The organism is Bradyrhizobium sp. AZCC 2176, assembly GCF_036924645.1.
In the GTDB taxonomy this organism is placed as follows: domain Bacteria; phylum Pseudomonadota; class Alphaproteobacteria; order Rhizobiales; family Xanthobacteraceae; genus Bradyrhizobium.
Genome location: NZ_JAZHRX010000001.1, coordinates 4,966,029 through 5,020,539 on the forward strand (window position 1 = coordinate 4,966,029; position 54,511 = coordinate 5,020,539).

A 54,511-nucleotide genomic window follows, 5' to 3' on the forward strand; every position below is an offset into this window, starting at 1 on the left:
ACTCGGGACGGTCTGAAAAAACTCGGTGAAACGCATCAGGGCATCGTCAACGCGCCCACCGAAATATCCGGCCGCCGCGCCAAGAGGGATGCCGACCGCCAGCGACGCCAGCGTCGAGATCAGGCCAACCAGCAGGGAGACCCGCGCGCCGTAGATGATGCCTGCCATCACGTCGCGGCCGAGCGCGTCGGTCCCGAGCGGCAGATTAGCCATCGTGAACGGCGGCAAGAACGGCCGCTGGACCATGCGCCAGGGCGAGGTCGGAAACAGCAGTGGACCAAACAGCGCAACCGCGATCGCAATAGTCAGGATCGCGACGCCGATCATGCCGCCGGGATTGCGCAACAGCATTCGCCAGACCTGTCTCATGAGGCGAACTCGATGCGGGGATCGACGGAGCGGTAGACCAGGTCTGTGATCAGGTTGAAGGCCAGCACCATGGCTGAGCAGACGACGAAGACGCCGAGCAGCAAATTGTAGTCGCGCTGCAGCAGGGCTTCGTACATCAGGCGGCCGATGCCGGGCCATGCGAACACGGTTTCGGTCAGCACCGCGCCGCCGACCAGCGTGCCGGCCTGCAGACCCGCAAGCGTGACCACCGGCAACAGCGCGTTGCGCAGCACGTGACGGCGCTGGATCACCGTGTCGGATAGTCCCTTGGCGCGCGCGGTCTTGACGAAGTCGAGCCGGTTAACCTCGAGCATCGAGGCGCGCGTCATGCGGGCATAGGTGGCCATGAAGAACAGGCCGATGGTTGTTGCCGGCAGGATGAGATGGGCGGCAACGTCGAGCACATGCGCGAGCCCGGTATAGTTGGCGCCCACCGTCTCGTAGCCGAAGCTCGGCAGCCAATCCACCGTGACCGAAAACAGCAGGATCGCCATCAGCGCGACCCAGAACAGCGGCGTGGCGTAGAAGATCAGCGCGGCGACCGTGATCGCGGTATCGGCCCAGGTTCCGGCAAAGCGCGCCGCCAGCGCGCCGAACAGGATGCCGAACGCCAGCGAGATCGCAAACGCGGTCCCCGTCAGCAACAGCGTCGCCGGCAGGCGCTGCAGGATCAGCGTTGCGACCGGCATCTGTTGGCGGAACGAAAATCCGAGATCGAGACTGAGAATGCCTTTGACGTACAGGAACAGTTGCATCGGGAGCGGCTGGTCGAGACCGAACTTCTCGCGCAGTTGCGCCAGGAAAACCTGATCGCCTGCGCCGGCTTCGCCCGCCATCACCAGCGCCGGGTCGCCCGGCGCCATTCGGATCAGGAAGAAGTTGAGAACGACGAGCGCGAGAAGGACGACGATGGCCTTCGCGATCCGTTGGGCGATGAAGGAAATCATGTTTTGTCGATGGCGTTGGAGGCGCGATATCCGGGCGTCAGACCTGAGGCCTGACGCCCGAGGGGTGGCGATTACTTCTCGATCCAGGCGTCGCGGAAACCGTCGTTCACGCCGATGCCGGTCGTGACCAGGTTCTTGACACTGCAGCGGGTGATGGTCGGGAACTGCAGTTCGAGCATCCACGCGACCGGCACGTCCTCAACGAGGATCTTCTGAGCCTTGGCGTAGATCTCCTCGCGCGCCGCATCGGGAAAGGCGACCGCGCCGTCTGCAAACAGCTTGTCGATCTCAGGATTCGAATAGCCTTCGACGTTGTTGAACGGCGAGCCCTTGGCGATCTGGCTGGAGACATAGTTGCGGCCGACGCCGAGCGCGGGATCGCCGTATTGATAGAGATAGGTAAAGGCGACGTCGTAGTCCCACTCGCTGACTTTTTGGTTCCAGCCAGGGACGTCGGTGGCGATCATCTCGACGTTGATCCCGACGTCCTGCAGGTTCTGGCGAACCATTTCGGCCCAGCGCTGCCATGTCTCGCCGTAGGGCAAAGGCAGCATGCGAACTTTCTCGCCGTTGTAGCCGGCTTCCTTGAGCAGGGCCTTTGCCTTGGCCGGATCGTAATCGTATTTCGGCACCGCGCCGGTGTAGTACTTGATCGCGGAGCCCGACGGACCGGTGGCGACCTTGCCGAGGCCGTTCCAGACCACGTCCTTGGCCATGTTGCGATCGATCGCAAACATCAGCGCCTGACGGAATTTCTTGTTCGCGGTTGGTCCTGAGCGGTTGTTGAGCCAGAGCCAGGAATGCGGGCTGAAGAACTCCCAGCCGGCGCCGGTGACGCAGGTGTTCTTGAGCTTGCTGAGCCGCGGCACGTCGAAATTTTCCACCGAGCCGCCGGGCAGCACGTCGACCTTGCCGGTTTCGTAGGCGACCGAGCGCGCGGCAGCGTCCGGAATGACGTGCCAGTAGATCTCGTCGATATTGGGCTTGCCCTTGACGTGGTAGTTCGGATTCTTGACCAGGCGGATGAACGAGCCCTTCTGCCATTCCTTGAACATGAAGGGGCCGGTGCCAACGGGCGTGTTGTTGGCCGGATTGGTCTTGAAATCGGTGCCCTCGTAGATGTGCTTCGGAATCATCGGCAGCGAACCGACCTCGAAGATGCCGATGAAGGGGCCGAACGGCTGCTTGAGCGTGAAGACGATCGTGGATTCATCGGGAGCCTCGACTTTGTCGAGTTGCACCAGATTGCCGCGGGCGCGCGCATGGGTCTGCTTCAGGAAATCGATCGAGAACAGGACGTCTGCTGACGTAAACGGCTTGCCGTCGTGCCAGGTCACGCCCTTCACCAGTTTGAACGTGTAGATCTTGCCGTCCTCGCTGACTGTCCAGCTCTCGGCGAGGCCGGGCAGGGGATCCAGCTTGGGGCTGTAGCGCAGCAGGCCTTCATAGATATTGCCGGCCACCATCTGCGTCGGGCCGTTCTGAACCAGGCCCATCATCAGGCTCGGCGGCTCCGGCTGAATCACGGCATTGACAACGCCGCCTGCCTTCGGCCCCTCGGCTGCTGCCGCCGTGCTCAGCATGCAAAGCGCGGCAAAGCTCATCAATAATTTTCGCTTGGACATTACTTACCTCGTTCAAAAAGGGCTGGCCGGCGCTACCGGAATTGAGCGTCGCGTTTGTCAGTTCGCAAAATCTGGATCGGTGCGTTCGAGCATCCGCTTGAAGGCAGCCCACTCGCTGTCGGGCACGCCGTTGGTTTCAATCGCGTCGTAGAAGCTGGCGTACTGGCCGGCCGTCTTGCGGGCCACCGCTCCAGATAGCTCGACGATCTCGGCGCCGGACGACTGCACGGCGAGCTGGGCGCGGCAGGAGCGTTCCAGATTGTGCATCAGCTTGAAGGCCTCGGCGACGGATCGTCCGCAGGTCAGCATGCCGTGGTTGCGCAGCACCATCACGAACTTGCCGCCGAGATCGGCGACGAGCCGCTCGCGTTCATCGAGATCGAGCGCAATGCCTTCATAGTCGTGATAGGCGAGACAGTCGGTAAACTGCAGCGACCATTGATTGAGCGGCAGCAGGCCGCGCTTCTGGCAGGCAATGGCGATGCCGGCCACCGTGTGCGTGTGCAGGACGCAGATCGCATCATGCCGCGCGGCATGGATCGCACTGTGAATCGTAAAGCCTGCCGGGTTGATGCCGAGACCCATCGGGTCATCGACGACGTTCCCGTCGAGGTCGACTGTCACCAGGTTGGACGCCGTGACTTCCTCGAAGCGCAGGCCGTAGGGGTTGATGAGGAAGCGGTCTTGCCGGCCCGGGAGCCGGGCGGAGATGTGGGTGTAGATGCTGTCGTCGAGACCAAGACGGTGAATCAGCCGGTAGGCCGCCGCGAGGTCGATCCGGATTTGGAGAGTTTGGTCTGCCACCGCCGGCCATGCCTTCGCGGTGCTTTGCGCTGCGCTTGTCATTTCTGCCTTCTGCCCACGTTCAACGTTTTCAGCTTGCGTGGGACACGACATTAGGGCAAGACTAAACTGTCGACAATCGACGCTTAAAAAATATACACAGAATGACGCGGGTTTAGCCAATGCGACCTATGTCTCTTCCTGTTGGATTACCGGCAGTTGCGGACAGCGATCTGGTCGGCCAGATCGCTCGCATCCTGACGCAAGCGATCGTTCAGGGCCGTCTGCCGCCCGGTTCCAAAGTGGTGGAAGCCGGGATTGCCCGCGAATTAGGCGTCAGCCGCGCGCCGGTGCGGGAAGCCGCGCGGCTCTTGGAGAAGCAGGGGCTGCTGGTGTCGAAGCCGCGCCGCGGCTTTTTCGTGCGCAAGCTCGAAATCAGAAACATCGACGAGATCTATGATCTGCGGCTTTGCATCGAACGCCACGCCGGCGTGCTGGCTGCGCGAAATCTCACGACCGACGCGCGCGCCGCGCTCAGGCGGCAACTCGATATTTTGCACAAGACCGCCGATCTCGACGATCCCGCACGGCAGGTGGAAGAGGACTATCGCTTTCACCGGCTGATCTTTGAAATCGCCGATAACCGGCGCCTGCTGCGGCTGTTCGACGATCTCGCGGCAGAGCTGCGCATGGTCATCGGGCTGATCGGCCGCCTGTACGACGATCCGCATGAGATCGCGCGGACGCACGAACCGCTGCTTGCGGCCATCGAGGCCGGGCACCCCGAACGCATCACCGCACATGTCGATCATCATATCGGTCACGCCTGGCGCGAGGTCGGCAAACTGGTGCGGGAGCTGACGCCTCCGAGCAGCGATGCTGGTGCGGCGCCAGGCGGAATTCTATCGCCCATTAATGGAGTGCCCGCGTGAAGGCCGTCTACACCGAACTGCACCGCAGCCACGATCCACAATTCTTCCTGGTGCGCGGCGTCGTCAAGCGCACCACCGAGCAGCCCGAGCGCGCCGATCGTTTGCTGGCTGGACTGAAAGCCGGCAAGCACGAGTTGGTCGCGCCGACGGCTTTCGGTCAGGGACCGCGGGCGCGGGTTCATAGTCCCGAATATCTTCGCTTCCTGGAGGAGGCGTGGGACGCCTGGAGTGCGCTTGGCGATGCCGGCCCCGAAATGATCGCCAACATGCATCCGGTGCGCTACGCCGCCACGTACCCGACCCACATCGTCGGCCGCCTCGGCTGGCATACGGTCGACACGTCGTGCCCGATCGGTCCCGGTACCTGGGCGGCCGCCTGTGCCGCAACCGATGTTGCTGCCACGGCTGCCCAATTCGTGATGGACGGTGAAGACACAACCTACGCCCTGTGCCGGCCGCCCGGCCATCACGCCTATCGCGACCTCGCGAGCGGATTCTGCTTTCTTAACAACAGCGCAGTCGCGGCGGCTCAACTTAAACTGAAGCATGAGCGGGTCGCGATTCTCGACGTCGACGTGCACCATGGCAACGGCACGCAGGGCATCTTTTATGAACGGCCCGACGTGCTCACCGTTTCGATCCATGCCGATCCGGTGTTCTTCAATCCGTTCGTGTGGGGATATGCGCATGAGCGCGGCGCCGGCCCCGGCCTTGGCGCCAATCTGAACATTCCGCTGCCGAAGGGCACGGGGGATGACGACTACATAAAGGCGATTGGTGAGGCGGAAAAAACCATCCGCGCCTTTGCGCCCGGCGCCCTCGTGGTCGCCCTCGGCCTCGATGCCTCCGAGCACGATCCGCTCGCCGGCCTTGCGGTGACGACGGCCGGCTTCCGGCGCATCGGTGCGGCGATCGCGCGATTGGGCCTTCCGACCGTTTTCGTGCAGGAGGGCGGTTATCTGTCCGATATTCTCGGCGCCAACCTCACCGCAGCGCTCGGCGGCTTCGAAGAGGCGCGATAGTCCTCGCGCACGTGCGCTCGCCACACCTGCCTGCAGGTGTGGCACGATGTCCTGTTGGACATTTCTCGACATTGGCCAAGAGCCGATCTAGGCTCAGGGCGCGATGCAACGAAGAACGGTCCGAATGCTCTCAGCTTTGCGGGCTCTGTTGGCTCCATTCCGGATCTATTCCCGAGGGCGGACGGCTGCGCAACGCGATGCGACCAATAGATCGGCCTCGCCGCTTCTCCTTTACATTGTCGCTGTTCTTTTCCTGGTGCTGTCGATTCTAACCGTCGATCTGCACCGAGATGAACTGCGGGCGCTTGGTCTTGTCGGCGAAGCAGAACGGATCAGTCCGGTCTTGATGAGCCCGTGAGCCGCCGGGCCCCGGCTACTCGATGACGATACGCGGCGGCGGCCGGTGCGCCGCGCCGGTGACGATCGCGGTCCAGATCTCGCGTGCCATGCCGATATAGTGCTTCGCATGGACGCCGTCGGGCTCGATCGCGACGATCGGACGGCCATCGTCGGAGGTCTCTCGGATCTGCATATCGAGCGGAATTTCGCCGAGATAGGGAATACCGCGGCTTTCGGCTTCCGTCCGCGCGCCGCCATGGCCGAAGATCGGCGTGACGTGATTGCAGGTCGGGCAGCAGAAGCTCGACATGTTTTCGATCAAGCCCAGGATCGGAATGCTGACCTTCTGAAACATCGCGATGCCGCGCCGCGCATCAATCAGGGCGATGTCCTGCGGCGTCGAGACGATGATCGCGCCGGCCAGCGGCGCTTGTTGCGCCATCGTGAGCTGTGCGTCGCCGGTGCCGGGCGGCAGATCGACGACGAGAATATCGAGATCGTCCCATGCGACCTCGCGGAGCATCTGCGTGATCGCCGAGATCACCATCGGACCGCGCCAGATCATGGCGCTGTCTTCCTCGATCAGAAAGCCGATCGACATCACCTTGACGCCAAAACGCTCCATCGGCGCCAGCATGCGCGGGCCGAGCTGTCGCGGCCTACCGCGCAGCCCGAATAGTTTTTGTTGCGACGGACCGTAGATGTCAGCGTCGAGAATGCCGGTCTTCAGTCCGAGTGCGGCGAAGCCCAGCGCGAGGTTGCAGGAGGTGGTGGATTTGCCGACGCCGCCCTTGCCGGAGGCAACCGCAATGACATGCTTGACGCCGGGAATGCCGGCGGCTCTTGAGGTCGCGCGGGCCTTGAGATCTGGAGGGGTGGCGGACACGGATTGCCTACGATCCAAGCGGATCGTCCTTCTTCACATTGCGCGCGCGCAAATAATCTTCCGTCGACATGACGGGCGGGCGTTGTGGCGCCGCATGCGGATCGAAACTCTCGTTGACCACCGCTTCGACGCGGCAATCGGCGCACATCTTGATGACGTCGAGCCGCCTGGCATTGGCGCCCTGGAACATCCAGTGTTTTTCGCCGAGTTTTGCGAGCACGCGGTCGATCGAGCTCTTGGTGCCGAACGGTTTGCCGCAGGCGATGCAATTGAACGGCTCTTCCTCCTTCAGCACGCGCTGCGGCGTGTTCCAGGCCTGGAAGTCGAGACGCGGCTCGATGGTGATGACTTTCTCGGGGCAGGTGGATTCGCAAAGCCCGCACTGCACGCAGAGGCTTTCGGTAAACCGCAGCATCGCGCGATCGGGATTATCGGACAGCGCTCCGGTCGGGCAGGCGGTGACGCAGGCATGGCACAGCGTGCAGCCGTCGACATCAAGCTTCACGGTGCCGAAGGGTGCGTCAGGCGCCAGCGGAACGACATCGACCGGCGCGGGAGCAACGAGATGAAGCTCGCGAAAAATCGTTTCGAGCACGCCGCGTTTCGCTCCTCGCGGCACAAAGCCGGCCGGCTTTGATGTCGCGACGCCGTGGGGAGCGGCATCCAGCATCGCGCGCAACTGGTCCGGATCGTCGGTCTCGATGATCTGAATGATGCCGGTGCCGAAGCCCAGCGCGGTAACGATCCGGTCCGACGTTTCGACCGCACGGCGGAGTGCCGTAATGTCGTGGCGGGGTTTCGCACGCGTGAGCAGCGCGACGCCGCTGCCGCCATAGGCAAAGACGGACGCGAGGAGTTCCGGTCCGAGCTGCGTCACCTCGTTGACGCGCAGAGGCAGCACATTGGCCGGCAAGCCTTCGCCGAACCGCGCCAGCGCATCGATGATTTCCTCGCCGTGCTCGCCGTCGTGAAACAAGACTACCGCGTCGCTTCCGCCGGCCTTGTGGTAGGTCTGCAGCAGCGTCCGCAGCCGGCGCATCAGGGCGTCCGCGCTCGGCAGCGCATAGGACGCAGCGCCGGTCGGGCATACGGACGCGCAGGAACCGCAGCCGGCGCAGACGTTGGCATCGATCGCAACTGCGTTCCCGTTCGGCGCGATCGCGCCGGTCGGACACAGGTCGAGACAGCGCGTGCATCCGGTGATGGACGAGCGCGAATGCGCGCACAGCGATGCCTCGAAATTGACAAAGCGCGGCTTGTCGAAGGTGCCGACGAGCCCGCCGGCATCCGCAATCGCGCGCTCGACGGCGGCGCGGTCGCGCGGATCGGCGCGCAGATAGCCGGGGCGCAATTCATGCGCGGGAAACAGCGGCGTGCCGCCCGAGAGATCGAGGATCAGATCGCAGGTGGAAATGGCGCCATTGCGCGAAGGCCCGAATACGAGCTTCGCGCGCGAGGAGGGGGACGGCAGCGCGTAATCGTCGATTGCAAGCTGGAACTGGCCGAGATGTCCGCTTGCATTGCGGATCGTGCCCTTGAGCACGGGAAATTCGTTGGTGCGGCGCGGGGCCACGTCGCCGGGCCTGGTCAGGAGCACGGTAATGTCGAGGCGATCGGCTAGTCGCTGCGCCGCCTCGATCGCGATCTCATCGCGGCCGTAGATCAGCGCGACGCCGCTGCTCTCAAGCGTCACCAGCGAGATCGGCGGCATCTCTTCGCCCGCTGCGGCAATCAGTGCTGCTGCCTTGGGGCCGGCTGCCGCGGCATCCTTCGACCAGCCGCCGGTCTCGCGGATGTTCACGAAGGTAAGCTCGGCCTGCGGCGAATTCTCCGCAACTTCCCGAAACAGCGCCGCTTCCTGCGTGCAGGCGACCGTGATCGGCGAGCCTTCGGCGAGTGCCTCCTTGAAACGGTCGAGGTCGAGGCCGCAAAGCTGATTTGCCTGCGTGACCTTGGCCGTGCAGCCACGATCGATCGCTGCCGCATCGAGCGGCATGGTCTTCTCGCAACTACAAATCAGGAGGCGAGGCGGCGCCGCACTCATTTTGAAATACCTTAAATCTATGGACCAAGCGGGGGCGGTTGCTTCATCCCACGGTTCTGCGGTAACCGCTCGGGCGGATATCTGCAAGATACAAAGGCCGCTCGCGCCGCCGGCTTGCGCAGGATAGCATACACCCACAGGCCATGAAGCAATGAGGGAATAGTTCTTCGTGATCGCTCGTCTCGGGGATACGGAACAGACGCTCGATCTGCCCCCCGGTTATACTTTGGTCGCGTTGCGCGAGCTCGGCGATGCATTCGCCCACGGCTGCGATATCGCGGCGGAGGCGGGCGCCGGCACACTCGTCTGGGTGCGCCGCTACGATCTGGTCGAGTTCGCGGTAATACTTGAACCCGACGAACCGCTCCGCTCGGCGCGCCGGGCCTTCTTTGCCGGCATGAATGCGCTGGCAGACGCGATTGCCGCCCATTGTCCGCCGGAGCGGGAGGTCACGTTCGACTGGCCTGACGCCATCAGGTTCGACGCGGGGCTGCTTGGCGGCGGGCGGCTCGGCTGGCCGGCCGAATGCACCGAAGACGACATACCGGCATGGCTCGTCTTTGGCGCGATCCTGCGCGCGGCTCCCATGGCGCATGTCCCGGAGGTACAGGCGGCCTCGGGCGTGTCCCTGCTAAGCGAAGGCTTCGAAATGGTCGATACCGATGCGATCATCGAGAGCTTCAGCCGTCACCTCATGACCGCGTTCGATCGCTGGAAGGAGCGCGGCTTCGAGGCGATCGCGCGGGACTATCTGGAGCGGCTTCCCAACCGCAAGGCCGGAGAGCGTCGCGGCATCGATGTCAACGGCGATCTTCTGGTCGGCCAGCCTGCCGGCAGCGGAGCGCCGGAGCGGAGCCGTCTGGTGGATGCGCTTGGACGCGCCACTTGGTATGATCCGCAGGCGCGCGGTCCGAAATTCGGATGAGGCGGACATGTTGAAGTTTCCGCGAACCATCAGGCTGGACCCGTCCGATACCTTTGTTTTCGAGCGGGCGGCGGAACCCGGGGAATGGGCGGTTTCCGGCGCGTTCGTGTTCTGGAACCGGGATCCCGCGACGCTTGGCCAGAAGCAGCGCGTGGCGCTGCGTTCCGGCTTTCTCGGCATCGATAGTCTCGGATGGTCGACCCTTGCCATCGTCACCGAAGCGACGGAAGCGGAGCGAGAGAAGATGATCGAGCGGCTCGCAGGGCAGTTGAGGGAGAAATTCGGGGCGCCCGATGCGGAGGCCGCGCGTCTGGCGGCCGGGGAGGAGATCGCGTTCGCAGCGTCACTGTGCGAGCACCCGCCGCAGACGCTGCTTGCCGTGCAGCGCAGCGTTGAAAACGGCGGGATCCGCGAACGCTTTCGGACCCTCAAGCCGCGCCCGGTTGCCGCAGATGCCGACCGGTTGCACGCCCATGCCAGCGCCTTTACCTTCCATGAAGTCGAAGGCGATGTTGAACCTCAAGAAGAGGTCGATCTTCGCGGGCTGATCAGGGCCGACCGCAAGACGACGGATCGTACATGAGAGAATTCTGGGTCGCCTCGGGCCATCACCTCACGCGCCGCGCCGACCACGGCGGGCTGGTCGCGACGCCTGAACTCATCATGGCCTATCTGGCACGGCCCGAATTGATGCCGCCGGCCGATGCCTGCGACGCCGAGCGCGATCTGCATGCGAGCCTGATGACCGATCCGCTGCGTCCGGTATCGGGCGCGGACATCGCCCGGCTGGCCGATGCCGACGCGCGCGAAAACTGGTCCTTCATGATGAATTTCCGCGACCGGCTGATGGCGGCGCCCTCGCTCGAGGCGGTCTATGTCGCGCTGGCCCGCAAAGGGGCCGGCGACCTGCCGCCGATCTTTCTGTCGCAATTGTGCCACCTGATTCTGCGCAACGCCCTCGAAGGCTGCGACGACCCTTATATATTGCGCGCAGCGGAGCTGTTCTATCGCAGCCAACTGGCGGCCGTCCACGATGGCACGCTGCTGCTGGCCGATGCTGAAGTGATCGAGGCGGAGCAGCATGCCCAGCACGACGTGCACTTGTCGCCGCTCACGGCGATGCTGCAGCAGCCGAAGTCCTTTGGCGAGATGGACGTGATGGACGATGAAAACGCCTGGACCTACTGGTCGCGATCGGACGCGCACGCGATGGTCATGAATCTCGGCGGCAACGCCAAGGCGCGCGCCGGACTGTGCCGGGTCATCGAGCGGTGGATCGCTCATTTGCTCGGCGTTACCGTCAGCGTCGAAACCATCGCCTCAATCGAGGATCGCGACTGGCGCTGGTTCATAGGCCTCGACAGCGAGGCGACGCGGATCGGCAATGCGCTGTGGCGCGGCGAGCCGCTGGAGGGCGACGTTGCCGAGCGCATCGTGGCCCTGATGCGCCTGAGCTTCGAAGATACCCGGCTGGTGGATGAGCGGGTCGGCGACAAGCCGGTCTACCTCATCCTTGCAATGGGCGCGGACAAGGTGGTGAGGTTGAAGCCGCAAAATCTGGTCGCGGGGTTGCCGCTCGCGGCGGCCGCGAATGTCACATGAGCGGTCACCAAATGGAGGATCGAACATGGCAATGACCGAATGGTCCCATGAAATCGGTGTGGGATCGCTGATCAAGTACCTGCTGATCAAGCATCTGGAGCCTTCAAGTTGAGCCCCTCCGCGACACCCTTGTTGCGCATTCCGGTAGGGGTCGTGGTCGAACGCCACAAGGCCGATTCCCCATGGGTTGATTTCGTCTGGCGCGGCATCGGCGTGTTGCCGGATGAACCTGAGATGAAGTCGTGGACGCTTCTGCGCGAGCAGGATGAGACGGCGATCTACTATGCCGGCAGCGCCACCGTCGATCTTTACCGTTCCGAAACGGAGCGCTATCGAGATAATCTTGCGTCCCGCTCGCCCAGCATCTGGGTCGTGTTGAGCCCTTCAGAGGGGGCCTGGCCCTACGCAGTTTCGGCGGTCACCGCCGATCCCGCGGAAGGAGAGGCCTTCACCATAGCAGGCGTCAATCTTGTCGAAGCGGTGCCGATGCCTGAAGTGTTTCGCGAGACGATTGAAAAGTTCATTGGCGAGCACCACATCGAACGGGAATTCGTCAAGCGAAAGCTGGGTCGTGCAGATCCGGAAGCGCTCGCGCGGCGTCATCAGGAAGGCGGGCACGAATGAGCGACGAGGAATTCCTTGCGCGCTGGTCTCGCCTAAAGCGGGAGACGAGGGCCGGCAATGATGCCGTGCAGCCGGTCGAGCCGACGCAGGCGCCCAGCCCGGCCCCTCCCTCGAATACGGTTGAAGACCCGGAAGCGCCGGAGGTCGATCTGTCGAGCTTGCCGCCAATCGATTCGATCGATGCCGGCACGGACATCACGGCTTTCCTGCGCAAAGGCATTCCACAGGAATTGAGCCGTGCGGCGCTTCGTCGCGCCTGGACCGCCGATCCTGCCATACGGGATTTTATCGGCCTTGCCGAGAACGCCTGGGATTTCAACGATCCGAATGCGATGCCAGGATTCGGCCCGCTCGACTGTTCAGAGGCGGAGCTTCGTGGGCTCGTCGATCGGATCGTCGGAGGTGTCAGGGAAGCTGCCGAGGCGCTCCCGGACCGACTCGAAGAGGTCAAGGAAGTCGGGCGGCTGGCTTCTTCCGGGCGCGATCCCGCGCAAGAGCCGAATCGAGCGGAAGCAATTGCCGCGCCGTGCATAACGGATGAGTCCATGCCAGTCGAACCGGCGCCGAATTCTGCTGCGCCGCAACCGTCAATCTCAGAGAGAGGCGACAGCGAGGAGCCTTCCGTTCGGCGCCGCACACATGGCGGCGCACTGCCGCGCTAGCTTCCGACGAAATGCTATAGCTTCAGGCTATACCAATCGATTGACCACTCTGGAACCCGGGTTTAGAGTCGTTCTATAGAGTTCGTTCTACAAAGCAATATCAAGCGCTTGGCACCTGGGATGGGAGGTCCACATGCGTGATGCGGGCCTAGATCGTGCCATTGATTCGGCAGGCGGCGTTCCTCGGCCTGCCCGCAAAATCGGCATTGCGCAGCCTTGGGTCTCAAGCTGGAACAGTGTGCCTGCCGGAAGCGCGATCACGGTGGAAGCCGCGACCGGCGTGCCGCGTCAACAACTTGGTCCCGATCTTTATAGCGAGGCCGCTGTGCCGGATAATGATGTCGATCCCGTTGATGCCGCTCGCGCACGGGAATACGCACTGCTTGCCACGTTGCTTTTGTGTCCGCCGTCCAACGCTTTGCTTGGAGAGATCGCGCGCTTGCGCGGCGACGTAACGCCGCTTGGTCGCGCCCATGCCGCCTTGGCCGAGGCCGCGTCGGAGGTCGTGACCACCGGTGTCGAGCGCGAATATTTCGATCTGTTCGTCGGTCTCGGGCGTGGCGAACTGTTGCCCTATGCCTCCTACTATCTAACCGGCTTTCTCAACGAACGCCCGCTTTCCCGCCTCCGCGACGACCTCACCGCACTCGGCATCGAGCGCGTCGAGAACAATTTCGAACCCGAAGATCATGCGGGCACGTTGTGCGAGATCATGGCTGGATTTGCGGCTGGCCGCTTCCCAGCATCGGAAGAAAGCCAGCGCGTATTCTTCGAGAAGCACATCGTCTCGTGGATGGGGCGCATGTTCGCCGACATGGAGCGGGCAACGAGCGCCAAGTTTTACAAATCGGTGGGGACGCTCGGCCAAGTGTTTATGAAAATCGAAGCTGAAGCTTTTGCCTTCGCCAACTGACCAGGGGCGCTGGTCCGGGAGAGATGCGATGAGGGACGAGAAGAAAACGACAGTTGGTCGCCGCGATTTCCTGCGCAAGGTCGGCGCGGGCGCGGCTAGCGCCGGTGCGACGCTGGCGACACCATTGATCGCGCCCGCACATGCCGACAGCGAGAACAACGATGAAAAGCGCAAGGCGCGCTACAAGGAAACCGATCACGTGAAGACGTTTTACCGCGTCAATCGTTATCCTGCTTGAGGAGGCGACCGTGCTGATCAGAAGAACAGAACAACGTTCCGAATCCGGCCGTCGCGGATCAGCTGCGCAGGGCTTGTTGGGGCAGGGCGGCGGCGGCGGTCTCGATCGCCGCACTTTCCTGCGCCGCTCCGGTCTTGCCGGCGGCGCGCTGGCTGCGCTGAGCACGCTGCCGGTCGCCAGCGTCCGCAAGGCGGAAGCCGCCATGGCCGGTCCGCTTGCCTCAGGGGCGGCCGTCCGCAAGAGCATCTGTACGCATTGTGCGGTCGGATGCACTGTGACCGCGGAAGTGCTCAACGGGGTCTGGATCGGCCAGGAGCCGAGTTGGGATTCCCCCATCAATCGGGGATCGCATTGTGCCAAGGGCGCATCGGTGCGCGAGCTGGTCCACAGCGAGCGGCGGCTTCGCTATCCGATGAAACTCGTCAACGGGCAGTGGACGCGCGTCTCGTGGGAGACGGCCGTCAACGAGATTGGCGACAAGCTGACGGCCATTCGTGAAAAGTCGGGCCCCGATTCCGTCTACTGGCTGGGATCGGCCAAGATGACGAATGAGGGCGCCTATCTGTTCCGCAAGCTCGGCGCGTTCTGGGGCACCAACAATACCGATCACCAAGCACGTATCTGCCATTCGACGACCGTCACCGGCGTGGCCAACACCTGGGGCTACGGCGCGATGACCAACAGCTTCAATGACATCCGCAATGCGAAAACCCAGGTCATTATGGGCGGCAATCCGGCCGAGGCGCATCCGATAGCGATGCAGCATCTGCTCGAGGGCAAGGAGCTTCAAAAGGCCAACTTTATCGTCATCGACCCACGCATGACGCGAACCGCGGCTCACGCGACCGAATATGTGCGCATGCGGCCGGGCACCGACATCCCGATACTCTACGGCATGATGTGGCACATCCTCAAGAACGGCTGGGAGGACAAGGAGTTCATCAAGCAGCGCGTCTACGGTTTCGACGAGCTCCGCGAGGAAGTGGAGAAGTGGAATCCGGAAGAGGTCGAGCGCGTCAGCGGCGTTCCTGGCGAACAGCTCAAGCGCGTCGCCAAGATGTTTGCGACGGAGAAGCCGGCAACGCTGATCTGGGCCATGGGCCAGACCCAGAAGACCGTCGGCACCGCCAACGTGCGGGCGAGTTGCATCGCCCTGTTGATGACCGGCAATGTCGGCAAGGCCGGCGCCGGCGCCAACATCTTCCGTGGCCATGACAACGTGCAGGGAGCAACCGACGTCGGGCTCGATATCGTCACGTTGCCGTTCTATTACGGCCTCGTCGAAGGTGCCTGGAAGCATTGGTCGCGGGTTTGGGAAGTCGATTATGAGTTCTTGAAGTCGCGCTTCGACTCCAAGCAGATCATGGAAACCCCCGGCATCCCGCTCACCCGTTGGTTTGACGCGGTGACGCTGCCGAAAGATCAAGTCGCGCAGAAAGACAATGTGCGGGCGGTGTTCGTGCAGGGACATGCCAGCAACAGCATCACGCGAATTCCTGAATCCCTCAACGGCCTGAAGGCGCTCGAGTTGCTCGTCATAGCCGACCCGCATCCGACCACCTGGGCCTCGCTCTCCGTGGAGGCGGGACGCAAGGATGGCGTCTACATTCTCCCGGTTGCCACGCAATTCGAGTGCAAGGGTTCGCGCGTTGCCTCGAACCGCTCGCTGCAGTGGGGCGAACAGATCGTCAAGCCGATCTTCGAATCGAAGGATGATCTTGAGGTCATCTACAGGATGGCGCAGAAGCTCGGATTTGCCGACAAGATGTTCAAGAACATCAAGGTCGAGAATAATCTTCCGGAAGCCGAAGATGTGTTGCGCGAGATGAATCGCGGAAGCTGGTCGACCGGCTATTGCGGGCAATCGCCCGAGCGGCTCAAGGCGCATATGAAGAACCAGGCGAAGTTCGATATGCTGACGATGCGGGCGCCCAAGGACGATCCTGAAGTCGGCGGCGACTATTACGGACTGCCCTGGCCGTGCTGGGGATCTCCGGAAGTCAAGCATCCGGGCACGCCGCTGCTCTACAACACTAATCTCGCGGTGATGGACGGCGGCGGCACGTTCCGGCCGCGTTTCGGCGTCGAACGCGAGGATAAGCTTCCCGACGGCTCGACGCGAAAGGTTAGTCTGCTGGCGGATGGCTCCTACTCCAAGGATTCCGGAATCCGTGATGGCTATCCGGAGTTCACCTTGGCGAGCCTCAAGAAACTCGGCTGGGATACGGAGCTGACCGAGGCCGAGATGGCAGTCATCAACAAGGTCAATCCCGCCAATCCCGACGCGGTGTCGTGGTCGCTCGATCTGTCAGGCGGAATCCAGCGTGTGGCTCTCAAGCACGGGTGTGTTCCCTACGGCAATGGCAAGGCGCGCATGAATGCTTTCGGCTTGCCGGATCCAATCCCGGTGCACCGCGAGCCGATCTACACTCCGCGCGTGGATCTGGTGGGGAGGTATCCGACGCGGCCGGACGCCAAGCAGTTCCGTGTGCCCAACATCGGTTTCTCCGTGCAGAAGGCGGCGGTGGAGAAGGGGATCGCCAAGCAGTTTCCGCTCATCCTCTCCTCGGGCCGCCTTGTCGAATATGAGGGCGGCGGCGAGGAGACCCGAACCAACCCATGGCTCGCAGAACTGCAGCAGGACATGTTCATCGAGATCAGCCCGGCCGATGCCGCCGAACGCGGCATCAAGGATGGCGGCTGGGTCTGGGTCACAGGCGCCGAGAGCAATTCCAAGGCCAAGATGAAGGCGCTGGTTACCGAGCGGATCGGCAAGGGTGTCGCCTGGATGCCCTTCCACTTCGGCGGCTGGTTCGCAGGCAAGGACCTTCGTGACGCCTACCCGAAGGGCACCGATCCGATCGTTCTCGGCGAAAGCGCGAATACGATAACCACTTACGGCTATGATCCCGCGACCGGCATGCAGGAGCCCAAAGTTACTCTCTGCCAGATCGCGGCGGCATAAGGAGCAACGACCATGGCACGTATGAAATTTCTCTGCGACGCCGACCGTTGCATCGAATGCAATGCCTGCGTCACTGCCTGCAAGAACGAGCACGAGGTGCCCTGGGGCATCAACCGGCGCCGCGTCGTCACCATCAACGATGGCAAGCCGGGTGAGCGTTCGGTCTCGATGGCCTGCATGCATTGCACCGACGCGCCCTGCGCGGCGGTTTGTCCGGTCAATTGCTTCTACACCACGGCCGACGGCGTCGTGCTTCACTCCAAGGATCTCTGCATCGGCTGCGGCTACTGCTTCTACGCCTGTCCGTTCGGTGCGCCGCAATATCCGAAGGTCGGCAATTTCGGCTCGCGCGGCAAGATGGACAAATGCACCTTCTGTGCCGGCGGTCCCGAGGCCGACGGCAGCAGGGAGGAGTACGAGAAGTATGGCGCGAACCGTCTTGCCGAGGGCAAGCTGCCGCTATGCGCCGAAATGTGCTCGACCAAGTCCTTGCTCGCCGGCGACGGCGAAATCATCGCCCAAATTTACAAAGAACGCGTGATGAAGCGCGGCTACGGCTCCGGGGCGTGGGGCTGGAAGACCGCCTATCGCGAGACGATCGAATCCTGATGCCGGCAACGGCTGCGGTCGCGCAACATATCGGGGAGGAGCCTATGGCGTCGTTTGCAAGATTCATCCGCCTGACTATCGGTGCGTGGGCCTTTCTTCTGCTAGTCACTGCGCTGCCGGCGCCATCAACTGCCCAGCAGGTGAATCCGACCGCGAGTTCGGTCAGGGAGCAGCAGCTTCTGCAGGAACTGGACCGGATCCAGGGGCGCGTCAGCATTCCCGACCAGCGTTCCAGCGTGCTCGTACAGCCGGCAGGCCGCGACTGGCGTGAATTCAGGAACGTTACGCTGCGCTGGATCGGTGGGATCTCAATCCTCGGCATGCTAGCTGTGCTCGTGATCTTCTATCTCAGCCGCGGCATGGTCCGGCTCGAGAGCGGTCGCTCGGGTCGCACCATCGTGCGCTTCACGGCGTTCGAGCGCTTCGTGCACTGGGTGACCGCGGCCTGTTTCATCGTTCTGGCCATCTCGGGACTCAACATCACCTTCGGCCGTCCGCTGCTCCTGCCCCTTGTTGGCTTCGAAGCGTTTTCCGAGTGGTCGCAATGGGCGAAGTATGCGCACATTTATCTGAGCTTTCCGTTCACCATCGGAGTGGTATTGATCTTCCTGATCTGGATCGCCGGTAACATCCCGAACAAGGTGGATGTCGATTGGATCAAGCGAGGCGGCGGCATCGTCGGCCACGATCATCCGCCGGCCCAGCGTTTTAATGCTGGGCAGAAGGCAATCTACTGGATCGTCATCATCGGCGGCAGTGCCGTTGCGGTAACTGGTTATCTGCTGATGTTCCCGTTCTACCTGTCCGGGATCGAGGGAATGCAGTGGGCGCAGATCATCCACTCGATCGTGGCGGTGCTGTTCGTGGCGGTGATGTTGGCGCACATCTACATCGGCACCATCGGCATGGAAGGAGCCTTCGAGGCGATGGGCAGCGGCACGGTCGATGTCAATTGGGCCAAGGAGCATCACTCGCTCTGGGCCGAAGAGGAGCAGGCAAAGGCTGGCGCGGCCTCGGGCGGCACGCCGCGACCCGTGGCGGCCGAATGAGCCGGCCCGATATTTGAGGGAGTGCCATGAAAGTCTTTGTTGCGGCCGTGGTATTTGCGGCGATCGTCGCGGCCGGAATGTCGATCGTGCTGAATTCCGTTCAGCGGCCGAGCTATGAGGCCTTCGCCACCGGCAGCACCAGAGTAGGCGACCCTGGCCGCAATCTTGTCGGTCCGGGCTGATCGAGGCTGGAGCGCCTTGTGAGCGCACCGAACATATCTATGGCGTGGCCGATCGAAATCCGCCTTGCCAAGGACCGCCGGACAGTGCGGGTCGCCTTTGACGACGGCAAGGTTTTCGATCTCTCCGCGGAATTGCTCCGCGTGACCAGCCCGTCCGCCGAGGTGCAGGGGCATTCCGAAGCCGAGCGCAAGACGGTCGGCGGCAAACGTAATGTGACCATTCTTTCCGTCGATCCTGTCGGCAATTATGCCGTCAGGATAGGGTTCGACGACATGCACTCGACCGGCATCTACTCCTGGGCGTTCCTGCGCGATCTCGGCGAGAATGCCGAGCGGCGCTTTCAGGACTACCTCGACGACCTTCAGGCCAAGGGGCTCGACCGCGACAGGCCGGGCGTGCGCTGAGGGCGGATGGGAATGGCACGCAGGGCTCTGGTGGAAGCGCCGCGTCGCAACGGAGGCCGATCGACGCTTCTGGTGCTTGCGGTCGCCTTGATCGCGCTGCCGATCGGCACGACGGCCGCCTCCGCGCAACTGCGCGGGCATGGCGGGCCGGTGCGGGCGCTGGCGATCTCGGCCGACGGTCAAAGCGCTATCTCCGGCAGCTTTGATTCGACGGCCATCCGGTGGTCGCTGACGCGCAATGCGGCTGAGCAGGTGCTTCGGTTCCATGCCGACGCCGTCAACGCGGTCGCGCTGCTCGGCGCGGGGCGCGCCGCGACCGCCGGCGCCGATGGCCGCATTGCCATCTGGACTTTGGGCAAGGCAGAGCCCGACACGGTGTTCGAAGGCCACGCGGCGCCGATCGTCGCGCTGGCGGCATCGCCGGACGGTGCAACGCTTGCATCGGCCTCGTGGGATCACACGGTGCGGCTCTGGCCGCTCGCAGGCGGTGCACAGCGCGTGCTCGATGGGCATACGCAGAACGTCAACGGCGTGGCGTTTACCGCCGATGGCCGCGCTCTTGTCAGCGTCAGCTACGACCTCAGCGTTCGCATCTGGCCGCTGTCGGGAATGCAAACGCCGACCGTCGTTGCGATGCCGACCCCGCTCAACGCCGTGGCCGCCGGCGCCGATGGTGAAATCGCGGTCGGCGGCGCGGACGGCAAGGTTTATTTCCTGACCGCAGGCGGCGCGCGTACCGGCGAGGTCGCGGCAGGGCCAAGGCCGGTGATCTCGATTGCGATTTCGCCTGACGGTGCGCTGGTTGCCGCCGCCGGCATTGGTGGCGCGGTCGCGGTGATCGACCGCAAGACGCGCGCGCTTGCGCGCACGCTGGTCGGTCCGGGGCTGCCGGTCTGGTCGGTGGTGTTCTCACCCGACAGCCGCACGCTGCTCACGGGCGGCGCTGATAACATCATCCGGCGCTGGAACGCGGCGACGGGCGAGCCGGTCGATCCGCTTCTGGTGGAAACGGCGGGAGATCCGCTCGCAGCCTTTAGCGGATATCGCGGCGCGGAAATCTTTCGAGCCTGCGTCGCCTGTCATACGCTTGGCGCCGACCAGGCCAATCGCGCAGGCCCGACGCTCGCCGGCATCTTCGGCCGACGCATCGCCACTGCACCGGGCTACAATTTTTCCGAGGCGCTCAAGCGGCTCGATATCGTGTGGACGCCAGAGACGGTTTCCAAACTGTTCGAACTCGGACCGCAGGCCTACACGCCCGGCACCAAGATGCCGGAGCAGCGCATCGGTTCGGAACAGGACCGCGCCGCGCTGGTGCAGTTCCTCGAGCATGCGACCAAGCAATAGAGCGGTGCGGCGATTATTCCGGCTGCGTCACTGTTTCACGGGCTTCGAGAAGACCAGCGACATATCCTCGAACTCCTCGGTCGGAAGCCTGGTTACGCCCGCGGCGGCAGGTGATCTGTTCGACAACGCCACGCCAGTGGTTACGGTAGAACGTTCATGGGAAATTGAGTACGAGCGCATCGTGGTTGCGACAGCGAGCAGGGCAACTGCCACGAATCCGGAAATCAGCAGACGCTTCATGGAGAACTCCGTTAGTTCGAAATGCAGTGTGGCTTGCACCACCGCATTACGGCCAACGGTCACGCGTGAATGTGGCCTGCGTCACCTATCACGATCTTGTTTTTGGCAATGTGGTCAGGTTCCATGAGGGCGCACCAACGAGGTGCGCGTCTACTTAATGTTGAATTGAAACCCCAGCGCTCGCTCCCCGATAGTCGATTGAGTTGCGTGATTCTGCTTATGAGGTGGGATGGCGACCGGTCCGTGGATTGATCGGGCCCGTCGGCCGGCGCCTCAGCGCTTCCGGCAGAAACTCCTCGTCCGACGCGGGAATGGCGCTGGAGCGGACGTCTGCCGCGGACTGGGCGCGTTCGTGTGGCGTCTGGTTGTCGTTGAATCTTCGCTTCACGTCGACGCCGTCAACGGGATCGTTGACGCCGTGCTGGGTGTCCCTGAAGTCGCCCATGAAAATTCTCTCCGACGTTCATTGATCGGCACGCTCGAAAAACGCGAATTGGCGAACAAGGGTTCCCCCTCGGTTCGGCAGCAGAGCAGCCAAATTGAAGCACCGAGTGGAACCGCAGGTGCCATGCCCGATTGATTCCAGACGAACATAGTTACCGCATCCACGAGCCATTTTGCGGATGTGAGGCAATCGCCGACTTTACCAGCGGATGGTCGCGACGAAATAAAGGCATAGTCAGGCATACCAAATGGGTATGGGAGAATGCGATGGGACTCGAAGCCGTGTATTTCCTCGGAGCGCTGGTGCTTCTTACCGCGCTCATCTATGGCACCCAGAGCTATCATTATCGCAACAAGGCGGCGACGCGGGCAGGAGGTGAAATCGTTCGTGAACGGTATAGACAGAACCAGGGCTAAGGCGCCGAAAAAATCCGATACCCTGTTCGACAATTAGCACCCGGTAGCTCCTTGAAGCGGGTGCATGAACAAATTCAATCCTGAAACCGCAATCCGAAAACGGCAATGGCGACGTGAGCCGCGCGCGACGGAGTCTGCGGTCGGATCGCGCCGGGTCGATTTCAGCCCGCAGATTGTAGCTTCGCGGCGCGCGCGTATCACGGCACGCTTTGGGAAGCCTTGGCGCCAAGCGCGGTCTTGCTGCCGGCGTCGCGACCGGGGACGCTGACATGAACCTCATGGCCCTGACGGATCGCCAGCGACGCAGCCGCGACGGCCGCCTCGAAAGCCGCTTCCTTTGTGTCGTAATCGTGCTGCGCGGTGCCGTCGTGGAGGACCGTCCAGCCGTCCGGCTTGGAAACGATCATGTATTCCGCCAATCCCATCGTTGCCTCCGTGCTGTCAGCAAGAGCAACGTTGAAATATGTTTGCCGGTTCCGATGGGTGCACCAGGGTAAGGCGGCGGGCGCTCGCATGCGGCTACGCGCCGCCGTGCTGCAACGACCTGTTCGATCAGGTTTTCGGTGGACGTCCGCGTTTGGCGAATAGCAATCCCCGCATATTAGCAGCGTTCTGAAGGATACCTGCGCGCTTTAGCGCCTCGCTTCGCGCAGGACCGTGGGGCATCGCTCGTGCTTGCTCAAGCGCTACGAGCGCTTCCATATGCAAGTCCTGCTGGGGACGTTCCTCGAATCTCTTCTTGTCCATTAAAAAAGACTAGGAGGGAACATCATACTCTGTCTGTTCGGTTCCAGACGTTGGAACCCTGAGTTCACAGATTCATCAGGAACCAAATTACATGCTGTTCGCTTCCAGTTCTGGAGGTGTCCAATGAGCAAAGAGAAGCCCACCGACGACCCGCGTGACCGGACGGACTGGGGATCGCACAAGCAGACCGACAAGCCGTGGAAGGGAAATCCGGAGAAGGAGCAACGGCCGGGCCCGTCAAAGCCCGATCTGGAAAAATGGCATGAGGCCAATACGCATTAGCCGCCGCGGCGCGATGGATGGAGATATCGCGGATGCTTGAAGAGAAACTGAAGGAAGCGATTGTCGCCGAGCTGAAGAGGCAGGCGGCGAATGATCCGCATTCGCTTAGTATCGACGACTCCGAAGATCTCATCGTGAAGGGCAAGATCGATTTGGACGATCTGGCGATGGTAATTGCGGGCGCCGTTGCAGGCGGGCCGTGAGGCCCCGGCGAGGTCGCCCTTTGCCGGCAGGCCAACTCAGGAACAGAGATTGCCGCCGGACGTTCTCCCAAAAATGGTTGGACGTAGACATGACGGAACCGCTTCCCCTGCTGATAGAGAGTTCGATTGAAATCGCCTGGGACTATCTCGCGCGCACGGGGGAATTGGGCGATGCGATGGTGGCCGGCCGCTTTCTCAGCGACACGATAGAGTTGATGGTGCGCCGCGGCGAGCGGCGGCGGTTGATGCTGGCTAACAAGGCAATCGCGGCCTATCAGCAATTCAGGCGGCAGCAGTCACAACATCCAGTACTCGCCTCGGCATGATGGCCGTTCATTTGCTTGCGCGGGAACTCTTTGCGCGAGCGCCGGTTGAAGAATCGCTTCAATCAAAGGAGTTCCCCCATGAAGAAAACTATCCTGGCTTGTGCATGTGCTCTGTTGCTGTCGACCGGGAGCGTGCTCGCACAAGCTCAGCCGGCCCCGGGTGCGTCAAGCGAACAAAAGGTCGGCCAAAGCCAAGGCGCGACCAAGAGCACGACCAAGCACACGAACATGAAAAAGGGAACGACGACGGGGGCGGCTACAGGCAAAACGAAGTCCAGTAGCAGTCCTTCCAGCATGGGCAATGTCGGACCCGGCACCAACAACAATGCCGGCCCGCAACCGGGCGGTCGTTAAGTGCTCGGCGAATGCCGCTTGCTTGCAGGAGCAGCGGCATTCGTCTGTTACGCGCACGACGACACGGCGATGCCGTCTCGGTGTGAGGCGCCCGCCTGTCAGCTTCGACGCGAGATTTACGATAACGGCAACTCGGCCGTCATCCTTCCCTATGATCTCGAACGCAAGACCGTGCTGCTCACCAGGCAATTGCGCTTGCCGATATTTTTGGATGGCACCGAGCGAACCGTGGAGGCGTTGGCGGCGGGGAAGACGGTCGGAAAGCATTAGAAGGCGCCGCGGCCTTGTTGGCAGCCCGCCTGACACGAAGCGCGCGGGAACGCCGGCAGAGCGGCGCCCGTGCGAACTGTTGAATATTGAGGATCAGCAAGATGGCGAAGAAAGTAAAGAAGCGCAAATATTCAAAGGGTGCGGCGAAGAAGGTCGGCCGCGCCATGAAGAAGCGCAAGTCAGGCACGCTGAAAAGCGGTCGATCCGGCAAGGAGGTCAAGAGCAGAAAGCAGGCGATCGCGATCGGCCTGTCCGAAGCCCGGAAGAGGGGCGCCAAGGTGCCAAAGAAGCATTCGAGGAAGAAGTCCTGAAGAGCTCAGTCCGAGCGGGCTAGATCGGCGCCTGGATAGGCCACCATCCAGTCGTCAAGTAATTCATCCCCGAAATCATCGAGCGCGCGGTATCGATAGCGCTCGGAATTTCGGGACGGGGAGATTTTGCGGCTTCGAGGGAACGTGCGTTTGGGTGCCATCGGTCTTCACCGCTCCGTCGGCGTACCCCTGTCCGCATGATGAGCATTAGAACGGCGAGCGGCTGAACGAGGTTCCTGTGACCTCATGAAAAAAGCGAAGGAAGGTACCGCTAGGCCAGCGGCGGCTGACCGTTGGAGGCCGAGACACCGCCATCCACGGCCAAGTTTGCGCCGGTGACGAAGCTTGCGTCTTCGCTGGCGAGAAATGCAATGACGGCGGCGACTTCATGCGGCTCGCAAACCCGCCCGAGCGGAATACGCTCCCGGAACTTCGCGAGCAGTTCCTCGTCCTGCATCATATCGGCCGTCATGCCGGTCCGGGTCAGGCTGGGACAGACCGAATTTACCCGAACGCCCTTCTTCCCTAAATCCAGCGCCAGCGACCGCGTCAGGTTGACGACGGCGCCCTTGGCGGCGTTGTAGGGACTGGTTGCCCAGTCGCCGCCGGTGCCGGATACCGAGGCCGTATTGACGATCGAGCCTGCCGTCTTCTCAAGGTGGAGGAGGGCCGCGCGGCAACCGAAGAAGACGCCGTCGAGATCGGTCGCCATCACCTTGCGCCACTGCTCGTTGGTGATTTCAGCCGGGTCGCCTCCCTCATAGACGCCGGCATTATTGACCAGGACGTCCAGCCGCCCAAAGCGCTTCACCACAGTCGTCACCATGGCGTCGACGGCTTCGCTGTCCGAGACGTCGGCGAGGTGAGACAGGGTGAACTGTGCCGGCAGATCCTTCGCGACGGTGGCCAGCGGCATTTCGTTGCGATCCACCAGCGCGACGCATGCGCCTTCGGACGAAAAACGCCGCGCGGTGGCTTCGCCAATGCCGGAGGCCGCCCCGGTCACGATGACGACCTTGCCCTCAAAGCGCTTCATGCTCGCTCATTTCACAACAGGGGCATTGCACAGATCAAACCTGTGCGTGCTGCCCGCCGGGCCGCGAAATTGCGCTTAACGCCGCGCCCGTGCCGTTGCCGCCCTGCACCAGCGCGATGTCGCCCAGCGCAATGATGCCGACGAGCTGCTTGTTGCGATTGAGCACCGGGAGGCGGCGGACCTGGATGTCGCCCATGTTCGCGCTCACCTCGTCAAGATCCTGATCTTCGTAGCAATACTTGACGTCGGCCGTCATCACGTCGCCGACCCGTCCCTCTGGGCCTCGGCCCATGCCGATCCCGCGGATCGCGATATCGCGGTCGGAGATCATGCCGACCAGGCGGTCATTGTCGGTCACCGGCAGCAACCCGACCCCAAGCGCTGCCATCGCCTGCGCGGCGTCCTTTAACGTGTCATCGGGAGTGCAGAGCTGCACCTCAGGTGTCATCGCATCGGAAACTTTCATAGGAGCCTCTCCTCTTGCTTTGTCCGTTGCTTCACCCGCTAACAGGCACCGCCGCGCGCCGTTCCCGAAAGGAAAATGAAATATTCCCGACGCGGGCGGAGAGACTTCGGACTGAGCCGAAGTCTCTCCTGTGGAAGTCTTCCCTGTGGAAGTCTTTCCTGTGATTGTCCTACCAACGATCGTTGTCGACGCCGACGCCCACGCTTACGCCGGGTGCGCGGATGCCGACGCCGGCTCGCGGCTCATCCCAGTCGCGGTAGCGTCGATGCTCGATGTATCGCTCGCGTGGCGCATAGTTGTATGAGTCGCGCACGATCACGCGGCTGCCGCCGCGGGTGCGATAGCAGCGTCCGTTGTCGTCACAGACCATGCGAACCTGCTGTATCAGGTCGGAGTTGGTATATTCGCTGTTGGTGTAGACGTCAGACGCATTTGCGCTGCCGGTCAGGAGTGCGCCCGCGCCGGCCAGCAGGCCGATGGCGATCTTTTTCATAAGTTCCTCCGCATTTCGGATACTGCCCTCGGGCTCAAAGCATCGCGCTGGCTTTGGTTCCGGCGCGGGAAGGCGATGAGGCCGGAGTTCCATCCGTGCGCGGGAGAAGGCGGTTGAGGTGCCGATCGCGGTGCGACCAGCCGTCATCGTCGCAGAGGCAACCACGCCGCTATTCATGCGTTGGCCCGCATGGAGGCATCAAAATAATGACTAATGGACCGACCCCCGTCATCTCCCACAATGCACTCGTTCTGATCGGCGATGGCCAGAAGGCGCTCTTTCTGCGCAACAAGGGCACCGCGCGGCAAGTCAAGCTCGAAGTCGAGCATATTCTGGAGCAGGATAATCCGGCAACACGCGAGCAGGGCACCGATCGTCCGGGACGCTCGGTTTCAAGCATCGGTACGGCGCGAAGCGCGGTAGAGGAGGCCGACTGGCACCACATCGCAAAGGAGCGGTTCGCCGGAGAGATCGCAGAGGCGCTCTACCGTCATGCCCACGACAATCGTTTCGACAAGCTCGTCGTCATCGCGCCGGCGAAGATTCTCGGTAATCTGCGCAAGGCATTTCGTGCCGAGGTTGCGGACCGGATCGTGGGCGAGATTCCGAAGGAATTGACATCGCATCCGATACCGCAGATCGAAAGGCTGATAGCCGCCTAGCTATGCATCGGCTGAACCACGGCGCCTGCAGCCTCACGACGGTGGGCGCCGTGCTGTTGTCATGTCACCGGTCCCGGATTGAACAGGGCCAGCGAGTTGGTGAGCTTCCAGTGCTCGGCCCAAGTCTCGCGGCCGCTCGCCACGTCGAGCATGAGACGGAAAATCTGCCAGCCGACGTCCTCGATCGTCGCTTCGCCGGTTGCGATGCTGCCGGCGTCGACGTCGATCAAATCGTGCCAGCGCTGCTTCAATTCGCTGCGCGTCGAGACCTTGATGACCGGCACGGCGGCGAGCCCGTAGGGCGTACCGCGGCCGGTGGTGAAGACATGCAGCGTCATGCCCGAGGCCAATTGCAGCGTGCCGCAGACAAAATCGCTGGCTGGCGTTGCCGCAAAAATCAGGCCTTTTTGGCTGACCCGCTCGCCCGGCGCGAGCACGCCCGCGATCGGGCCGGTGCCTGACTTGATGACGGAGCCCATCGCCTTCTCGACGATGTTGGAGAGGCCGCCCTTCTTGTTGCCCGGCGTAGTGTTGGCGCTGCGGTCGGCTTCGCCGCCGGCAAGATAGCGGTCATACCAGGCCATCTCGCGCACCAGGGCGTCCGCAACGTCCTGGTTCGTCGCGCGCGGCGTCAAGAGATGGATGGCGTCGCGCACTTCCGTGACTTCGGAGAACATTACGGTAGCGCCGGCGCGCACCAGAAGATCAGCGGCGAAGCCGAGCGCCGGATTGGCGGTCACGCCCGAGAACGCATCGCTGCCGCCGCATTGCATGCCGACCACCAGCGCCGATGCAGGGCAGGTTTCACGCTGGCGCTGGTTCAAAATCTTGAGGCGCGCATCGGCCATCTGCACGATGTTCTCGACGATTTCGCCGAAGCCGGTGAGGCCTTCGTCCTGCATGCGCATGATTTCGTCGTCGCCGCTCAAGCCCTCAGGCAGCAACAGTTCGGGCTGAAGCTTCTCGCAGCCGAGGCCAACGATCATCACCTCGCCGCCGAAATTGGGATTGCGCGCAAGGTTCTGCAGTGTGCGGATCGGAACAGCGGCGCCCGGCGCGTTGATCGCGACCCCGCAGCCATAGGCATGCGTGATCGCCACCGCGTCGTCGACATGGGGATATTTCGGCAATAATTCCTTGCGAATCCGGTCCAGCGCGAACTCGACGGTACCAGCGACGCATTGCACGCTGGTCGAGATCGCGAGGATGTTTGCGGGTGCCGACCGAACCGTCGGCATTGCGAAAACCTTCGAAGGTGTAGCCTTCCAGCGGCGGCAACCTGATCGCGCCGCCGTTGGGCCGCGGCAGATTATCGAACGACGGCGCGTCCGGCATCCGCACCAGCGATTCCTTGACCCAGCTCCCCTTAGCGATCGGCGCTGCGGCACGACCGATGACTTCGCCGTAGCGGCGAATGATTTCGCCCTGTCCGATATCGGCAAGCGCTACCTTGTGGCCTTGCGGGATCTGCTCGACCAGCCGCAGACCGCACGCGAATTCGGCGCCCGGGTGCAGACCGCCGCGATTTGCGACGATCGCGACGTTGTCGCCCGCGTGCATGCGGATGTAGAGCGGTTTCGCGGTGAGGGACTGCATGTCGAATCCTTGTTTACTGCAGACAACGCGTAGCTGCGCCGGCTGATCGAGGCAATCAAGGTCAAACCGCGCGTGCGTTCAAGCGCGTCTGGCAAGCAGCCGGCGGATAGGCGTCTGAGCTTGCAGGGGGAGCAAGTCCTACGCAGAGCGAGGTCTTGTTGAGTGGGAACCAAATAGTAAAATAATATGACTAGTCAGCGCCGATCTTCCGTGAAATATTGCCCCCCGCTGCCGCCAACAGGCAGCTTCAAAGGTGCCTTGATACCACTTTTGCGGATGCAGGCACCCCCGAACAAACATTTTGGGAGAACGCGCCTCATGACCACCAAAGCCCTCCTTGCGGCCACTGCCCTGGTCGCCATCACCCTCTCGCTTCCGGCAACCGCCGCTGAGCTCACCGTCGGCTTTTCCCAAATCGGATCCGAATCCGGCTGGCGGGCGGCGGAAACCTCGGTCTCCAAATCGGAGGCCACCAAGCGCAAGGTAACGCTCAAGATCGCCGACGCACAGCAGAAGCAGGAGAACCAGATCAAGGCGATCCGTTCCTTCATCGCGCAGGGTGTCGACGCCATCTTCCTCGCGCCTGTCGTGTCGAGCGGCTGGGACGCGGTGTTGAAGGAGGCCAAGGAAGCCAAGATCCCGGTCGTGCTGCTCGACCGCGACATCGATCCGTCGGGCAAGGAGCTTTATCTCACCGCCGTCACCTCGGACAGTGTGCACGAAGGTGCCGTCGCCGGCGAATGGCTGGCGAAGACCGTGGGCGGCAAGGCGTGCAATGTCGTCGAGCTGCAGGGCACGGTCGGTGCCAGCGTCGCAACCAACCGCAAGAAGGGTTTTGACAGCGTCGTCGCCAAGAACGCCAACCTCAAGGTGGTGCGCAGCCAGACCGGCGACTTCACCCGCGCCAAAGGCAAGGAAGTGATGGAAAGCTTCATCAAGGCCGAAGGCGGCGGCAAGACGATCTGCGCGGTCTATGCGCACAACGACGACATGATGGTCGGTGCGATCCAGGCGATGAAAGAGGCCGGCCTCAAGCCGGGCAAGGACATCCTGACGGTGTCGATCGACGCGGTGCCTGACATCTTCAAGGCTATTGCGGCTGGTGAGGCCAACGCCACCGTCGAGCTGACGCCGAACATGGCAGGTCCGGCGCTCGACGCCATCATGGCCTTCAAGGCGAAGGGAACGGTGCCGCCGAAGTGGATCCAGACGGAATCGAAGCTCTACACGGCCGCCGACGATCCGCAGAAGATCTACGACAGCAAGAAGGGCCTCGGCTACTGAGACCGGCCTGTGTCGTGCCGCCGAGTCCGGAGCGGGCCCGGCGGCAAAAGCCTTCTCGACGAATCCGCCTCATACGGCGAACATGCCGGGCGCTCGCGTTGACGCGAGCGTCGGTGGGAGTGATGCCGGCATGAATGCAAGTTCCGACCCTGGCTCTGCTTTGCTGGAGGTGCGCGGCCTGAGCAAAAGCTTTGGCACGCTACGCGCCCTGCAGGAGGTGGATTTCACCTTGCGGGCCAGCGAAATTCACGCGCTGCTCGGCGAGAACGGGGCGGGCAAGTCCACCCTGATCAAGGCGGTGACCGGCGTGTTTCCTCGCGACGCCGGCATCGTCCGCCTCGGCGGCACCGAGGTCGCGCCGCGCTCGGCCAAGGCCGCGGTCGATGCGGGGATTGCGACCGTCTATCAGGAGGTCAACCTGCTCCTGAACCTGTCGGTGGCTCAAAACCTTTATCTCGGACGGCAGCCGACGTGGTTTGGCCTGGTGCGCGAGGCCGAAATGCGCCGCTGCGCCACCGCGCTGCTTGCGGAGTTCGATTTGCATATCGACGTCGCCGAGCCGCTCGGAAACTATTCGGTCGCGGTTCAGCATATCGCCGCGATCGCGCGCGCCGTCGACCAGTCGGCGCGGGTGCTGATCCTCGACGAGCCGACCGCGAGCCTTGATCGCCATGAGGTCGAGATCCTCTTCGCGGTGATGCGCAAGCTCGCGCTGCGCGGTATCGGCGTCATCTTCGTCACGCATTTTCTCGATCAGGTCTACGAGATCTGCGACCGCATCACGGTTTTGCGCAACGGCCGGCTGATCGGCGAGCGGACGACCGCCGAGCTGCCGCGGATCGAATTGATCCGCATGATGCTCGGCCGTGAACTCGCCGAGACGACCAGCGAGCGCGCGGCGGCGCAGGCGCGGCAGGTGGGGGAGGTCTGCGCGAACTTTGAAGGCTATGGCAAGGCCGGCTACGTCGCGCCGTTCAATCTCGCGCTTCGGCGCGGCGAGGTGGTTGGCCTCGCGGGCCTGCTCGGCTCGGGGCGCACCGAAACTGCACGGCTGGTGTTCGGCGCCGAGCGCGCCGACAGCGGCAGCGCGACTGTCGAAGGCAAGCCGGTCCGGCTGCAATCGCCGCGCGACGCGGTTGCCCATGGCTTCGGCTATTGCCCGGAAGAGCGCAAGACCGAGGGCATCATTGCCGACCTCACCGTGCGCGAAAACATCGTGCTGGCGCTGCAGGCCAAGCGCGGCCTCGCAAAGCCGCTGTCGCGCGCCGAGCAGGACGAGATCGCCGTTCGTTTCATCAGGCTGCTCGACATCCGCCCGCCGGAGCCGGAGCGGCCGATCGGGCTGTTGTCCGGCGGCAATCAGCAGAAGGTGCTGCTCGCCCGCTGGCTTGCCACCGTGCCGCGCCTTCTGGTGCTGGACGAGCCGACCCGCGGCATCGATGTCGGCGCGCACGCCGAGATCATTCGCCTGATCCGCGAATTGTGCGACGACGGCCTGGCACTGCTGGTGATCTCTTCCGAGCTCGACGAGATCGTGACCTATTCGGACCGGGTGATCGTGCTGCGCGACCGCGCCCATGTCGATGAGCTGGAAGGGGACGCCATCGACGTCTCGAATATTTTGGCAGCGATCGCTGTCGCCGGCACTGCCGGCGCGGAAGCCGGGCAACCCTGATGCCAAGACTACTGCAAAGACTGCTGCAACACCGCGGCCTTGCCCAGGTCATCGCCTTGCTGGTGATCCTCGCCGTCGACCGCGCCGTCTCGCCGCAATTCTTCGATCTGCGGATGCAGGACGGACGCCTGTTCGGCAGCCTGATCGATGTCTTGAACCGCGGCGCGCCGGTCGCGCTGCTTGCGCTCGGCATGGTGCTGGTCATCGCCACGCGGGGAATTGATCTATCGGTGGGCGCGGTGATGGCGATATCAGGCGCGATCGCCGCCAGTCTCGCCGATGCCCATGGCCTGCCGCTGGCGCTCGCCGCAGCCCTCGGCGCCGGGCTGCTCTGCGGGCTCTGGAACGGCTTTCTCGTTGCAGTGCTCGGCATCCAGCCGATCGTCGCCACCTTGATCCTGATGGTCGCCGGCCGGGGCGTTGCGCAGCTCATTACCGAGGGCCGCATCGTTACCTTCACCGCGCCCGACCTGGTCTGGCTCGGTAACGGCGCGGTGCTCGGCGTGCCGGCGCCAGTCGTGGTCGTGCTCGGCATGCTGATCGTCACCGGCGCGGTGGTCCGAGGCTCTGCGCTCGGCCTGTTGATCGAGGCGACCGGCGGCAACGCGCGGGCGAGCGAGCTCGCCGGGATCGGCACGCGCGGCATGATCCTCGCGGTCTATGTGTGGTGCGGCCTGTGCGCGGCGCTGGCCGGCGTCATCGCCGCCGCCGACATCATGGGTGCGGACGCCAACAATGCAGGGCTCTGGCTCGAACTCGATGCGATTCTTGCGGTGGTGATCGGCGGCACCTCGCTGTTCGGCGGGCGCTTCAGCCTGGTGCTGGCAATGGTCGGTGCGCTGATCATCCAGGCCATGAACACCGGTATCTTGCTGTCGGGTTATCCGCCGGAGTTCAATCTCGTGGTGAAGGCGGCCGTTGTGCTGGTCGTTCTGCTGCTGCAGTCGCCGCGCTTGGCCAATGCCGGGGTCGCGCTGGGGAGGGCCCGCCAATGAAGGGTCTGCCGCCGGTCGCGATCACGGCCATCGTCTTCGTCGCTGGCTTTGCGCTCTGCACGATGCAATTTCCCAATTTCGCCTCCACCCGCGTGGCCGCCAATCTGCTGACCGACAATGCTTTTCTCGGCATCGTCGCCGCCGGCATGACTTTTGTGATCATTTCCGGGGGCATCGACCTGTCGGTCGGCTCGGTGATCGGCTTCACCACCGTGTTCGTCGCGCTGGCGATCGAGCGCCTCGGCGTACCGCCGCTCGTCGCCTTCGCCGCGATCCTCTTGCTATGCGCCGCCTTCGGTGCCGCCATGGGCGCCATCATTCACGTCTTCGACATGCCGCCGTTCATCGTCACGCTGGCGGGCATGTTTCTCGCCCGCGGTGCCAGCTTTTTGATGTCGACGGAATCGACGCCGATCAGCGCACCGCTCTATTCGACGGTGTCGGATTTCGCGCTGCGGCTGCCCGGGGGAGGCCGGCTCACGGCCATTGCCCTCATCATGCTTGCGGTGGTCGCGGCGGGCGCCGTGCTGCTGCATTTCACCCGCTTCGGCGCCAACGTCTATGCGCTCGGCGGCAGCCGCGCGACGACGGCTTTGATGGGCATACCGGTCGGATCCATGACGGTGCGCATCTATATGCTGTCGAGCGTCCTTGCCGGGCTCGCCGGAATTGTGTTCTCATTCTACACTGCGGCGGGCTACTCGCTGTCCGCGGTCGGCGTCGAACTCGATTCCATCGCGGCCGTGGTGATCGGCGGCACCCTGCTGACCGGCGGCCAGGGGTCGGTGGTCGGCACGTTGCTGGGCGTGCTGATACAGGGCCTGATCCAGACCTACATCAATTTCGATGGAACCTTGTCGAGCTGGTGGACCAAGATCGTGACCGGTATCCTGCTTTTTGCTTTCATCGCCCTGCAGCAGGCCATGCTGGGCATCGCCCGCCGCGCCGGCCCTCGTAAGGCAGGAGTCCTCAAATCATGACGTCCCGGCTTGTCGTCATCCCGACGCGGCGCGCGCACTCCAACCACGCCGAGGTCGCCCGCAGCATCGGCGTTGACATCATCGCCGGCCGTTACGCCGAAGGCGGTCGCCTGCCGGGCGATGCCGAGCTCACGGCGATGTTCGGCGTATCGCGGCCGGTGTTGCGCGAGAGCGTCAAAACGTTGGTAGCCAAGGGTCTGCTCACCACCAAGGCGCGGGTCGGCACCGTGGTGCGCGAGCGCGGCGCCTGGAACATGTTCGACGCCGACGTGCTGGCCTGGCATCTTGATGCCGGCATCGACCGGCGCTTTCTCAACGATCTCGCCGAAATCCGGCTTGCGGTCGAGCCGCGCGCGGCTGCGCTCGCCGCTAGCCGCCGCTCGGATGCCGACATCGCCGAACTGCATCGGAGCATGGCGCGGATGCGGCGCGAGGCCTCCGACTCCGTCGGTTTTGCCGATGGCGACCTTGCCCTGCACCTAGCCGTCGCCAACGCCTCCGGCAATCTGTTCATGCGCTCGATCGGCAACGTCATCGAGGCGGCATTGCGCGCCTCGTTCCTGCTCAGCGCGCCGGTCGAGACGCAGGACCGCGAGACGGTACTGTTGTGGCACCAGCGCATTGTCGATGCGATCGAAAGCGGCGATGCCGAGGCGGCGACCGCCGCCATGGCCGAGGTGATCCACAATGGATTGCGCCGTCATGAGGGGGCCCCGGCATCGTCGGGTGCTACGCCTGCGGTCCCCGCGGCGGTCGAGCCTGGAGAGCCATCATGAATCCGCTCCGCGTCGCCATCGTCGGCTTCGGCAAAATTGCCCGTGACCAGCATGCGCCGGCGATCGCCGCAACCGATGGCGTGGAGCTGGTTGCCGTCGCCAGCCGAAACGCCTCGCTTGCCGGCGTGCCGCATGCGGCGACGCTCGATGAACTGTTGCGCGACGGCCCGCCGATCGACGCGGTGGCGTTGTGCACTCCGCCGCAGGTTCGCCACGCACAGGCGGCGATGGCGCTTGCCGCCGGCAAGCATGTGATGCTGGAAAAGCCGCCGGGCGCCACGGTAGCTGAAATCACTCCGCTCCTGACCGCTGCGCGGGCAGCGCAACGCACGCTGTTTGCCACGTGGCACTCGCGGTTCGCGCCTGCCGTCGAGCCGGCGCGGCAATTGCTGGCCGGCAGGAAGGTCATGGCCGCAAGAATTACCTGGAAGGAAGACGTGCGAGTTTGGCATCCGGGGCAGGCCTGGATCTTTGAGGCGGGCGGGCTCGGCGTGTTCGACCCCGGCATCAACGCGCTTTCGATTCTGACGCGCATTTTGCCGCAGCCATTATTCGTGACGTCGGCCGATCTCGCGTTCCCCGCCAATCGTGACGCGCCGATCGCTGCCAACCTTGCGCTCAGCGATGCGCAGGGACTGAAGATTACGGCCGAGTTCGACTTCCGCCAGACCGGGCCGCAGAGCTGGGACATTGATCTCGACACCGATAGTGGCCCGGTCACCGTGTCCATGGGTGGAGCGAGGTTGAGGGCAGAGGGCAAGCAGCTCGTCGACGCCCCTGACGCCGAATATGCCGGGCTCTATCGCCGCTTCCGTGAACTCGCCGCAACCGGCGAAACCGACGTCGATCTTGCGCCGCTGCAGCTCGTCGCCGATGCGTTCCTGGTGGGACGACGCCGGACGGTCGAACCATTCGAGGACGAGACATGAACGTGTCGTCCATTCCGCGTATCGCGCGTTCCACCTTCGGGGTGCTGCCCGACGGCACCGAAGTCGAACACGTTACGCTGCAAGCTGCTGATGGACTGGAAGCGCGCATCATGACCTATGGCGCATCGCTGCAGGCATTGTTGGTGCCGGATGCCGCCGGACGCCGCGACGACATCGTTCTCGGTCATGACGCGTTCGATGGATATCTCGCCCGCCGTCAGTTCTTTGGCGCGACCGTCGGCCGCTATGCCAACCGCATCGCCGGGGCGAGCTTCGCGCTCGACGGCACTGAGGTGCAACTCGCGGCAAATAACGGTCCCAACGCGTTGCATGGCGGGCTGGAGGGCTTTGATCGCCGCAACTGGCGGATTGTCGCGATCGAGGATGGAGATCATCCGGCCGTGACGCTTGCGTATACGAGTGGCGATGGCGAGGAGGGCTATCCCGGCACGCTGGAGGTGGAGGTGACCTGGCGCCTGGCCGGGCGGATGGAACTTCAACTCGACATGACGGCGCGGACCGACCGCCCCACTGTAGTCAATCTCACCAATCACAGCTTTTTCAACCTGGCCGGTGCGTGCTCGGGCCGCAGCATTCTCGATCATCACCTCACCGTGGCGGCGGATCATTTCCTCGCAATCGACGCCGGCGCGATCCCGTTGCCGCAGCCGCCCTGTGCAGTCGCTGATACGCCATTCGACTTCCGGGAAGGCGTCGAGATCGGCGCGCGGATCCGCAACGACCATCCGCAACTGCGCGTAGGCCGCGGCTATGACCATAATTTCTGCCTCGCGCCGGCAGGCAGCAAGCCTCGCTTCGCCGCGCGGCTCGCGGAGCCGGCGTCCGGCCGCGTGCTCGAACTGTTCACCAATCAGCGCGGCCTGCAGGTCTATTCCGGAAATTTTCTCGACGGCTCCACCGCCGGAAAGGGCGGCCGCCTCTATCGGCAGTCCGATGCCATCTGCCTCGAGCCGCACGCGTGGCCGAATACACCCAATCGGCCCGACTTCCCGACTGCACGGCTTGCGCCGGGCGAGGTCTATCGCCACGCCACGCTGTACCGTTTCACCCATGCAAATCCGGGCGCAATCGGAACACAATCCGAGGTAGAGTTGCCTGGAGGGAGCGGGCAATGATCGGCGGTCACAAAATGGAAGAGGTCCCGACGACCGTTCTCTGCGGCGAGCGGTGTCATCTTGGCGAGGGGCCGACCTACAACGCCGCCACCGATACGGCCTGGTGGTTTGACATTGTCGAACGCCGGCTGTTCGAGACGCGGCTCGGCACCGGCCAGATCACCATCCATTCCCTCGACGTGATGGGCAGCGCGCTTGGGCGGATCGACGCGCATCGCCAGCTCGTCGTCGCCGACGATGGTCTCTATATCCGCACGCCTGCGGATGGACGAATGGCGCTGTTCCGTCCACTCGAAGCCGACAATGCCACCACGCGTTCGAACGATGCCCGGGTTCATCCATCGGGCACGTTCTGGATCGGTACCATGGGCCGCCAGGCCGAGCGGGGGCTGGGCGCCATCTATGCGCTGCATCGCGGCGAGCTGTCGCGCCTTTATGATGGCATCACGATCCCGAACGCGATCTGCTTCTCCCCGGACGGGACTATCGGCTATTTCGCCGACACGGGGAAGAACGTGCTGTTTCGCATCGACCTCGATGCGGCGACCGGCCTGCCGCGCGGGACGCCCGCCGAGCTGATCACCCGAAGGAGCGGCGGCGGCATCGACGGCGCGGTGGTCGATGCCGACGGGCTGATCTGGAATGCACGCTGGGGCGGCGGCTGCATCGATGTCTACAGCCCGCAGGGCGAGCATCTGCGCACGCTCCGCGTCCCGGCGCGGCAGTCGAGTTGCCCCGCCTTTGTCGGGCGGGATTTCTCGCGTCTACTCGTTACGTCGGCCTGGCAGGACATGGGTGATGACGCGAAGCGCGCCGATCCCGATCATGGCCGCACCTTTGTGCTCGATGTCGCGGCACGCGGCCGCCTTGAACCGGACGTAAAACTAGCAACGGGTTGATGGAGGAAGACGAGGCGCGGCAGCCAAACGCGCGAGAGCGACTGAGTTTCAAGAACCGCATTCAGCGGTCTGACGATCCAGAAACCATAGATCCTCGACAATCAAGGGAGTGAAGCATGACTAGTCTGAAGACCACTTTGTCGGCCTTGGCGCTGGCAGCAACCATGGCCACAACGGCGGTAACCGGAGTCTTCGCGCAGAGCAAGGGAACCGTCGGCATCGCCATGCCGACCAAATCCTCGGCACGCTGGATCGACGATGGCAACAACATCGTCAAGATCCTGAAGGAGCGCGGTTACGGCACCGACCTGCAATATGCCGAGGACGACATTCCGAACCAGCTCTCGCAGGTCGAGAACATGGTGACCAAGGGCGCCAAGGTGCTGGTGATCGCGGCGATCGACGGCACCACGCTGTCTGACGTGCTGAAGCAGGCCAAGGCCAAGGGGATCACGGTCATCGCCTATGACCGGTTGATCCGCGACACGCCCAATGTCGACTACTACGCCACGTTCGATAATTTCCAGGTCGGCGTGCTGCAGGCGCAGTCGATCGAGCAGGGGCTTGGGTTGAAGGAAGGCAAGGGACCCTTCAACATCGAATTGTTCGGAGGCTCGCCGGACGATAACAACGCCTACTTCTTCTACAATGGCTCGATGTCGGTGCTGCAGCCCCATATCGACAGTGGCAAGCTGGTGATCGGCAGTGGCCAGAAGGGCATGGACAAGGTCTCGACCCTGCGCTGGGACGGCGCCACTGCCCAGGCCCGCATGGACAACCTCTTGAGCGCATTCTATGGCCGCAAGCGGGTCGATGCGGTGCTCTCTCCCTATGACGGCCTCTCCATCGGCATTCTCTCTTCGCTGAAGGGCGTTGGCTATGGCAGCGGCAACATGCCGATGCCTGTCGTCAGCGGTCAGGATGCCGAGGTGCCGTCGATCAAGTCGATGCAGCGCGGCGAGCAGTATTCGACCATCTTCAAGGATACCCGCGATCTCGCCCGCGTCACCGCCGATATGGTGGACGCAGCCCTCAGCGGCAAGGAAGTGACCGTCAACGACACCAAGACCTACAATAACGGCGTCAAGGTGGTACCTTCCTATCTCCTGAAGCCGGTCGTCGTCGACAAGAGCAACTGGGAGAAGGTGCTGATCGACAGCGGTTACTACAAGCGTTCCCAGTTCGACTGAGCGGGAACGGCGGCGCCGGCGATGACCGGCGCCGCCACCAGCCTGCGTGCAACCGCAGCGAGATAGACAGACAATGGATGTGATGGCGCGATGACCGCAATTCTCGAAATGCGCGGCGTAAGCAAGAGTTTTTCCGGCGTTCAGGCCCTGCGCGACGTCAACTTCACGGTGGAGGCGGGGCAGATCCATGCGCTGGTTGGCGAGAACGGCGCCGGCAAGTCAACCCTGATGAAGGTTCTCAGCGGGGTGTATCCCCATGGCGATTACGAAGGCAGCATCATCTTCGACGGCGAGGAGCGGCGCTTTCGCGACGTCAATGATTCCGAAGCGCTGGCCATCATCATCATCCACCAGGAGCTGGCGTTGATCCCGCTGATGTCGATCGCGGAGAACATTTTTCTGTCGCATCCGCCGTCGCGTCTTGGCGTGGTCGACCGCGACACGGTCTATCGCCGGACGCAGGAATTGCTCGCTCAGGTCGGCCTCACCGAGATGCCCGATACGCTGGTGACGGATCTCGGCGTCGGCAAGCAGCAATTGGTCGAAATCGCCAAGGCCTTGTCGAAGCGGGTCCGACTATTGATCCTCGATGAGCCGACTGCCAGCCTGAACGAGAACGACAGCGCGGCATTGCTGGATCGACTGCTGGCCTTCCGCGCACAGGGCATCGCCTCGATCCTGATCTCGCACAAATTGTCGGAAGTCGCCCGCGTCGCCGACCGGATCACGGTGCTGCGCGACGGCCGCACCGTCGACAGCATCGATTGCCGGGCTGAGCCGGTGGAAGAGGACCGGATCATCCGCAGCATGGTCGATCGCGACCTTGCCCATCGCTTTCCCCAGCGCGCCGCCACGATCGGCGCCCCGGTCTTCGCCGTGCAGGACTGGACGGTACATCATCCGCTGCACAGGGATCGCCGGGTGATCAAAGGAGTGGATTTCGAGGTCCGGCGCGGCGAGGTGGTCGGGATCGCCGGGCTGATGGGCGCTGGCCGCACCGAATTCGCCATGAGCCTGTTCGGCCGCGCCTGGGGGGATCGGATCAGCGGACGCGTCTGGCTCGATGGAAGGGAAGTCAACCTGTCGAGCGTGGCGGCGGCAATCGATGCCGGCCTCGCTTACGTCACCGAGGATCGCAAGCAGCTCGGCCTGATCCTGGATGCCGACGTCCGCAAGAACATCACCCTGGCAAGTCTCGGCCGCGTGGCGCGGCAAGGCGTGATCGATGACATGTCCGAATTGCGCGTTGCGAGCGACTACCGCAACCGGATGCGGATCAGGTGTTCGGATGTCTATCAGGAGACCGGCCAGCTCTCCGGCGGCAACCAGCAGAAAGTGGTGCTGTCGAAATGGCTGATGACCGATCCGAAAGTATTAATCCTCGATGAGCCAACGCGCGGCATCGACGTCGGGGCAAAATACGAAATCTATTGTATCATCAACGAGCTTGCCGAGGCGGGCAAGGGCGTGGTGATGATCTCGTCGGAGATGCCGGAACTGCTCGGCGTCTGCGACCGCATCTGCGTGATGAATGACGGCGCCTTTGTCGGCGAATTCGCCGCCGCCGAGGCGACCCAGGAAAGGATCATGCGCGCCATCATGCGCAACAAGGAAATGGACAAGAAAGTACTTCAAGGAGATTTGCGGCCATGACCGACAAGGCGGTTGCGCTGCCCGGGCACACCGGCTTCATCAAGAACAATCTGCGCAACTACGGCATGCTGCTGTCGCTGTTTGCGATCATGCTGTTCTTCCAGGTCATGACCGACGGCACGCTGCTGCAGCCGCTGAACCTGACCAATCTGGTGCTGCAGAACAGCTACATCGTGATCATGGCGCTTGGCATGCTGTTGATCATTGTCACCGGCCATATCGACCTGTCGGTCGGCTCGGTGGCGGGCTTCGTCGGAGCCGTCGCAGCGGTGCTGATGGTGCGCTATCACATCGCCTATCCGCTGGCCTTCCTCGCCTGCCTGTTGGTCGGCGCGATGATCGGCGCCGCACAGGGCTATTGGGTTGCCTATTTCAAAATCCCGTCCTTTATCGTGACACTGGCCGGCATGCTGGTGTTCAAGGGACTTGCGCTTGCGATCCTGGCGGGCCAGTCGGTCGGGCCGTTTCCGCCGACCTTTCAGAAATTGTCCTCGGGCTTCATTCCCGAACTGTTTCCCGGCGCCGGCACGCTTTATCCGACCTCGCTGTTGATCGGTGCCGTCTTGGCGGTGGCGCTGGTCTATACCAGCGCCAAGAACCGGGCGCGGCAGGCCTCGCACGGCATCGACGTGGAACCCTTTGGCTTCTTCGTAACCAAGAGCGCGGCGCTGTTCGCCGTGATCGTGTTCTTTGCCGGCCTGATCGCCTCGCATCGCGGCCTGCCCAACGTGCTGGTGATCATGACGGCGCTGATCGGGCTCTATGCTTTCGTCACCACCCGCACGGTGATTGGCCGTCACATCTATGCCATCGGCGGCAATGCCAGGGCCGCGAGCCTGTCCGGCATCAAGACCGAACGGCTGACATTTCTGACCTTCGTCAACATGGGGGTGCTGGCTGCACTAGCCGGCCTCGTGTTCGCCGCGCGGCTCAATACGGCGACGCCGAAGGCGGGGGCCGGCTTCGAGCTCGACGTCATCGCGGCCTGCTTTATCGGCGGCGCGTCGGCCTATGGCGGCGTCGGCAGGGTCGGCGGCGCGGTGATCGGGGCCATGATCATGGGCGTCATGAACAACGGCATGTCCATCCTCGGCATCGGCATCGACTACCAGCAGGTGATCAAGGGACTGGTGCTGCTCGGCGCCGTCTGCCTCGACGTTTATAACCAGCGGCGATAGGGCTGCCCGGCGGCGGCGGCGTCAGCCCTGCAATTGCCAGCGGCCAATGACGCGAAACCGCGAATTGGGATTTTCCTGACGGCACAGGGCAATCGCGTCGATCGCGAGCGGCCCGATGCCCGTTGCCGAAAACCTATCCCGCAGCATCGCCACAATCGGCTCGCGCCGTTCTGCGGGAAGCCGTCCCGTCAGCGTCATGTGGAAGCGAAATTCCTCGAAGACGTAAGGGTAGCCCCAGCGGTCGAGATAGTCGCGCTGGCTCGGCGTCAGCTTGTCGGGATTTCGCCGCGCATGGTCTTCCGGGCCAAGGGGAGCGCGGAACGAATCGAACGCCTTGGTGGCCTCGGCGGCGAGGAGTTCGAGTTCTACCGACGGTTCGGCCGGAATCACCGCGATGAAGCCGCTGATCGAATCGACGACCGGTTGGACCACCGGCACAGGGCGGGCCAGGTCTGCGAACAATTCGCATGCCGCGGCAAGCTGTGCCTCGGCCTTGCCATCGGCCAGCGCGATCGGCGCCTTCAGCGTGGCGTGAAAGCCGTATTTGCGGGGATCCTGCGTCAGGTCGCGCCAGTCCGGGATCATCTGCATGACGCCGTCCGGAAAGGGCAGGTCGTCGCCACTATGGGCATCGTAGCCGAGCAGCGACGCGCCGAACCGGTCGAGCGCGCTGTCCGGTGCGGCCGTGTAATAGATTGCGTAACGGGGATAGTTTGCCATTGCACCAGAATAGGGCCGCCTCACGCGGCTGCAACTGCCTTGCGGGGCGTGACCGACGAACGGAGGAGGCGGTGCGTATCGGTCAGATACACCAGACGCCCCGCAGCAACGACCGCAACGATTCGCGGCCGCAGCGGCACCGTATCATCGACGAGAACGATGTCGGCGCGCTGCCCCGCGACGAGGGTGCCACGATCGGCGAGGCCGGCAGCGCGCGCCGGCGCTGACGAGATCAATTGCCATGCCGCCGCCAGCGGTAGCACGCCGTCGGCGGCGAGACGAAACGCCGCCAGCAGCGGCGCTGGATAGTAGTAATCCGACGCCAGTACCGAACACAGGCCTTTGGCGATCATGTCGGAGGCTTTGGTCCAGCCGGTGTGGCTGCCGCCGCGCACGACATTGGGCGCGCCGAACACGATGAAGTCGCCGGCCGCGGCAGCGTCGCGGGCGGTTTCCTCGTTGACCGGAAATTCGGCGATGGCTACGCCTTGCGCACGAAAAGCCTGCCGCATGGCCGGGCTTTCGTCGTCATGCGAGAGCATCCGGACGTTCGCTGTGCGCGCCACCTCGGCCAGTCGGCCGATCGACGCCGGCACGTCGTGGCTGCGGGCCACCACACTTTGCACCAGCCGATCGAACGCCTCATTGGTGAGCCCGGTGCGCTCGACCATTCGGCCGCGCTTCTGCGGTTTGGCGAGGCTGGCGACGGTCGAGTCCATGTGGTCGTTGAAGGCGAACAGGTCGACGCGTCCTTCTGATAGCCAGTCGATGATTTCGCTTTCTGCGTCTAGATTGTTGGTTTCGTGGCGCAAATGGAAGCGGGTGTCGGCGGCGAGCTGCGGCCGCATCTGCTCGATCGCCTCGAGCAGTTTCCGCGCGTTGTCCCCGCTGCGTAAGCCAGGTTCCCACGACCAGGTCGCGGCATGATAGACGGTCGTGATGCCGTTGCTGACCGCCTGCCGGTCGCTGTCGACCAGGGCGACGTCGATTGGGAAATCGACGCCGGGGCGCGGCATCATCTGTCGCTCGAACGCATCGCCGTGCAGGTCGACAATGCCCGGCAGCACCAGCAAGCCGCCGGCATCGATGCAGGGCGAGCCATGGCTGTTGTCCGTACCCACGGCGACGAACTCGCGGCCGGCAATCCGCAACGTGGTTTCGAGGATCTCGTTGCCGAGCAGCGCCCGGCCACCTTCAATGAACAGTTCGGTCACGATGCGGCACTCTGGTTGAATTGCGGTCGGCCGGATGCGGCGGCGGATTCGTACTTCTCGAGAAAGCCTTCGACATCGAGCTTGCGGAAATCGGGCAGGGCGCGGCGAAGCGTCTCGTGGTCCCAGTCCCACCATGCGAGCTCCGCAAGCCGGCCGGCGATGGATTCGGGAAACCGCCGCTTGACCAGCCGGGCAGGGTTACCTGCAACGATCGTGTAGGCGGGGACATCCTTGGTCACGATGGCGCCGGCCGCGACCACCGCGCCGGTGCCGATCGAACGACCGGGCAGGATGACCGCGCCGTGACCGATCCAGACGTCATGGCGGATATGGATGTGATGGGCGCGCCGCCATTCAAAGATTTCGGCATCGTCGCTCTCGCCCGGAAAATAGCTGCTGGCGCGGTAAGTGAAATGCGCCTGCGAGGCGCGGTGCATCGGATGATTACCCGGGTTGATCCGCGTCATCGCCGCGATCGAGCAGAATTTCCCGATCGTGGTGTAGGTGATCTGCGCGTCGTTCACGACGTAGGAATAGTCCGCCATCGTCACCTCGAGCAGGATGGTCCGGGCGCCGACCTCGGTGTAGGCGCCGAGCTGGCAGTCGCGCACCGATGCGGTGGGGTCGACGGCCGGTTCAGTGGAAAGCATCTTGCCGGCCATCGGGAGCGTCCATCAGCAATCGAGGAAAGATCATTGGCATCCGCACGTCTTCGATGTGCTTGATGACAAGATCATGACGGACGCATGACGCCGGCCGTGGCTGTGGGCGAGGGCTGTGGACGAACACCGCACGCAGCAGCGGTGTCACACAACTGTTAGATCGAGCCGTTAGCGATGCTGCACGACTGGAACTCTGGAGCAATGCATGCTGGTGGTAGAAGGTTTGACCTGTCGGTTCGGCACCAAAGCCGCAGTGGATAATGCGTCATTTTCGATCGCGCCCGGCAGCTTCGTCGGTGTGATCGGCCGCTCCGGAGCCGGCAAGTCGACGCTGCTTCGGATGATCAATCGTCTCGCTGAGCCTTCCGAAGGACGCATCCTGTTCGAAGGCGTCGACGTGACCGCGCTGCGCGGCAAGGATTTGCGGCAGTGGCGTGCGCGCTCCGCGATGATCTTTCAACAATTTAACCTGGTCGGTCGGCTCGACGTCCTGACCAATGTGCTGATGGGGCGGTTGGCCGAAATTCCGTCCTGGCGCTCGCTGACGCAACTTTGGCCGGAAGAAGACAGAGCGCTGGCGATGTCGGCGCTGGAGCAGTTCGATATGGCTGGCATCGCCGCCCAGCGCGCCGACCAGCTTTCCGGCGGCCAGCAGCAGCGCGTCGCGATCGCGCGTGCACTGGTGCAAGAGCCCGACATCATTCTCGCCGACGAGCCGATCGCTTCGCTCGATCCCCGCAACACGCGCATCGTGATGGATGCGCTGCTGCGCATCAACAAGCATTTCGGCATTACCGTGATCTGCAACCTGCATTCGCTCGATCTGGCGCGAACCTACTGCGACCGCCTGGTCGGCATGGCGGTCGGGCGCGTGGTGTTCGATGGCGCGCCTGAGACGCTGACCGATCGCATTGCGCGCGAACTTTACGATCTCGAAGCCAACGAGGTCATGGGCATCACGCCTGCGCAAGCGCCCGGTGGCGCGACCGTTCCGGAACTGGGCACCGCTGCTGCGGCCTGAGCTTCACTTCTGTACAGGGTAGCCGTTGCAAATCTGCAATCGGCGAAGGCGTAATTACAACAAGAGGGCACACCATGATAACTCGTCGTATCTTTCTTGCCGGCGCGGCCGCGCTGGCGTTCACGGCTTCAGCTTCGGCGCAGGATTGGAAGAGTAAATATCCGGAACTGACTTTTGCTGTGGTGCCAGCCGAAAACGCTTCCGGCGTCACCGAGCGCTGGACGCCGTTCGTCGCCTATCTCTCCAAGGAACTCGGCGTGAAGGTTACGCTGCGCATTGCCAACGACTACGCCGCCGTGATCGAGGGCCAGCGGGCCGGCAACATCCATATCGCAAGCTACGGCTCGGCATCCTTTGCCCGCGCCCGCCTGACCGGCGTCAAGACCGATGCCTTCGCAAACGATATCAATGCCGACGGTTCGACCGGCTATTATTCCGTGTTCTTCGTCAAGGCGTCGAGCCCCTACAAAAATATCGATCAATTGAAGGGCAAGAACCTTGGCTTGGTTGATCCGAATTCGACGTCGGGCAACAACGTGCCGCGCTTCGAACTCGACAAGCTGGGAATCTCCGACGCCGATACCTACTTCGGCAAGGTCGTTTTCACCGGCAGCCATGAGAACGCCATGCTGGCGCTGTCGCAGGGCACCGTCGAGGTCGCCGCCAATCAGTGGACCAATGACGATGACTCCACGCTCGCCCAGATGCTGCACAAGGGCATGCTGAAGAACGCCGACGGCTCGCCGATCAAGAAGGACGATTTCCGGATCATCCACAAGTCGGCCCCGATCATCAACGGACCCTACGCCTATAATTCTGACCTTCCGGCCGATCTGAAGGCCGCCATTGCCAAGGCGTTCACCGAAGCGCCGGCCAAGGACAAGGCCGCGTTCGACCGTCTATCCGACGGCCAGAAGAAGGGCTTCAATCCGGCCACCACCAAGGACTGGGATGGCACCATCGAATTGATCAAGTTCGTCGATGCGTTGCGTAAAAAGAAGGCGTCCTGATCAATAGACTTAGACGAGCCTGGCCGGGTCCAAGTGACCCGGCCTTTTTCTGTCGAACACCGTTCTGTTTCATACCCGTTCTGTTCACACCTGGGCACAGTGATCCCGATGGCGAATGCCATATCCATCCTTCCAGACCAGCAACTTGCGGTGCTCAACGATACGTATCGCAAGGCGGTCGCGCGCAAGCGTTTAAAGGCGACTTTGGCGGCGGCGGTATTCTTCGCCGCGTTGATTGTCGCAGCGATCGGCGCGGAGGTGAATCTGCGCACGCTCTTCAGCTATTTCGGCAACTTTGTCAGCTATTTCGACCGCATCCTTACCCTGGAAGACGGCACACGGGTATGGACCAATTTCGGCGAATGGTTCTGGGGCTGGCAGAAGTGGCTCAAGATGCTCGGCGAGACCATTCTCATCAGCTACGTCGGCACCCTGAGCGGCGCGGTCCTTGGCTTTGTGCTGAATTTCTTCGCCGCGCAAAATACGTCACCTGCGCCATGGCTGCGGTTCGTCATCCGGCGTCTCCTCGAATTCGCGCGCACCGTTCCCGGCATCGTATTCGCGCTGATTTTCGTCATCGCGTTCGGTCTCGGGCCGATGGCGGGCGTACTGGCAATCGCCGTGCATTCCGCGGGCGCGCTCGGAAAGTTGTTCTCCGAGATCGTCGAGAACGCCGACATGAAACCGGTCGAGGGCGTGCGCTCGACCGGCGCAAGCTGGCTCTCCTGCATGCGCTTTGCGGTGTTGCCGCAGGTCACGGCCGGCTATGCCAGCTACGCGCTGCTGCGCTTTGAGATCAATGTCCGCGAGGCCTCGGTGATGGGTTTTGTCGGCGCCGGCGGCATCGGGCAGGAGCTCGTCGTCGCGATCCGCAAGTTCTATTACTCTGACGTCAGCGCGATCCTCGTCACCATTATCGTCACAGTCTTCGTCATCGATATCACGACCGGCTGGCTGCGCGGAAAACTATTCGGCAAAGAGGCTCGCGCATGAGCCAGTTGCCGAAACCCGATACAGACGCGCTCAGGACTAAATATCCTGACGTCTTCGACCGGCCCGCATCGGCGCGTCTCGCCATGCCCGCGACAATTTCGGCTGTGTTCGCGATCTTCGTGTTCGGCTTGGTTGATCTCGGCTTTTCGCCGACCAAACTGGTGTCGGGCCTGAGCCAGCTCGGCTGGATCACGGTGATGATGATTCCACCCGATGCCGGCTCGTCGCTGCCCGCTTATCTCGCAGCCCTCGGTGAGACGCTGTCGATCGCGCTGCTCGGCACGACCTTGGCCGCCGTCGCAGCGCTGCCGATCAGCCTGCTGGCAGCGCGGAACATCATTTCCTCGAACTTGCTGCGCTTTCCGGTGCGCCGATTTCTTGATTCCATCCGTGGCGTCGATACGCTGATCTGGGCGCTGGTGTGGATCAACGTCGTTGGCCTTGGCCCGTTTGCCGGCGTGCTGGCCATCGCGCTGTCCGATTTCGGCGCATTCGGCAAATTGTTCTCCGAGGCCATCGAAGCCGCCGACAAGAAGCAGGTCGAAGGAATCAGGGCATCCGGCGGCAATGCGTTGCACGAGATACGCTTTGGCCTGATGCCTCAGGTGCTGCCCGTCATCGCGGGGCAGGTGCTCTATTTCATCGAATCGAATACCCGCTCGGCCACCATCATCGGTATCGTCGGTGCCGGTGGCATCGGTCTGCAACTCGCCGAGCAGATCCGCGTGCTGGAGTGGCAGAAAGTTTCGTTCCTGATCCTGATGATTCTGGTCGCGGTAGCCGCGATCGACTGGATCTCCGGCAAACTGCGCTTTGCCATCATCGGACAGCGGGCCGTCGCGTAGTTGCTCTCTACGAACCGTCAACCATTCTCCACCAGAAACTCGACACGCTCCGCGGCAAAGCGCGAGCGCTTGGTCGTCAGCGGCTCGCCGCCGGTATCAACGTCGGTGCTGTCGACCACGAGCACCGGGCGTCCGAGCGCGAGGTCCAGCCGCGCGGCGTCGGTCGCATCCACGATACCGGCGGTGATCCGGGTCGAGGCGCGGCGAAAATCCCGGATGCCGTAATGCGCCACCAGCTTGGTCATCGAGCGCACATTGGCGAACACCTTCCCGGCGTCAGGAAAGCGCACGGCCGAAAGCCAGGTGGTGCTGACGCAGATCGGCGCGCGGTCGGCGAGCCGCACCGATTCGATCCGGATCAGCGGTGCCCCCGTCTTCAACCCAAGCTCCCGTGCCAGTTCGCGCGTGGCGGCTTCCTCGGTCGCGTCGATGAATTGGCCGCGCGGTTCGCGGCCGCCGGCGCCGACGATCTCGGAAAACCGCGTCCGTGAGCGCAGGGGATAGGCGAGGCGCCGGGTCTCGACATAGGTGCCGCTGCCGCGCTCGGCGCGCACCAGGCCGCGTTCGGCGAGCGTGGCGAGCGCCCGGCGAACGGTGTGGCGGTTGACCCGATAGGTCTCGGCGATCTCCATCTCGCCCGGCAGCTTTTCGCCGGCGGCAAAGCGGCCGTCGGCAATGCCGCGCTCGATGCCGTCGGCGACCTGCCGCCACAAAGCGACGCCGGAAGGCGCGTCCTGGACGCTCATGGAACGAAATGGGGCATCGGCAAAAATCACCTCAGTATCACGAAATCGTCATGGCGCTTCGTTATCAAGTTGTCTAATATCATAGACAACTTGATTCCGGCAAGGCCGATATGATGGCGAGTGACGACAGTCTGGCAGACGAAAACGGCGGGCAGGCGCGGCGCAAGGCCGTGATGGCGGTGCTGGCTCATTCCGTAACGGCCGACATAGAGGGGCGCCTCGGGACGATCGCGTTGCCAGCGCACGAAGACCTGCGCGAGCCCGAAAATGGGCTCGTCATGGTGCGTGGCCGAATTGGCGGCGACGGCGCGCCGTTCAATCTCGGCGAGGCGACGGTGTCGCGCGCCGCGGTGCGGCTGTCGACCGGCGAGGTCGGCTTCGGCTACACGCTGGGCCGCGACCGGGAGAAGGCGAAGCTGATCGCGCTGTGCGATGCCATGGTGCAATCGGCCGAACTGGCTGGCGCGATCGAAGCCCAGGTCGTTGCGCCGCTGCGTGCGGCGATGATTGAAAAGCGAAACCGGAAGGCTGCGGAGGCGGCGGCAACGCGGGTCGATTTCTACACACTGGTGCGTGGTGAGGGCTGACATGACGACCGTTGCCGAGCTGCCCGCAGGATTTGCCGACAAGGTGTTGTCGGCGCAATCGACCTTTCGGTCCGTCATGGATGCGCTCGCCCGCCCGGGCAGCATTCACCGTATCGCGTCCGCTGCCGGCGCGCCGGGCGGGATGATGCGCGGCACCGCCGCGATCGCGCTGACCTTGTTCGATCACGATACGCCGGTCTGGCTCGACGGCCGGATGTCGGCGACGCCGGAAGTCGCCAAATGGCTCAAGTTCCACGCCAGCGCCCCGGTTGTTACGGATTCATCGATTGCGAGTTTTGCGCTGGTGGGCGATCCCGAAAACCTTCCGTCGCTCGATCGTTTCGCGTTCGGCAGCAATGAATATCCGGACCGCTCGACAACGCTGATCCTGCAGGTCGAAAGCCTGACAAATGACTCCGCTCTCGAGTTGCACGGGCCCGGTATCGACGGCACAGCAGTGCTGCGCGCTTCAATCCAGCCGAAGGATCTTTTCGAGCGGCTGGCGATAAACGCCGCGCTGTTTCCGTGCGGCATCGACGTCGTGCTGGTCCATGACGATTCTATCGTCGCCATACCGCGCACGACACGGCTCGCGAGAGGAGGCTGATCATGTATGTCGCCGTCAAGGGAGGCGAGCGCGCCATCGAGAACGCCCATCGCCTGCTGGCGCATGAGCGGCGTGGTGACCGCGACGTTCCCGAATTGACACTGGCCCAGATCTCCGAACAGCTTTCGCTCGGTGTCGACCGCGTCATGACCGAAGGCTCGCTGTACGACCGCGAACTTGCGGCGCTGGCCATCAAGCAGGCGCGCGGCGACCTGATCGAGGCGATCTTCCTGGTGCGCGCGTTCCGCGCCACGCTGCCGCGCTTTGGGACGACAGAACCGGTCGAAACCGGCGCAATGCAGGTGCGCCGCCGGATTTCCTCGACCTTCAAGGATATTCCGGGCGGGCAAATTCTTGGTCCCACGTTCGATTACACCCATCGCCTGCTGGATTCGCAACTTGCTGATGGGGCAGCGCCCGAGGCGCCCGCGACAGGTGAGGCGTCCACAGGTGCGACTCCGCGCGTGACCGACATTTTGGGCCGCGATGGCCTGATCGAGTCGTCGCCGGTCGCAGATGCCGACGCTCCCGTCGGCGATCTGACGCGCGAGCCGCTCAGTTTCCCGGCGGAGCGCGATCTGCGCCTGCAAAATCTGGCGCGGGCCGATGAGGGTTTTCTGCTGGCGCTCGGATATTCCTCGCAGCGCGGCTATGGCCGCAATCATCCTTTTGCCGGCGAGATTCGTTTCGGCGAGGTAGAGGTCGAGTTCATGGCCGAGGATGCCGGCTTTGCCGTTCCGCTCGGTTCAGTCGTGCTGACGGAATGCCAGATGGTCAATCAGTTCAAGGGATCGGCGACGGAAGCGCCGTGTTTTACGCGCGGTTACGGTCTGGCGTTCGGACAAAGCGAGCGCAAGACCATGTCGATGGCGCTGGTGGACCGAAGCCTGCGCGCCCGCGAGCTCGGCGAGGAAGTGATCGCGCCCGGCCAGGACGAGGAATTCGTGATGTCGCACTCGGACAATGTGCAGGCGACCGGCTTCGTCGAGCATCTCAAGCTGCCGCATTACGTCGATTTCCAGTCCGAGCTCGGCCTACTGCGCAAATTGCGCAAGGAATTCGCCGAGGCGAACGAGACGCCGCCGATGCGGGAGGCCGCGGAATGAACGCGCCTGCTTACAATTTCGCCTATCTCGACGAGCAGACCAAACGGATGATCCGCCGCGCGATCCTGAAGGCGATCGCGATTCCCGGCTATCAGGTGCCGTTCGCCAGCCGCGAGATGCCGATGCCCTATGGCTGGGGAACGGGCGGCGTGCAGGTGACGGCGGCGATCCTGGGGCCTGACGATGTACTTAAGGTGATCGACCAAGGCTCCGACGACACCACCAACGCGATTTCGATCCGTAAATTCTTCGGCAAGACTGCCGGCGTTGCAACGACGACTGCTACGGCGGATGCCAGCGTGATTCAGACCCGGCATCGAATTCCCGAAGCGCCGCTACATGCGGGGCAGGTGCTGGTCTATCAGGTGCCAATACCCGAGCCGCTGCGGTTCCTGGAGCCGCGCGAGACCGAGACGCGGCGCATGCATGCGCTCGGCGAGTATGGCTTGATGCACGTCAAGCTGTACGAAGACATCGCGCGCTTCGGCCATATCGCGACCTCCTATGCTTATCCAGTGAAAGTGAACGCGCGCTATGTGATGGACCCGTCGCCGACGCCGAAATTCGACAATCCGAAGATGGACAATTGTCCGGCACTACAACTGTTCGGCGCCGGGCGCGAAAAGCGCATCTATGCGATTCCGCCGCACACCAATGTCGTGTCGCTCGATTTTGAGGACCACCCGTTCACGCGCTACCGCTTCGACGCGCCCTGCGCGCTGTGTGGCGCAGGCGATTCCTATCTCGACGAGATCGTCACCGACGACAAGGGTGGCCGGATGTTCGTCTGTTCCGATACCGACTATTGCGAGGCGCGTCAGCAGGCCGGCCATCGCGGCAGCGAGAGCGCCGCGCCGCACAAGGAGGGGGCGCATGGTTGAACTGCAAAACTCCATGCAGGACGATGAGCCGCTTCTGGTCGCAGACCACCTCGGCAAGGCCTACGGCCGGTTGACCGCCTGCCGCGATGTGTCCTTTGCGCTCTACCCCGGCGAAGTGCTGGCGATCGTCGGTGAGTCCGGGTCGGGCAAGTCGACACTGCTGCAACTGTTGTCCGCGCAGCTCGCGCCGAGTGCCGGGCGTGTGTCGTACCGGATGCGGGACGGCGTGTTGCGCGATCTGGCCGCGTTAGGCGAGGCCGAGCGCCGCTTCCTGTTCCGCACCGACTGGGGCTACGTCCATCAGGACCCTGCGCAGGGGCTGCGGATGGCGGTTTCGGCCGGCGCCAATGTCGGCGAACGGCTGATGGCGGTGGGCTGGAATCACTACGGCCGCATCCGCGATACTGCCTCGTCCTGGCTGGAGCGGGTCGAGATCGATACTGCGCGCATCGACGATGCGCCGCGGACCTATTCCGGCGGCATGCGGCAACGGCTGCAGATTGCGCGCAATCTGGTGACCGAACCGCGCCTGGTGTTCATGGACGAGCCGACCGGCGGGCTCGACGTATCGGTGCAGGCGCGGCTGCTCGATCTGATGCGCAACCTCGTTAGCGAACTCGGCCTTGCCGCCATCGTCGTCACCCATGACCTCGCTGTGGCGCGGCTGCTGTCACATCGTGTGATGGTGATGAAGGGCGGTCGGGTCATCGAAACCGGTCTGACCGACCAGGTGCTCGACGATCCTCGTGAGCCCTACACCCAGCTGCTCGTTTCCTCCATTCTGCCGGCATGAGCGCGCCAATGACAGCGATGATCGACATCACCAACGCCGAAAAGACCTTCACTATGCATCTGCAGGGCGGCGTCGAGCTGCCCGTGGTGCGCGGCGTCTCGTTGCATGTCGAGCCGGGTGAATGCGCGGTGCTGTCGGGTCCTTCAGGCGCCGGCAAATCCTCGATCCTGAAAATGATCTTCGGCAATTACCGCTGCGATGGCGGACGGATCGGAATCCGGCATTGCGGCGAAGTGATCGATCTTGCCACGGCCGAACCACGGCAGGTGCTGAGCGTGCGCCGCTCCTCCATCGGATATGTCAGCCAGTTCCTGCGTGCGGTGCCGCGGGTCGCCACCATCGACGTGGTGGCGGAGCCCTTGATCGCGAACGGAACGGCGCGCGCGGAAGCCCGCGGGAAAGCAGGCGCGCTGCTGCGCTGCCTCAACATTCCCGAGCGGTTGTGGGCGCTGCCGCCATCGACGTTCTCCGGCGGCGAACAGCAGCGGGTCAACATTGCGCGCGGGTTCATTTCCGATTTTCCGATTCTGTTGCTGGACGAACCCACCGCCTCGCTCGACGCGGCCAATCGCGCCGTCGTCGTTGAACTGATCGGACAAAAGAAGCGCCAGGGCGTCGCGATGGTGGCGATCGTCCATGACGATGAAATTCGCCATCTGATCGCCGACCGAATCGTCGACGTGACGTCATTTGCCGCCGCCGCTTGAAGGAAGAGATGTGAGATGACAAGGCAAGAGACCATCCTCGGTAACGCCCGCATCGTGCTGGCCGATCGTGTGATTGAGTGCGGCTGGGTCGCTTTCGCCGATGGCCGCATCGCCGAATACGGCGAGGGCAGTGGGCCGGTAGGCAGCGAGGACGCCGGCGGCGACCTGATCATGCCCGGCCTAATCGAACTGCACACCGACCATCTGGAAATGCATTATGTGCCGCGCCCGAAAGTATTCTGGGATCCGATCGCCGCGGTGGTCTCCTACGACGGACAGTTGGCTACCTCCGGCATCACCACGGTTCTGGATTCACTCCGCGTATGGCGCGAGGATGGCGCCGAGGAGGTCGACGGACGAGCAGGCGTGCTCGCGGACGCGATCACGGCGGCGCGTGAGGCGAGCCTGCTGCGCGCTGAGCATTTTCTGCATCTGCGCTGCGAAATCCCGATGCCGAGCGTCGTCGAGGAAGCCAAGGAATTGATCGACCGGCCGGACGTGCGTCTGATGTCGCTGATGGACCACACGCCGGGCCAGCGCCAGTTCCGTGACGAGGTCAAGCTCCGCGATTATTACCGCGGCAAGGGGGGCGGCAAGACTGATGCTGAGCTCGACGCACTGTTCGAGAAGCGCTTCCACTATCAGAAGACGTATGCCGCGAGCAACATGCGCGAAATCGTGGCGCTTGCGCATCGGTATGAAATCCCGCTCGCCAGCCACGATGACACGACCGAGGAAAATGTCGCCGACGCGATCCAGGACCGGGTTTCGGTGGCGGAATTCCCGACCACGATGGAAGCCGCGCGGGGCCTGCACCAGGCCGGGATCGGCATCCTGATGGGGGCACCGAACGTGGTCCGCGGCGGTTCGCATTCCGGCAACATTGCCGCCGTCGATCTCGCCCGCGAGGGACTTCTGGATATCCTGTCGTCCGATTACATCCCCTCGAGCCTGTTGATGGCCGCGCTGCAATTGCCGCAGCACGTTGCGGCGATCGATCTGGCCTCCGCCGTTCGCACCGTCACCAAGACACCGGCCGAAGCCGTGGGCCTTGCCGACCGTGGCGAGATTGCAGCCGGCAAGCGGGCCGATCTGATCCGGGTGCATGTTGCCCGCGACATTCCGGTGGTGCGCAGCGTCTGGCGGGAAGGGCGGCGGGTCGCATGACGGAGACGCTGACAACCACAACCGCAGATCAGACCGCTGCAATCGGACCGGGCCGGTTGGTGCTCGTGGTCGGTCCGAGCGGAGCCGGCAAGGATACGCTGCTCGGCCTTGCCAAGGCAGCCTGTGCCGATGATGGCAACGTCGTGTTTCCGCGCCGCGTGATTACGCGTGAAGCCTCGGCAGCGGAGGAAAACGAGGAGGTCAGCATCGGCACGTTTCGGGCGGCGTTGACGCGTGGCGAATATGCCATGCATTGGGAAGCCCACGGCCACTGCTACGCGCTGTCGCGCGCGATCGATGACGAAATCCGTTCTGGGCGAACCATCGTCGCCAACGTATCGCGTACGGTCGTTGGCGCGATGCGCAGCGCCTATGCCGACGTGGTGGTGGTTTCAATCACGGCGCCGCCAAACGTTCTGGC

62 protein-coding genes and 1 pseudogene (2 of these 63 only partly in view) are annotated in these 54,511 nt (G+C 63.3%); 46 read left to right on the top strand and 17 right to left on the bottom strand.

Going from position 1 to position 54,511, the window contains the following annotated elements:
- The 4 genes from V1288_RS23360 to V1288_RS23375 all read right to left on the bottom strand — a co-directional run.
- On the bottom strand, positions 1-369 hold the 5' end (the start) of the coding sequence (locus tag V1288_RS23360) for an ABC transporter permease (protein ID WP_334359276.1). The gene continues 471 nt to the left of window position 1, outside the view; only the first 369 of its 840 coding nucleotides appear in the window; it begins with the start codon at positions 367-369; its stop codon lies off the left edge, out of view.
- Positions 366-1,337 (bottom strand): ABC transporter permease, encoded by a 972-nt coding sequence (locus V1288_RS23365; protein WP_334359277.1) that lies wholly within the window; start codon positions 1,335-1,337, stop codon positions 366-368. Before V1288_RS23365 ends, V1288_RS23360 begins: the two co-directional genes overlap by 4 nt.
- A 71-nt stretch (positions 1,338-1,408) precedes the next feature.
- Positions 1,409-2,941 carry an ABC transporter substrate-binding protein gene (locus V1288_RS23370; protein WP_442894044.1) on the bottom strand — a complete coding sequence of 511 codons (1,533 nt, stop codon included), beginning with the start codon at positions 2,939-2,941 and terminating at the stop codon, positions 1,409-1,411.
- A 78-nt stretch (positions 2,942-3,019) separates the two neighbouring features.
- Complete coding sequence (locus V1288_RS23375; protein ID WP_334359279.1) at positions 3,020-3,808, bottom strand: class II aldolase/adducin family protein; 789 nt, start codon at positions 3,806-3,808, stop codon at positions 3,020-3,022.
- 128 nt (positions 3,809-3,936) lie between these two features.
- On the opposite strand from V1288_RS23375, the gene V1288_RS23380 reads away from it, so the two are divergent.
- Positions 3,937-4,677, top strand: coding sequence for a GntR family transcriptional regulator (locus V1288_RS23380; protein ID WP_334359280.1), 741 nt, complete (start codon positions 3,937-3,939; stop codon positions 4,675-4,677).
- Complete coding sequence (locus tag V1288_RS23385; RefSeq protein WP_334359281.1) at positions 4,674-5,699, top strand: histone deacetylase family protein; 1,026 nt, start codon at positions 4,674-4,676, stop codon at positions 5,697-5,699. The genes V1288_RS23380 and V1288_RS23385 overlap by 4 nt, the downstream gene beginning before the upstream one ends.
- Positions 5,700-6,072: 373 nt before the next feature.
- Here the strand turns inward: V1288_RS23385 and V1288_RS23390 are convergent, their stop codons facing one another.
- Both V1288_RS23390 and V1288_RS23395 read right to left on the bottom strand, forming a co-directional pair.
- Positions 6,073-6,924: an Mrp/NBP35 family ATP-binding protein gene (locus V1288_RS23390; RefSeq protein WP_334359282.1), complete on the bottom strand. Its 852-nt coding sequence runs from the start codon at positions 6,922-6,924 to the stop codon at positions 6,073-6,075.
- A gap of 7 nt (positions 6,925-6,931) precedes the next feature.
- Positions 6,932-8,920, bottom strand: coding sequence for a 4Fe-4S binding protein (locus V1288_RS23395; RefSeq protein ID WP_442893979.1), 1,989 nt, complete (start codon positions 8,918-8,920; stop codon positions 6,932-6,934).
- Positions 8,921-9,137: 217 nt separating this feature from the next.
- Here V1288_RS23395 and V1288_RS23400 point away from each other — a divergent pair, with 217 nt between their 5' ends.
- The 13 genes from V1288_RS23400 (at position 9,138) to V1288_RS23460 (ending at position 20,489) form a co-directional block, all read left to right on the top strand.
- On the top strand, positions 9,138-9,893 hold the full coding sequence (locus V1288_RS23400; RefSeq protein ID WP_334359284.1) for a biotin/lipoate--protein ligase family protein: 756 nt from the start codon (positions 9,138-9,140) through the stop codon (positions 9,891-9,893).
- Between the two features lie 7 nt (positions 9,894-9,900).
- Positions 9,901-10,476, top strand: coding sequence for a DUF6505 family protein (locus V1288_RS23405; protein WP_334359285.1), 576 nt, complete (start codon positions 9,901-9,903; stop codon positions 10,474-10,476).
- Entirely contained in the window at positions 10,473-11,495 is a 1,023-nt protein-coding gene (locus tag V1288_RS23410; RefSeq protein WP_334359286.1) for a DUF6352 family protein, read from the top strand. Before V1288_RS23405 ends, V1288_RS23410 begins: the two co-directional genes overlap by 4 nt.
- A 108-nt stretch (positions 11,496-11,603) precedes the next feature.
- A complete protein-coding gene (locus V1288_RS23415) occupies positions 11,604-12,119 on the top strand; it encodes a DUF3305 domain-containing protein (RefSeq protein ID WP_334359287.1) in 516 nt (171 codons plus the stop codon).
- Positions 12,116-12,781 carry a DUF3306 domain-containing protein gene (locus tag V1288_RS23420; protein ID WP_334359288.1) on the top strand — a complete coding sequence of 222 codons (666 nt, stop codon included), beginning with the start codon at positions 12,116-12,118 and terminating at the stop codon, positions 12,779-12,781. The genes V1288_RS23415 and V1288_RS23420 overlap by 4 nt, the downstream gene beginning before the upstream one ends.
- A gap of 133 nt (positions 12,782-12,914) precedes the next feature.
- On the top strand, positions 12,915-13,694 hold the full coding sequence (locus V1288_RS23425; RefSeq protein WP_334359289.1) for a molecular chaperone TorD family protein: 780 nt from the start codon (positions 12,915-12,917) through the stop codon (positions 13,692-13,694).
- A gap of 28 nt (positions 13,695-13,722) precedes the next feature.
- Positions 13,723-13,932, top strand: coding sequence for a twin-arginine translocation signal domain-containing protein (locus V1288_RS23430; RefSeq protein ID WP_334359290.1), 210 nt, complete (start codon positions 13,723-13,725; stop codon positions 13,930-13,932).
- A 10-nt stretch (positions 13,933-13,942) separates the two neighbouring features.
- A complete protein-coding gene (locus V1288_RS23435; RefSeq protein ID WP_334359291.1) occupies positions 13,943-16,897 on the top strand; it encodes a formate dehydrogenase subunit alpha in 2,955 nt (984 codons plus the stop codon).
- Positions 16,898-16,909: 12 nt separating this feature from the next.
- Entirely contained in the window at positions 16,910-17,506 is a 597-nt protein-coding gene (fdh3B, locus tag V1288_RS23440) for a formate dehydrogenase FDH3 subunit beta (protein WP_171578555.1), read from the top strand.
- Between the two features lie 44 nt (positions 17,507-17,550).
- The gene (locus V1288_RS23445) at positions 17,551-18,555 is read left to right on the top strand and encodes a formate dehydrogenase subunit gamma (protein ID WP_334359292.1); all 1,005 of its coding nucleotides are present in this window, start codon (positions 17,551-17,553) and stop codon (positions 18,553-18,555) included.
- A gap of 26 nt (positions 18,556-18,581) precedes the next feature.
- Positions 18,582-18,737: a hypothetical protein gene (locus tag V1288_RS23450; RefSeq protein ID WP_334359293.1), complete on the top strand. Its 156-nt coding sequence runs from the start codon at positions 18,582-18,584 to the stop codon at positions 18,735-18,737.
- A 39-nt stretch (positions 18,738-18,776) separates the two neighbouring features.
- On the top strand, positions 18,777-19,142 hold the full coding sequence (locus tag V1288_RS23455; protein ID WP_334361382.1) for a DUF971 domain-containing protein: 366 nt from the start codon (positions 18,777-18,779) through the stop codon (positions 19,140-19,142).
- A 12-nt stretch (positions 19,143-19,154) separates the two neighbouring features.
- A complete protein-coding gene (locus tag V1288_RS23460; protein ID WP_334359294.1) occupies positions 19,155-20,489 on the top strand; it encodes a c-type cytochrome in 1,335 nt (444 codons plus the stop codon).
- Positions 20,490-20,516: 27 nt separating this feature from the next.
- Here V1288_RS23460 and V1288_RS23465 read toward each other — a convergent pair whose 3' ends face one another.
- Together V1288_RS23465 and V1288_RS23470 are read right to left on the bottom strand one after the other, a co-directional pair.
- Complete coding sequence (locus V1288_RS23465; RefSeq protein WP_334359295.1) at positions 20,517-20,729, bottom strand: hypothetical protein; 213 nt, start codon at positions 20,727-20,729, stop codon at positions 20,517-20,519.
- Positions 20,730-20,946: 217 nt separating this feature from the next.
- Positions 20,947-21,174 carry a hypothetical protein gene (locus tag V1288_RS23470; protein ID WP_334359296.1) on the bottom strand — a complete coding sequence of 76 codons (228 nt, stop codon included), beginning with the start codon at positions 21,172-21,174 and terminating at the stop codon, positions 20,947-20,949.
- A gap of 266 nt (positions 21,175-21,440) precedes the next feature.
- Here V1288_RS23470 and V1288_RS23475 point away from each other — a divergent pair, with 266 nt between their 5' ends.
- Positions 21,441-21,590 carry a hypothetical protein gene (locus tag V1288_RS23475; protein WP_334359297.1) on the top strand — a complete coding sequence of 50 codons (150 nt, stop codon included), beginning with the start codon at positions 21,441-21,443 and terminating at the stop codon, positions 21,588-21,590.
- Positions 21,591-21,787: 197 nt separating this feature from the next.
- Here V1288_RS23475 and V1288_RS23480 read toward each other — a convergent pair whose 3' ends face one another.
- A complete protein-coding gene (locus V1288_RS23480; protein WP_334359298.1) occupies positions 21,788-22,015 on the bottom strand; it encodes a DUF2188 domain-containing protein in 228 nt (75 codons plus the stop codon).
- Positions 22,016-22,460: 445 nt separating this feature from the next.
- Here V1288_RS23480 and V1288_RS23485 point away from each other — a divergent pair, with 445 nt between their 5' ends.
- The 6 genes from V1288_RS23485 (at position 22,461) to V1288_RS23510 (ending at position 24,083) form a co-directional block, all read left to right on the top strand.
- On the top strand, positions 22,461-22,619 hold the full coding sequence (locus tag V1288_RS23485) for a hypothetical protein (RefSeq protein WP_334359299.1): 159 nt from the start codon (positions 22,461-22,463) through the stop codon (positions 22,617-22,619).
- Positions 22,620-22,651: 32 nt separating this feature from the next.
- Positions 22,652-22,822: a hypothetical protein gene (locus V1288_RS23490; RefSeq protein ID WP_334359300.1), complete on the top strand. Its 171-nt coding sequence runs from the start codon at positions 22,652-22,654 to the stop codon at positions 22,820-22,822.
- A gap of 89 nt (positions 22,823-22,911) precedes the next feature.
- Positions 22,912-23,148 (top strand): hypothetical protein, encoded by a 237-nt coding sequence (locus V1288_RS23495; protein WP_334359301.1) that lies wholly within the window; start codon positions 22,912-22,914, stop codon positions 23,146-23,148.
- A 78-nt stretch (positions 23,149-23,226) separates the two neighbouring features.
- On the top strand, positions 23,227-23,502 hold the full coding sequence (locus tag V1288_RS23500; RefSeq protein ID WP_334359302.1) for a hypothetical protein: 276 nt from the start codon (positions 23,227-23,229) through the stop codon (positions 23,500-23,502).
- A 69-nt stretch (positions 23,503-23,571) separates the two neighbouring features.
- On the top strand, positions 23,572-23,772 hold the full coding sequence (locus V1288_RS23505; protein WP_334359303.1) for a hypothetical protein: 201 nt from the start codon (positions 23,572-23,574) through the stop codon (positions 23,770-23,772).
- A 101-nt stretch (positions 23,773-23,873) separates the two neighbouring features.
- Positions 23,874-24,083 (top strand): DUF6496 domain-containing protein, encoded by a 210-nt coding sequence (locus tag V1288_RS23510; protein ID WP_334359304.1) that lies wholly within the window; start codon positions 23,874-23,876, stop codon positions 24,081-24,083.
- A gap of 271 nt (positions 24,084-24,354) precedes the next feature.
- On the opposite strand, the gene V1288_RS23515 is transcribed toward V1288_RS23510, so the two are convergent.
- The 3 genes from V1288_RS23515 to V1288_RS23525 all read right to left on the bottom strand — a co-directional run bounded on the left by V1288_RS23515 (position 24,355) and on the right by V1288_RS23525 (position 26,078).
- Positions 24,355-25,119: an SDR family NAD(P)-dependent oxidoreductase gene (locus tag V1288_RS23515; RefSeq protein ID WP_334359305.1), complete on the bottom strand. Its 765-nt coding sequence runs from the start codon at positions 25,117-25,119 to the stop codon at positions 24,355-24,357.
- 34 nt (positions 25,120-25,153) lie between these two features.
- On the bottom strand, positions 25,154-25,585 hold the full coding sequence (locus V1288_RS23520; RefSeq protein WP_334359306.1) for a CBS domain-containing protein: 432 nt from the start codon (positions 25,583-25,585) through the stop codon (positions 25,154-25,156).
- 169 nt (positions 25,586-25,754) lie between these two features.
- Positions 25,755-26,078 (bottom strand): hypothetical protein, encoded by a 324-nt coding sequence (locus V1288_RS23525; protein WP_334359307.1) that lies wholly within the window; start codon positions 26,076-26,078, stop codon positions 25,755-25,757.
- Positions 26,079-26,284: 206 nt separating this feature from the next.
- Between V1288_RS23525 and V1288_RS23530 the strand changes: the two genes are divergently transcribed.
- A complete protein-coding gene (locus V1288_RS23530) occupies positions 26,285-26,740 on the top strand; it encodes a host attachment family protein (protein WP_334359308.1) in 456 nt (151 codons plus the stop codon).
- 59 nt (positions 26,741-26,799) lie between these two features.
- Here V1288_RS23530 and garD read toward each other — a convergent pair.
- Positions 26,800-28,336, bottom strand: a pseudogene (gene garD / locus V1288_RS23535) (galactarate dehydratase).
- 318 nt (positions 28,337-28,654) lie between these two features.
- Here garD and ytfQ point away from each other — a divergent pair.
- The 11 genes from ytfQ (at position 28,655) to mmsB (ending at position 41,031) form a co-directional block, all read left to right on the top strand.
- The gene (gene ytfQ, locus V1288_RS23540) at positions 28,655-29,620 is read left to right on the top strand and encodes a galactofuranose ABC transporter, galactofuranose-binding protein YtfQ (RefSeq protein WP_334359309.1); all 966 of its coding nucleotides are present in this window, start codon (positions 28,655-28,657) and stop codon (positions 29,618-29,620) included.
- Positions 29,621-29,750: 130 nt separating this feature from the next.
- Complete coding sequence (locus V1288_RS23545; protein WP_334359310.1) at positions 29,751-31,295, top strand: sugar ABC transporter ATP-binding protein; 1,545 nt, start codon at positions 29,751-29,753, stop codon at positions 31,293-31,295.
- Positions 31,295-32,290, top strand: coding sequence for an ABC transporter permease (locus V1288_RS23550; RefSeq protein ID WP_334359311.1), 996 nt, complete (start codon positions 31,295-31,297; stop codon positions 32,288-32,290). The genes V1288_RS23545 and V1288_RS23550 overlap by 1 nt, the downstream gene beginning before the upstream one ends.
- Positions 32,287-33,270 carry a galactofuranose ABC transporter, permease protein YjfF gene (gene yjfF / locus V1288_RS23555; protein WP_334359312.1) on the top strand — a complete coding sequence of 328 codons (984 nt, stop codon included), beginning with the start codon at positions 32,287-32,289 and terminating at the stop codon, positions 33,268-33,270. The genes V1288_RS23550 and yjfF overlap by 4 nt, the downstream gene beginning before the upstream one ends.
- Positions 33,267-34,046, top strand: coding sequence for a FadR/GntR family transcriptional regulator (locus tag V1288_RS23560; protein WP_334359313.1), 780 nt, complete (start codon positions 33,267-33,269; stop codon positions 34,044-34,046). The genes yjfF and V1288_RS23560 overlap by 4 nt, the downstream gene beginning before the upstream one ends.
- A complete protein-coding gene (locus V1288_RS23565; RefSeq protein ID WP_334359314.1) occupies positions 34,043-34,975 on the top strand; it encodes a Gfo/Idh/MocA family protein in 933 nt (310 codons plus the stop codon). Before V1288_RS23560 ends, V1288_RS23565 begins: the two co-directional genes overlap by 4 nt.
- A complete protein-coding gene (locus V1288_RS23570; protein ID WP_334359315.1) occupies positions 34,972-36,111 on the top strand; it encodes an aldose epimerase family protein in 1,140 nt (379 codons plus the stop codon). The genes V1288_RS23565 and V1288_RS23570 overlap by 4 nt, the downstream gene beginning before the upstream one ends.
- 14 nt (positions 36,112-36,125) lie before the next feature.
- On the top strand, positions 36,126-37,010 hold the full coding sequence (locus V1288_RS23575) for an SMP-30/gluconolactonase/LRE family protein (RefSeq protein WP_334361383.1): 885 nt from the start codon (positions 36,126-36,128) through the stop codon (positions 37,008-37,010).
- A gap of 116 nt (positions 37,011-37,126) precedes the next feature.
- Complete coding sequence (gene chvE / locus V1288_RS23580) at positions 37,127-38,200, top strand: multiple monosaccharide ABC transporter substrate-binding protein (protein WP_334359316.1); 1,074 nt, start codon at positions 37,127-37,129, stop codon at positions 38,198-38,200.
- A gap of 90 nt (positions 38,201-38,290) precedes the next feature.
- Positions 38,291-39,853, top strand: a complete 1,563-nt coding sequence (gene mmsA, locus V1288_RS23585) for a multiple monosaccharide ABC transporter ATP-binding protein (RefSeq protein ID WP_334359317.1) — start codon at positions 38,291-38,293, stop codon at positions 39,851-39,853.
- The gene (gene mmsB / locus V1288_RS23590; RefSeq protein ID WP_334359318.1) at positions 39,850-41,031 is read left to right on the top strand and encodes a multiple monosaccharide ABC transporter permease; all 1,182 of its coding nucleotides are present in this window, start codon (positions 39,850-39,852) and stop codon (positions 41,029-41,031) included. Before mmsA ends, mmsB begins: the two co-directional genes overlap by 4 nt.
- 21 nt (positions 41,032-41,052) lie before the next feature.
- On the opposite strand, the gene V1288_RS23595 is transcribed toward mmsB, so the two are convergent.
- The 3 genes from V1288_RS23595 to V1288_RS23605 are packed head-to-tail and all read right to left on the bottom strand — an operon-like array spanning position 41,053 to position 43,627.
- Positions 41,053-41,751: a DUF1045 domain-containing protein gene (locus V1288_RS23595; RefSeq protein WP_334359319.1), complete on the bottom strand. Its 699-nt coding sequence runs from the start codon at positions 41,749-41,751 to the stop codon at positions 41,053-41,055.
- Positions 41,752-41,771: 20 nt separating this feature from the next.
- A complete protein-coding gene (locus V1288_RS23600; protein ID WP_334359320.1) occupies positions 41,772-42,965 on the bottom strand; it encodes an alpha-D-ribose 1-methylphosphonate 5-triphosphate diphosphatase in 1,194 nt (397 codons plus the stop codon).
- A complete protein-coding gene (locus V1288_RS23605; protein ID WP_334359321.1) occupies positions 42,962-43,627 on the bottom strand; it encodes a chloramphenicol acetyltransferase in 666 nt (221 codons plus the stop codon). Before V1288_RS23605 ends, V1288_RS23600 begins: the two co-directional genes overlap by 4 nt.
- 205 nt (positions 43,628-43,832) lie before the next feature.
- Here V1288_RS23605 and phnC point away from each other — a divergent pair, with 205 nt between their 5' ends.
- From phnC to phnE (V1288_RS23625), 4 genes are all read left to right on the top strand, one after another.
- Positions 43,833-44,648, top strand: a complete 816-nt coding sequence (phnC, locus tag V1288_RS23610) for a phosphonate ABC transporter ATP-binding protein (RefSeq protein WP_334359322.1) — start codon at positions 43,833-43,835, stop codon at positions 44,646-44,648.
- A gap of 74 nt (positions 44,649-44,722) precedes the next feature.
- Complete coding sequence (gene phnD, locus V1288_RS23615; protein ID WP_334359323.1) at positions 44,723-45,658, top strand: phosphonate ABC transporter substrate-binding protein; 936 nt, start codon at positions 44,723-44,725, stop codon at positions 45,656-45,658.
- A 108-nt stretch (positions 45,659-45,766) separates the two neighbouring features.
- On the top strand, positions 45,767-46,651 hold the full coding sequence (gene phnE, locus V1288_RS23620) for a phosphonate ABC transporter, permease protein PhnE (RefSeq protein ID WP_334359324.1): 885 nt from the start codon (positions 45,767-45,769) through the stop codon (positions 46,649-46,651).
- Entirely contained in the window at positions 46,648-47,496 is an 849-nt protein-coding gene (phnE, locus tag V1288_RS23625; protein WP_334359325.1) for a phosphonate ABC transporter, permease protein PhnE, read from the top strand. The genes phnE (V1288_RS23620) and phnE (V1288_RS23625) overlap by 4 nt, the downstream gene beginning before the upstream one ends.
- Positions 47,497-47,513: 17 nt before the next feature.
- Here the strand turns inward: phnE (V1288_RS23625) and phnF are convergent, their stop codons facing one another.
- Complete coding sequence (gene phnF / locus V1288_RS23630; RefSeq protein WP_334359326.1) at positions 47,514-48,242, bottom strand: phosphonate metabolism transcriptional regulator PhnF; 729 nt, start codon at positions 48,240-48,242, stop codon at positions 47,514-47,516.
- A gap of 113 nt (positions 48,243-48,355) precedes the next feature.
- On the opposite strand from phnF, the gene phnG reads away from it, so the two are divergent.
- The 8 genes in view from phnG to phnN are tightly spaced (at most 15 nt apart) and all read left to right on the top strand, a layout consistent with a single transcriptional unit that may run on beyond the window.
- A complete protein-coding gene (gene phnG, locus V1288_RS23635) occupies positions 48,356-48,829 on the top strand; it encodes a phosphonate C-P lyase system protein PhnG (RefSeq protein ID WP_334359327.1) in 474 nt (157 codons plus the stop codon).
- Between the two features lies 1 nt (position 48,830).
- On the top strand, positions 48,831-49,436 hold the full coding sequence (gene phnH / locus V1288_RS23640) for a phosphonate C-P lyase system protein PhnH (RefSeq protein ID WP_334359328.1): 606 nt from the start codon (positions 48,831-48,833) through the stop codon (positions 49,434-49,436).
- Positions 49,437-49,438: 2 nt separating this feature from the next.
- Positions 49,439-50,542 carry a carbon-phosphorus lyase complex subunit PhnI gene (locus V1288_RS23645; RefSeq protein ID WP_334359329.1) on the top strand — a complete coding sequence of 368 codons (1,104 nt, stop codon included), beginning with the start codon at positions 49,439-49,441 and terminating at the stop codon, positions 50,540-50,542.
- Positions 50,539-51,423, top strand: a complete 885-nt coding sequence (locus tag V1288_RS23650; RefSeq protein WP_334359330.1) for an alpha-D-ribose 1-methylphosphonate 5-phosphate C-P-lyase PhnJ — start codon at positions 50,539-50,541, stop codon at positions 51,421-51,423. Before V1288_RS23645 ends, V1288_RS23650 begins: the two co-directional genes overlap by 4 nt.
- Entirely contained in the window at positions 51,416-52,216 is an 801-nt protein-coding gene (gene phnK, locus V1288_RS23655; RefSeq protein WP_334359331.1) for a phosphonate C-P lyase system protein PhnK, read from the top strand. Before V1288_RS23650 ends, phnK begins: the two co-directional genes overlap by 8 nt.
- Positions 52,217-52,224: 8 nt before the next feature.
- The gene (phnL, locus tag V1288_RS23660) at positions 52,225-52,923 is read left to right on the top strand and encodes a phosphonate C-P lyase system protein PhnL (protein ID WP_334359332.1); all 699 of its coding nucleotides are present in this window, start codon (positions 52,225-52,227) and stop codon (positions 52,921-52,923) included.
- 15 nt (positions 52,924-52,938) lie between these two features.
- Entirely contained in the window at positions 52,939-54,090 is a 1,152-nt protein-coding gene (locus V1288_RS23665; protein ID WP_334359333.1) for an alpha-D-ribose 1-methylphosphonate 5-triphosphate diphosphatase, read from the top strand.
- On the top strand, positions 54,087-54,511 hold the 5' portion of the coding sequence (phnN, locus tag V1288_RS23670) for a phosphonate metabolism protein/1,5-bisphosphokinase (PRPP-forming) PhnN (protein ID WP_334359334.1). It continues 175 nt past the right edge of the window; only the first 425 of its 600 coding nucleotides appear in the window; it begins with the start codon at positions 54,087-54,089; the stop codon falls past the right edge of the window. The genes V1288_RS23665 and phnN overlap by 4 nt, the downstream gene beginning before the upstream one ends.

Coding starts and splice junctions, on each gene's coding strand:
- V1288_RS23365 (WP_334359277.1), bottom strand. CDS start 1,337: ATGATTTCCTTCATCGCCCAACGGATCGCGAAGGCCATCGTCGTCCTT.
- V1288_RS23370 (WP_442894044.1), bottom strand. CDS start 2,941: ATGAGCTTTGCCGCGCTTTGCATGCTGAGCACGGCGGCAGCAGCCGAG.
- V1288_RS23375 (WP_334359279.1), bottom strand. CDS start 3,808: ATGACAAGCGCAGCGCAAAGCACCGCGAAGGCATGGCCGGCGGTGGCA.
- V1288_RS23380 (WP_334359280.1), top strand. CDS start 3,937: ATGTCTCTTCCTGTTGGATTACCGGCAGTTGCGGACAGCGATCTGGTC.
- V1288_RS23395 (WP_442893979.1), bottom strand. CDS start 8,920: ATGCCGCTCGATGCGGCAGCGATCGATCGTGGCTGCACGGCCAAGGTC.
- V1288_RS23405 (WP_334359285.1), top strand. CDS start 9,901: ATGTTGAAGTTTCCGCGAACCATCAGGCTGGACCCGTCCGATACCTTT.
- V1288_RS23410 (WP_334359286.1), top strand. CDS start 10,473: ATGAGAGAATTCTGGGTCGCCTCGGGCCATCACCTCACGCGCCGCGCC.
- V1288_RS23420 (WP_334359288.1), top strand. CDS start 12,116: ATGAGCGACGAGGAATTCCTTGCGCGCTGGTCTCGCCTAAAGCGGGAG.
- V1288_RS23425 (WP_334359289.1), top strand. CDS start 12,915: ATGCGTGATGCGGGCCTAGATCGTGCCATTGATTCGGCAGGCGGCGTT.
- V1288_RS23430 (WP_334359290.1), top strand. CDS start 13,723: ATGAGGGACGAGAAGAAAACGACAGTTGGTCGCCGCGATTTCCTGCGC.
- fdh3B (WP_171578555.1), top strand. CDS start 16,910: ATGGCACGTATGAAATTTCTCTGCGACGCCGACCGTTGCATCGAATGC.
- V1288_RS23445 (WP_334359292.1), top strand. CDS start 17,551: ATGGCGTCGTTTGCAAGATTCATCCGCCTGACTATCGGTGCGTGGGCC.
- V1288_RS23450 (WP_334359293.1), top strand. CDS start 18,582: ATGAAAGTCTTTGTTGCGGCCGTGGTATTTGCGGCGATCGTCGCGGCC.
- V1288_RS23455 (WP_334361382.1), top strand. CDS start 18,777: ATGGCGTGGCCGATCGAAATCCGCCTTGCCAAGGACCGCCGGACAGTG.
- V1288_RS23460 (WP_334359294.1), top strand. CDS start 19,155: ATGGCACGCAGGGCTCTGGTGGAAGCGCCGCGTCGCAACGGAGGCCGA.
- V1288_RS23465 (WP_334359295.1), bottom strand. CDS start 20,729: ATGAAGCGTCTGCTGATTTCCGGATTCGTGGCAGTTGCCCTGCTCGCT.
- V1288_RS23470 (WP_334359296.1), bottom strand. CDS start 21,174: ATGGGCGACTTCAGGGACACCCAGCACGGCGTCAACGATCCCGTTGAC.
- V1288_RS23475 (WP_334359297.1), top strand. CDS start 21,441: ATGGGACTCGAAGCCGTGTATTTCCTCGGAGCGCTGGTGCTTCTTACC.
- V1288_RS23480 (WP_334359298.1), bottom strand. CDS start 22,015: ATGGGATTGGCGGAATACATGATCGTTTCCAAGCCGGACGGCTGGACG.
- V1288_RS23485 (WP_334359299.1), top strand. CDS start 22,461: ATGAGCAAAGAGAAGCCCACCGACGACCCGCGTGACCGGACGGACTGG.
- V1288_RS23490 (WP_334359300.1), top strand. CDS start 22,652: ATGCTTGAAGAGAAACTGAAGGAAGCGATTGTCGCCGAGCTGAAGAGG.
- V1288_RS23495 (WP_334359301.1), top strand. CDS start 22,912: ATGACGGAACCGCTTCCCCTGCTGATAGAGAGTTCGATTGAAATCGCC.
- V1288_RS23500 (WP_334359302.1), top strand. CDS start 23,227: ATGAAGAAAACTATCCTGGCTTGTGCATGTGCTCTGTTGCTGTCGACC.
- V1288_RS23505 (WP_334359303.1), top strand. CDS start 23,572: ATGCCGTCTCGGTGTGAGGCGCCCGCCTGTCAGCTTCGACGCGAGATT.
- V1288_RS23510 (WP_334359304.1), top strand. CDS start 23,874: ATGGCGAAGAAAGTAAAGAAGCGCAAATATTCAAAGGGTGCGGCGAAG.
- V1288_RS23515 (WP_334359305.1), bottom strand. CDS start 25,119: ATGAAGCGCTTTGAGGGCAAGGTCGTCATCGTGACCGGGGCGGCCTCC.
- V1288_RS23520 (WP_334359306.1), bottom strand. CDS start 25,585: ATGAAAGTTTCCGATGCGATGACACCTGAGGTGCAGCTCTGCACTCCC.
- V1288_RS23525 (WP_334359307.1), bottom strand. CDS start 26,078: ATGAAAAAGATCGCCATCGGCCTGCTGGCCGGCGCGGGCGCACTCCTG.
- V1288_RS23530 (WP_334359308.1), top strand. CDS start 26,285: ATGACTAATGGACCGACCCCCGTCATCTCCCACAATGCACTCGTTCTG.
- ytfQ (WP_334359309.1), top strand. CDS start 28,655: ATGACCACCAAAGCCCTCCTTGCGGCCACTGCCCTGGTCGCCATCACC.
- V1288_RS23545 (WP_334359310.1), top strand. CDS start 29,751: ATGAATGCAAGTTCCGACCCTGGCTCTGCTTTGCTGGAGGTGCGCGGC.
- V1288_RS23550 (WP_334359311.1), top strand. CDS start 31,295: ATGCCAAGACTACTGCAAAGACTGCTGCAACACCGCGGCCTTGCCCAG.
- yjfF (WP_334359312.1), top strand. CDS start 32,287: ATGAAGGGTCTGCCGCCGGTCGCGATCACGGCCATCGTCTTCGTCGCT.
- V1288_RS23560 (WP_334359313.1), top strand. CDS start 33,267: ATGACGTCCCGGCTTGTCGTCATCCCGACGCGGCGCGCGCACTCCAAC.
- V1288_RS23565 (WP_334359314.1), top strand. CDS start 34,043: ATGAATCCGCTCCGCGTCGCCATCGTCGGCTTCGGCAAAATTGCCCGT.
- V1288_RS23570 (WP_334359315.1), top strand. CDS start 34,972: ATGAACGTGTCGTCCATTCCGCGTATCGCGCGTTCCACCTTCGGGGTG.
- V1288_RS23575 (WP_334361383.1), top strand. CDS start 36,126: ATGGAAGAGGTCCCGACGACCGTTCTCTGCGGCGAGCGGTGTCATCTT.
- chvE (WP_334359316.1), top strand. CDS start 37,127: ATGACTAGTCTGAAGACCACTTTGTCGGCCTTGGCGCTGGCAGCAACC.
- mmsA (WP_334359317.1), top strand. CDS start 38,291: ATGACCGCAATTCTCGAAATGCGCGGCGTAAGCAAGAGTTTTTCCGGC.
- mmsB (WP_334359318.1), top strand. CDS start 39,850: ATGACCGACAAGGCGGTTGCGCTGCCCGGGCACACCGGCTTCATCAAG.
- V1288_RS23595 (WP_334359319.1), bottom strand. CDS start 41,751: ATGGCAAACTATCCCCGTTACGCAATCTATTACACGGCCGCACCGGAC.
- V1288_RS23605 (WP_334359321.1), bottom strand. CDS start 43,627: ATGGCCGGCAAGATGCTTTCCACTGAACCGGCCGTCGACCCCACCGCA.
- phnC (WP_334359322.1), top strand. CDS start 43,833: ATGCTGGTGGTAGAAGGTTTGACCTGTCGGTTCGGCACCAAAGCCGCA.
- phnD (WP_334359323.1), top strand. CDS start 44,723: ATGATAACTCGTCGTATCTTTCTTGCCGGCGCGGCCGCGCTGGCGTTC.
- phnE (WP_334359324.1), top strand. CDS start 45,767: ATGGCGAATGCCATATCCATCCTTCCAGACCAGCAACTTGCGGTGCTC.
- phnE (WP_334359325.1), top strand. CDS start 46,648: ATGAGCCAGTTGCCGAAACCCGATACAGACGCGCTCAGGACTAAATAT.
- phnF (WP_334359326.1), bottom strand. CDS start 48,242: ATGAGCGTCCAGGACGCGCCTTCCGGCGTCGCTTTGTGGCGGCAGGTC.
- phnG (WP_334359327.1), top strand. CDS start 48,356: ATGGCGAGTGACGACAGTCTGGCAGACGAAAACGGCGGGCAGGCGCGG.
- phnH (WP_334359328.1), top strand. CDS start 48,831: ATGACGACCGTTGCCGAGCTGCCCGCAGGATTTGCCGACAAGGTGTTG.
- V1288_RS23645 (WP_334359329.1), top strand. CDS start 49,439: ATGTATGTCGCCGTCAAGGGAGGCGAGCGCGCCATCGAGAACGCCCAT.
- V1288_RS23650 (WP_334359330.1), top strand. CDS start 50,539: ATGAACGCGCCTGCTTACAATTTCGCCTATCTCGACGAGCAGACCAAA.
- phnK (WP_334359331.1), top strand. CDS start 51,416: ATGGTTGAACTGCAAAACTCCATGCAGGACGATGAGCCGCTTCTGGTC.
- phnL (WP_334359332.1), top strand. CDS start 52,225: ATGACAGCGATGATCGACATCACCAACGCCGAAAAGACCTTCACTATG.
- V1288_RS23665 (WP_334359333.1), top strand. CDS start 52,939: ATGACAAGGCAAGAGACCATCCTCGGTAACGCCCGCATCGTGCTGGCC.